The 57,671-nt window shown below is 43.7% G+C and carries 52 protein-coding genes and 1 riboswitch (1 of these 53 cut by a window edge); of the genes, 8 read left to right on the forward strand and 44 right to left on the reverse strand.

From position 1 onward, the window contains the following. Window positions 1-37: the end of an iron-containing alcohol dehydrogenase family protein gene (locus tag ACZ42W_RS20875; protein WP_464167181.1), read on the forward strand. Its footprint begins 1,061 nt before the window's first position; the window shows 37 of its 1,098 coding nt (coding positions 1,062-1,098); the start codon falls outside the window, past its left edge; its stop codon occupies window positions 35-37. An 89-nt stretch (window positions 38-126) separates the two neighbouring features. Here the strand turns inward: ACZ42W_RS20875 and ACZ42W_RS20880 are convergent, their stop codons facing one another. From ACZ42W_RS20880 to argC, 23 genes are all read right to left on the reverse strand, one after another. Further along, entirely contained in the window at window positions 127-1,065 is a 939-nt protein-coding gene (locus tag ACZ42W_RS20880) for an MBL fold metallo-hydrolase (protein WP_464167182.1), read from the reverse strand. 348 nt (window positions 1,066-1,413) lie between these two features. Then, window positions 1,414-3,219 (reverse strand): flavocytochrome c, encoded by a 1,806-nt coding sequence (locus ACZ42W_RS20885; RefSeq protein ID WP_464167183.1) that lies wholly within the window; start codon window positions 3,217-3,219, stop codon window positions 1,414-1,416. 434 nt (window positions 3,220-3,653) lie between these two features. Next, window positions 3,654-4,478: a DUF4405 domain-containing protein gene (locus ACZ42W_RS20890; protein WP_464167184.1), complete on the reverse strand. Its 825-nt coding sequence runs from the start codon at window positions 4,476-4,478 to the stop codon at window positions 3,654-3,656. A 448-nt stretch (window positions 4,479-4,926) separates the two neighbouring features. Continuing rightward, window positions 4,927-6,450: a murein biosynthesis integral membrane protein MurJ gene (murJ, locus tag ACZ42W_RS20895; RefSeq protein WP_464167185.1), complete on the reverse strand. Its 1,524-nt coding sequence runs from the start codon at window positions 6,448-6,450 to the stop codon at window positions 4,927-4,929. A gap of 180 nt (window positions 6,451-6,630) precedes the next feature. After that, the gene (locus ACZ42W_RS20900) at window positions 6,631-7,920 is read right to left on the reverse strand and encodes a hypothetical protein (protein WP_464167186.1); all 1,290 of its coding nucleotides are present in this window, start codon (window positions 7,918-7,920) and stop codon (window positions 6,631-6,633) included. A gap of 31 nt (window positions 7,921-7,951) precedes the next feature. After that, window positions 7,952-8,746 carry a glycosyltransferase gene (locus ACZ42W_RS20905; protein WP_464167187.1) on the reverse strand — a complete coding sequence of 265 codons (795 nt, stop codon included), beginning with the start codon at window positions 8,744-8,746 and terminating at the stop codon, window positions 7,952-7,954. Window positions 8,747-8,759: 13 nt separating this feature from the next. Beyond that, on the reverse strand, window positions 8,760-9,608 hold the full coding sequence (locus tag ACZ42W_RS20910; protein ID WP_464167188.1) for a carbohydrate deacetylase: 849 nt from the start codon (window positions 9,606-9,608) through the stop codon (window positions 8,760-8,762). Then, window positions 9,605-10,471 (reverse strand): LicD family protein, encoded by an 867-nt coding sequence (locus ACZ42W_RS20915; RefSeq protein WP_464167189.1) that lies wholly within the window; start codon window positions 10,469-10,471, stop codon window positions 9,605-9,607. Before ACZ42W_RS20915 ends, ACZ42W_RS20910 begins: the two co-directional genes overlap by 4 nt. 60 nt (window positions 10,472-10,531) lie before the next feature. Beyond that, entirely contained in the window at window positions 10,532-10,951 is a 420-nt protein-coding gene (locus ACZ42W_RS20920) for an FAD synthase family protein (RefSeq protein WP_464167190.1), read from the reverse strand. A 29-nt stretch (window positions 10,952-10,980) separates the two neighbouring features. After that, window positions 10,981-12,192, reverse strand: coding sequence for a glycosyltransferase family 4 protein (locus ACZ42W_RS20925; protein WP_464167191.1), 1,212 nt, complete (start codon window positions 12,190-12,192; stop codon window positions 10,981-10,983). A gap of 144 nt (window positions 12,193-12,336) precedes the next feature. Beyond that, on the reverse strand, window positions 12,337-13,407 hold the full coding sequence (locus tag ACZ42W_RS20930; protein ID WP_464167192.1) for a lipid II:glycine glycyltransferase FemX: 1,071 nt from the start codon (window positions 13,405-13,407) through the stop codon (window positions 12,337-12,339). A 32-nt stretch (window positions 13,408-13,439) separates the two neighbouring features. Next, the gene (locus tag ACZ42W_RS20935) at window positions 13,440-14,069 is read right to left on the reverse strand and encodes a sugar transferase (RefSeq protein ID WP_464167193.1); all 630 of its coding nucleotides are present in this window, start codon (window positions 14,067-14,069) and stop codon (window positions 13,440-13,442) included. Between the two features lie 109 nt (window positions 14,070-14,178). Continuing rightward, a complete protein-coding gene (locus ACZ42W_RS20940) occupies window positions 14,179-15,330 on the reverse strand; it encodes a DegT/DnrJ/EryC1/StrS family aminotransferase (RefSeq protein ID WP_464167194.1) in 1,152 nt (383 codons plus the stop codon). Between the two features lie 238 nt (window positions 15,331-15,568). Further along, window positions 15,569-16,279, reverse strand: coding sequence for a tyrosine-protein phosphatase (locus tag ACZ42W_RS20945; protein ID WP_464167195.1), 711 nt, complete (start codon window positions 16,277-16,279; stop codon window positions 15,569-15,571). Beyond that, window positions 16,276-16,986 (reverse strand): CpsD/CapB family tyrosine-protein kinase, encoded by a 711-nt coding sequence (locus ACZ42W_RS20950; protein ID WP_464167196.1) that lies wholly within the window; start codon window positions 16,984-16,986, stop codon window positions 16,276-16,278. The genes ACZ42W_RS20945 and ACZ42W_RS20950 overlap by 4 nt, the downstream gene beginning before the upstream one ends. Before the next feature lie 15 nt (window positions 16,987-17,001). Further along, window positions 17,002-17,682, reverse strand: a complete 681-nt coding sequence (locus tag ACZ42W_RS20955; protein ID WP_464167197.1) for a YveK family protein — start codon at window positions 17,680-17,682, stop codon at window positions 17,002-17,004. Window positions 17,683-17,805: 123 nt separating this feature from the next. After that, window positions 17,806-18,759 (reverse strand): LCP family protein, encoded by a 954-nt coding sequence (locus ACZ42W_RS20960; RefSeq protein ID WP_464167198.1) that lies wholly within the window; start codon window positions 18,757-18,759, stop codon window positions 17,806-17,808. Window positions 18,760-19,077: 318 nt separating this feature from the next. After that, window positions 19,078-22,275, reverse strand: a complete 3,198-nt coding sequence (carB, locus tag ACZ42W_RS20965; RefSeq protein WP_464167199.1) for a carbamoyl-phosphate synthase large subunit — start codon at window positions 22,273-22,275, stop codon at window positions 19,078-19,080. Next, the gene (gene carA / locus ACZ42W_RS20970; RefSeq protein WP_464167200.1) at window positions 22,265-23,446 is read right to left on the reverse strand and encodes a glutamine-hydrolyzing carbamoyl-phosphate synthase small subunit; all 1,182 of its coding nucleotides are present in this window, start codon (window positions 23,444-23,446) and stop codon (window positions 22,265-22,267) included. The genes carB and carA overlap by 11 nt, the downstream gene beginning before the upstream one ends. Window positions 23,447-23,559: 113 nt before the next feature. Next, window positions 23,560-24,759: an acetylornithine transaminase gene (locus ACZ42W_RS20975; RefSeq protein ID WP_464167201.1), complete on the reverse strand. Its 1,200-nt coding sequence runs from the start codon at window positions 24,757-24,759 to the stop codon at window positions 23,560-23,562. 57 nt (window positions 24,760-24,816) lie between these two features. Continuing rightward, the gene (argB, locus tag ACZ42W_RS20980; RefSeq protein ID WP_464167202.1) at window positions 24,817-25,716 is read right to left on the reverse strand and encodes an acetylglutamate kinase; all 900 of its coding nucleotides are present in this window, start codon (window positions 25,714-25,716) and stop codon (window positions 24,817-24,819) included. Window positions 25,717-25,765: 49 nt separating this feature from the next. After that, window positions 25,766-27,025, reverse strand: coding sequence for a bifunctional glutamate N-acetyltransferase/amino-acid acetyltransferase ArgJ (gene argJ / locus ACZ42W_RS20985; RefSeq protein WP_464167203.1), 1,260 nt, complete (start codon window positions 27,023-27,025; stop codon window positions 25,766-25,768). Window positions 27,026-27,489: 464 nt separating this feature from the next. Next, window positions 27,490-28,515, reverse strand: coding sequence for an N-acetyl-gamma-glutamyl-phosphate reductase (gene argC / locus ACZ42W_RS20990; protein ID WP_464167204.1), 1,026 nt, complete (start codon window positions 28,513-28,515; stop codon window positions 27,490-27,492). Window positions 28,516-28,770: 255 nt separating this feature from the next. Here argC and ACZ42W_RS20995 point away from each other — a divergent pair, with 255 nt between their 5' ends. Together ACZ42W_RS20995 and ACZ42W_RS21000 are read left to right on the forward strand one after the other, a co-directional pair. Then, window positions 28,771-29,532, forward strand: a complete 762-nt coding sequence (locus tag ACZ42W_RS20995; RefSeq protein WP_464167205.1) for a threonine/serine exporter family protein — start codon at window positions 28,771-28,773, stop codon at window positions 29,530-29,532. A gap of 93 nt (window positions 29,533-29,625) precedes the next feature. Then, complete coding sequence (locus ACZ42W_RS21000) at window positions 29,626-30,069, forward strand: threonine/serine exporter family protein (RefSeq protein WP_464167206.1); 444 nt, start codon at window positions 29,626-29,628, stop codon at window positions 30,067-30,069. 218 nt (window positions 30,070-30,287) lie between these two features. Here ACZ42W_RS21000 and ACZ42W_RS21005 read toward each other — a convergent pair whose 3' ends face one another. From ACZ42W_RS21005 to ACZ42W_RS21040, 8 genes are all read right to left on the reverse strand, one after another. Further along, window positions 30,288-31,454 carry a M20 family metallopeptidase gene (locus tag ACZ42W_RS21005; RefSeq protein ID WP_464171123.1) on the reverse strand — a complete coding sequence of 389 codons (1,167 nt, stop codon included), beginning with the start codon at window positions 31,452-31,454 and terminating at the stop codon, window positions 30,288-30,290. A gap of 111 nt (window positions 31,455-31,565) precedes the next feature. Then, window positions 31,566-32,030, reverse strand: a complete 465-nt coding sequence (locus ACZ42W_RS21010; RefSeq protein ID WP_464167207.1) for a hypothetical protein — start codon at window positions 32,028-32,030, stop codon at window positions 31,566-31,568. After that, window positions 31,987-32,562 (reverse strand): RNA polymerase sigma factor, encoded by a 576-nt coding sequence (locus ACZ42W_RS21015; RefSeq protein WP_464167208.1) that lies wholly within the window; start codon window positions 32,560-32,562, stop codon window positions 31,987-31,989. The genes ACZ42W_RS21010 and ACZ42W_RS21015 overlap by 44 nt, the downstream gene beginning before the upstream one ends. A 170-nt stretch (window positions 32,563-32,732) precedes the next feature. Beyond that, window positions 32,733-33,635: an arginase gene (gene rocF, locus ACZ42W_RS21020; protein WP_464167209.1), complete on the reverse strand. Its 903-nt coding sequence runs from the start codon at window positions 33,633-33,635 to the stop codon at window positions 32,733-32,735. Window positions 33,636-33,714: 79 nt separating this feature from the next. After that, window positions 33,715-34,581: a glutamate mutase L gene (locus ACZ42W_RS21025; protein WP_464167210.1), complete on the reverse strand. Its 867-nt coding sequence runs from the start codon at window positions 34,579-34,581 to the stop codon at window positions 33,715-33,717. Window positions 34,582-34,781: 200 nt separating this feature from the next. Beyond that, window positions 34,782-35,276 carry an ABC transporter substrate-binding protein gene (locus tag ACZ42W_RS21030; protein ID WP_464167211.1) on the reverse strand — a complete coding sequence of 165 codons (495 nt, stop codon included), beginning with the start codon at window positions 35,274-35,276 and terminating at the stop codon, window positions 34,782-34,784. Then, complete coding sequence (locus tag ACZ42W_RS21035) at window positions 35,273-35,821, reverse strand: sigma-70 family RNA polymerase sigma factor (protein WP_464167212.1); 549 nt, start codon at window positions 35,819-35,821, stop codon at window positions 35,273-35,275. The genes ACZ42W_RS21030 and ACZ42W_RS21035 overlap by 4 nt, the downstream gene beginning before the upstream one ends. 143 nt (window positions 35,822-35,964) lie before the next feature. Next, a complete protein-coding gene (locus ACZ42W_RS21040) occupies window positions 35,965-36,699 on the reverse strand; it encodes an N-acetylmuramoyl-L-alanine amidase (RefSeq protein WP_464167213.1) in 735 nt (244 codons plus the stop codon). A 149-nt stretch (window positions 36,700-36,848) separates the two neighbouring features. On the opposite strand from ACZ42W_RS21040, the gene ACZ42W_RS21045 reads away from it, so the two are divergent. After that, window positions 36,849-36,977, forward strand: coding sequence for a hypothetical protein (locus ACZ42W_RS21045; protein ID WP_464167214.1), 129 nt, complete (start codon window positions 36,849-36,851; stop codon window positions 36,975-36,977). A 485-nt stretch (window positions 36,978-37,462) separates the two neighbouring features. Continuing rightward, window positions 37,463-37,597: a hypothetical protein gene (locus ACZ42W_RS21050; RefSeq protein WP_464167215.1), complete on the forward strand. Its 135-nt coding sequence runs from the start codon at window positions 37,463-37,465 to the stop codon at window positions 37,595-37,597. Window positions 37,598-37,774: 177 nt separating this feature from the next. Here ACZ42W_RS21050 and rpsI read toward each other — a convergent pair whose 3' ends face one another. From rpsI to truA, 10 genes are all read right to left on the reverse strand, one after another. Beyond that, complete coding sequence (gene rpsI / locus ACZ42W_RS21055; protein ID WP_464167216.1) at window positions 37,775-38,170, reverse strand: 30S ribosomal protein S9; 396 nt, start codon at window positions 38,168-38,170, stop codon at window positions 37,775-37,777. Between the two features lie 23 nt (window positions 38,171-38,193). Then, the gene (gene rplM, locus ACZ42W_RS21060; RefSeq protein ID WP_464167217.1) at window positions 38,194-38,625 is read right to left on the reverse strand and encodes a 50S ribosomal protein L13; all 432 of its coding nucleotides are present in this window, start codon (window positions 38,623-38,625) and stop codon (window positions 38,194-38,196) included. Window positions 38,626-39,036: 411 nt separating this feature from the next. Further along, window positions 39,037-39,588, reverse strand: coding sequence for a 4Fe-4S dicluster domain-containing protein (locus ACZ42W_RS21065; protein ID WP_464167218.1), 552 nt, complete (start codon window positions 39,586-39,588; stop codon window positions 39,037-39,039). A 21-nt stretch (window positions 39,589-39,609) separates the two neighbouring features. Next, window positions 39,610-41,640: a molybdopterin-dependent oxidoreductase gene (locus tag ACZ42W_RS21070; protein WP_464167219.1), complete on the reverse strand. Its 2,031-nt coding sequence runs from the start codon at window positions 41,638-41,640 to the stop codon at window positions 39,610-39,612. 407 nt (window positions 41,641-42,047) lie between these two features. Further along, complete coding sequence (locus tag ACZ42W_RS21075; RefSeq protein ID WP_464167220.1) at window positions 42,048-42,902, reverse strand: dimethyl sulfoxide reductase anchor subunit family protein; 855 nt, start codon at window positions 42,900-42,902, stop codon at window positions 42,048-42,050. Beyond that, a complete protein-coding gene (locus ACZ42W_RS21080; RefSeq protein WP_464167221.1) occupies window positions 42,902-43,471 on the reverse strand; it encodes a 4Fe-4S dicluster domain-containing protein in 570 nt (189 codons plus the stop codon). The genes ACZ42W_RS21075 and ACZ42W_RS21080 overlap by 1 nt, the downstream gene beginning before the upstream one ends. Before the next feature lie 13 nt (window positions 43,472-43,484). Continuing rightward, window positions 43,485-45,686, reverse strand: a complete 2,202-nt coding sequence (locus tag ACZ42W_RS21085; RefSeq protein ID WP_464167222.1) for a molybdopterin-dependent oxidoreductase — start codon at window positions 45,684-45,686, stop codon at window positions 43,485-43,487. Then, window positions 45,683-46,342: a TorD/DmsD family molecular chaperone gene (locus ACZ42W_RS21090; RefSeq protein WP_464167223.1), complete on the reverse strand. Its 660-nt coding sequence runs from the start codon at window positions 46,340-46,342 to the stop codon at window positions 45,683-45,685. The genes ACZ42W_RS21085 and ACZ42W_RS21090 overlap by 4 nt, the downstream gene beginning before the upstream one ends. Before the next feature lie 242 nt (window positions 46,343-46,584). Next, on the reverse strand, window positions 46,585-48,159 hold the full coding sequence (locus ACZ42W_RS21095; RefSeq protein WP_464167224.1) for a PucR family transcriptional regulator: 1,575 nt from the start codon (window positions 48,157-48,159) through the stop codon (window positions 46,585-46,587). A 40-nt stretch (window positions 48,160-48,199) separates the two neighbouring features. Beyond that, window positions 48,200-49,003: a tRNA pseudouridine(38-40) synthase TruA gene (gene truA, locus ACZ42W_RS21100; RefSeq protein ID WP_464171125.1), complete on the reverse strand. Its 804-nt coding sequence runs from the start codon at window positions 49,001-49,003 to the stop codon at window positions 48,200-48,202. Window positions 49,004-49,602: 599 nt separating this feature from the next. Between truA and ACZ42W_RS21105 the strand changes: the two genes are divergently transcribed. After that, entirely contained in the window at window positions 49,603-51,399 is a 1,797-nt protein-coding gene (locus ACZ42W_RS21105; RefSeq protein WP_464167225.1) for a multicopper oxidase family protein, read from the forward strand. Window positions 51,400-51,563: 164 nt separating this feature from the next. Here ACZ42W_RS21105 and ACZ42W_RS21110 read toward each other — a convergent pair whose 3' ends face one another. Further along, window positions 51,564-52,325, reverse strand: a complete 762-nt coding sequence (locus ACZ42W_RS21110) for a DUF2927 domain-containing protein (RefSeq protein ID WP_464167226.1) — start codon at window positions 52,323-52,325, stop codon at window positions 51,564-51,566. A 317-nt stretch (window positions 52,326-52,642) separates the two neighbouring features. Here ACZ42W_RS21110 and acs point away from each other — a divergent pair, with 317 nt between their 5' ends. Next, complete coding sequence (acs, locus tag ACZ42W_RS21115) at window positions 52,643-54,577, forward strand: acetate--CoA ligase (RefSeq protein WP_464167227.1); 1,935 nt, start codon at window positions 52,643-52,645, stop codon at window positions 54,575-54,577. Window positions 54,578-54,778: 201 nt separating this feature from the next. Continuing rightward, window positions 54,779-56,110 (forward strand): OFA family MFS transporter, encoded by a 1,332-nt coding sequence (locus ACZ42W_RS21120; RefSeq protein ID WP_464167228.1) that lies wholly within the window; start codon window positions 54,779-54,781, stop codon window positions 56,108-56,110. 98 nt (window positions 56,111-56,208) lie between these two features. Here the strand turns inward: ACZ42W_RS21120 and ACZ42W_RS21125 are convergent, their stop codons facing one another. Together ACZ42W_RS21125 and ACZ42W_RS21130 are read right to left on the reverse strand one after the other, a co-directional pair. Then, window positions 56,209-56,607, reverse strand: coding sequence for a hypothetical protein (locus tag ACZ42W_RS21125; protein ID WP_464167229.1), 399 nt, complete (start codon window positions 56,605-56,607; stop codon window positions 56,209-56,211). A gap of 303 nt (window positions 56,608-56,910) precedes the next feature. Beyond that, entirely contained in the window at window positions 56,911-57,069 is a 159-nt protein-coding gene (locus tag ACZ42W_RS21130) for a YvrJ family protein (RefSeq protein WP_464167230.1), read from the reverse strand. A 225-nt stretch (window positions 57,070-57,294) separates the two neighbouring features. After that, window positions 57,295-57,385: riboswitch (cyclic di-GMP riboswitch) on the reverse strand. Window positions 57,386-57,671: the final 286 nt, after the last annotated feature.

Consider the following 57,671-nt stretch of genomic DNA (forward strand, 5'->3'; position numbering starts at 1 on the left):
TAACCTTGAACAAGAAGTTCTGAATAGTGTTAGCTAATAAATAGTATCATGAAGAAAATCAAGCCGTTCAGAACCAAGGGGACGTTTCGTTTAACACAAAACGTCCCCTTGTATTCATTAATTCAACTATGCCTTGATCCATGTTGCTCCAATATCTTGGATTGCAATTTTATCTAACTGACCGGCTAATGCCTGATTGAATCGCTTAATCGGTTCATCCATGGGTTCCTGTGATAATTTGAAAGTTCCCCAATGCATTGGCAAAACCTTCTTGGCCCCCATTTCCTCAGCCATCTGAATCGCTTGTTCAGGCGTGGCATGACGTGGCTCGAAGGACTTTGGAGAATAAGCTCCAATCCCCATAATTGCTAATTCAATGTCTACTTCACGAAGTTGTTGCTGAATTGACTCAGTGTACCCCGTATCCGCTCCAAAAAAGATATTAACCCCATTTTTGGAGAGCAAAATACTATTTGCTTTCATCTCTTGGTTCCATGGAAGCCTTGCTCCCCAATGCTTGCCCTCAATAGCTTTTACCGATAATTCCCCATATTGCTTTTCATCTCCCCAATGGATTTCATCAACAGAGTTATAATTCAGGCCATTCCAAAGGGATTTCGTATTTTTTGCGGTTAAGATGGACGTTTTTGTGGATTGTAAATCACGAAGCGTCGGGAAATCAAAATGATCGGTATGCGCATGAGAACAAATGATTAGATCGACTTTACCGATTTGAGCTGCCGTTAAAGGACTGCAAACATATCGTTTAACTCCAATTGTATAATTACTGACGGGGGTAATTCCGATTCTTTCATAGAAAACAGGATCTATCAATATTTTAGTCCCATAGAAATTAATTAAAAACCCTGCATGACCAAGCCAGGCCAATGATAAGTCTTGATCCCTCCACTTTTCGGGGGTTGGGTAAAACTTTGGTTGAGTCATCATATTATTCTTGTTATCCTCTATGCCTTTTATTTGCGAAGCTAATGCTAGGCCTCCTATAGCTACTGCTCCAAAGGCGATAAATTTTCTTCGCGTTATACCTTTATCCTGCGTTTGCATCCAATCTTTACCTCGAGAGTCTAGAATTATTCGAAGCCCATTCTAAAGCTAAGTTCGAATTCCATTTGAATACTCGATATTATACAATATCATCCACTCACGGACAAATCAAACGAGGGTTCACAGGGAATAAACGTCCTCTCGACTTCGAAGGGAGTAATGATTTTTAAGCTAACTTTCAGCTTTTGCTCAGCTTATCTTAAGTTCCATTATGTATTATATTTATATGAAAACCAATGATATTTAGTTCGGAGGTACAAGCTTTCCTGTACGATACATCGAAGGAAACCTTGCTTAAAATAAAACTGACACCGTATTAAAACGATGTCAGTTTAGATAAATCAAGTTTTATTTTGCGTTTTTAAGTGCATTGGCAACAGCTTCTTTTATACCGCCACTTGTCTTGCTGGCACCTGAAACTACATCGACTTCAGTCGTTTGTTTTTTAATGATTTCTGCGACAACTCCCTTTTCAGCGGCTTCGAAAATGCCAGGAGTTTCGGAATGTTGTTTAAGGGTGATCTTGGTGATATTGCCACCTTGGACAATAACTTCAACAGTGAGTTCGCCACCCTTACCGTTTCCTGTGCCAGTGTAGGTGCCATCCTTATAGTTGCCTTTTACCTCAGGCTTTACTTCAGCGACAGCAGCCTGGACTTTGATGGTAGGTTCGGTATGGCCGCCGTTAGCAACGACATACTTAACAGCAGAGGAACCTGAAATGCGACCAAAGATTACGATATCAGCAACCGCATTACCACCTAGACGGTTTCCACCATGCACACCGCCGGTAATCTCTCCGCCAGCAAACAAGCCAGGAATAGCCTTCCCTTCCCTACTGATAACCTCTGCACTGGTATTGATTTTCACCCCGCCCATAGTATGATGGACGGCTGGAGCACATATTGCTGCATAGAATTTAGGAGATGTGAGTGGTACTTCCATACTCTTTCGACCAAATTCGGTGTCGTTACCCGATTTTTGGTAGCCTGCATAGTTGTTCATGGTCGTTTTCAAGGTAGAGGCGTCCACGCCAATCTTCTGGGCAAGCCCCTCGATAGTGTCTGATTCTGTCACAATGCCTTGACTAAAGTATTCTTCGACGGCTTTCAAGCTATCACGTACTTTTTGATCAAATACCAAGTAGGCCTGACCGTCTTTTTGCTTAAGAATGGCATCAGAGACGACGTCGCGGGTTTGCAACTCATCAATAAAACGTTTACCCTGTTTGTTTACCAGGATAGCGCCATTACCGCGTACACCTTCAGTATACAGGGTCTGGTTATCAGGGTTCACGGTGGGGTGGGTCTGGATCTGATCCATGTCTACAAAAGCAGCGCCTATAGCTTCCGCCATGATGATACCGTCTCCAGTGGCACCGGCGTGATTCGTGGTGCTAAAACCCTTCAGCTCGGGTTTGTATTTTACAACCATATCGCTATTTGCTGAGAAACCACCGGTGGCCAGTACGATAGCCTTAGTTTTGATAGTGTAGCTACCTTCCTTGCCGGTTACCTTTACACCGGAGACAGCACCCTTTGCGTCGAGTACAATTTCATCAGCCTTGGTGTTAAGCAGAACTGGAATCTTCAGCTCTGCAACTTTTTTGTTCAGAGTTTTTACCAACATCGGACCTACTGCGCTGGTGTCGGAAGGACGGTGAATGCGCTTTACGCTTGCGCCTCCAAACATACCAACTACGCTCAAGTCGCCACCGATCTCATTGACCCAGTCTACGGCAGCAGGAGAGTTCTTAGCTAAAGTGGTAACAAGTTCTCTATCATTAAGGTTTTTGCCACCCTTCATGGTATCTTCCACGAAAAGTTCTACAGAGTCCTTAATGCCTTGAGCCTCCTGATATTTGGTAGGAGCGGCATTCAATCCTCCAGTGGAACGGACACTGTTTCCGCCCGTGAGGGGCATCTTCTCAACGATAACTACATTCTTAGCTCCATCTTGCACAGCCTGGATGGCTGCAGTCATGCCGGCTCCTCCGGCACCAATGACCACGATATCTGCACTTTGATCTTGAGCAGTGCTCTTACCTTCTGCATTGGAACTGGTTGCGGGAGCACTTGGCGTTGTAGTGTTACAACCCGCCAAGGGTGTGATTGCAATCATAAGTGCAAGAGCCCATACAAATACTTTTTTCATTCTTCCTTCTCCTTCCTTTGTAACAAAAAAAATAGATCAATAACTTAACCTTCTCGAGTCTTTGTTACTGATTCTACCGTACCATACGAATAGCACCTCCTAAAGTTCTATTAGTGCTGCCTCGTACAAGTTCATACTAAATTTTTTACAAAGCTTTGCCTAGATTATTTAAATTACTAATTAATTTTGTAATTTAATAAAGTGAAACACTTCACTTTTAGACCTAGGTTTCAGATAAGACTCTTCAGAATCTCGAAAAGTCACTTACCGAAGGCCATAATCAGGTAGTGTCCCTTTGGTTTGCCTAGCTGGTTTGTCTTTAGTAGTGAGCTAGACTTAACCTTCTGATTTAATGCCACAAAGAGGTGCGTATCGAAACTACATTTTCGATACGCACCTCTTGCTTATATGCTCAATTTTAGGAGATTTTTCTTCTATTTAACAAGCTTTCTTCGGGAAACTAGTCTTTCTAAGTAATATGTTATGACCGAAAACACTCCTATTATCCCAGTGAAAATGGCGATAGTGCCTAAAGGATTGGAGTTTCGAGACTCACCTTTCCCTTTGTCCCCTGAGAAGCCGTCGGGACGAATGGGTCTCTCCCCAAGGTCACCTTCGCTGGGTCCCTCGTTCCGGCCTCTACCTTCCAGTCCGCCTTTAAATTCCTCTTGAGGCATTTGCTGCGAAGTTATATTGAAGACCGACCCTAAGTCTGCTAGTTTCGAAGTAAATTGAGTTGTAACGATTTGATAGCCTCCAAACACAAGGAGAAGGACAATTACGACCTTGGCGAGGACACTCGCAAGTTTAGAAGGTTTGACTTTAAATATTTTTTTAATAAGATTAACAATCCATTGCCAATGAAGTCCGATGTGTATACCCATTAAAATGAGGGATAGATACGAAACAAGAATATGTGTCATTTGAAACCATCGGTGATTCCCAATGCTTATATTCGGAAATAATAGCTTTGATATGAAGATGCCACTCACAATAATAAAGACCATTGAAATCAAGAGTAAACCATTGATTAAATACCCTAACCGCGTTTTACCCGGTAATGTTCGATCAAAGAGTCTCAAGGTTACTTTTTTTACCCATTGGAGATTTAACAGAATATGCACTAAGAAAACAAATCCAATCCCTAATCCCGCGATTTCGTGAAAGGCCAATCCTCCAAAGCCTATTTTCATGAGTAAGACGAAGATAATGTACATAAAAATGTCGATGACCAGTTTAATCTGATTTTTGTTTTTCAAGATTTTGCGTCCTCCAAACTAAGTTTTGTTAGCTCTCATGACGCTATTATGCAATATGAATCTTAAGTCAGGCTGAGCAATAACTGAAATTGAGCTTAAAGTTTTGAAGCACGCTAGGCTGAAATCTGAAGAAATAAGAAGTTAATTCAAACAATCCCAGCCGGTAATGGCATTTTAATTGAACAGTCCCTCGCTCCATTATCCTGTGATCCAGTTTCTGGTTTTTGCAACATTTAAAAGCTGAAACTAAATGTCGAGTAGGGGGGGACAGTATATAAATCACCCTCCTCCCTCACTCGCCCAAAAACTGGGTTATTTCCACTTAGCAGGTAAATATTGATTTAGCTCGCATTTTCCCTTCACGATAACGCTCCTGAAGGATAGCCTCCTCGGATTAACGAATTAAGCGAGCAATCGCCGGGTCAGAAAAGCCTTTTTAATAATTTGCTTATACTTCCCTTCTCATAAACTTATCCTTCACTAACTTCATTATCTCCTCAACCTCCGGGACCTTCAACAATAAAATCAGAAGACTATAGACGATTACGCCGACAAAGATAGCGAAAAGCAGGGATACGTTAATATTCATGAAATTATTAAACCAACCAAAGGCTAAACATGCGGCAACCCCCATTATCCCTGACGCTAATAAAATCTTCATAGTAGATATTACCATGACCCTCAGCCCTAGCGAACCAATCTTATTACGAAGGCTCCAGAACAGCAGCCCTGAGCAAAATATTGCTGAAATACTGGTCGCAAGCGCCAGCCCGGAAATTCCCATGAATCGCGAAAGCACGATAATCAGCACAATGTTTAACACCACTGACAGCGCCGCATTGTACATCGGCGTCTTTGTATCTTGCAGAGAGTAGAAAGCCTTTGATAGAACCTCCCTAACGCCAAATGCCGCCATACCAATCGCGTAAAAAAAGAGCGCGCCCGATGTCATCACCAGCGCCCGTTCGTCAAACGCTCCATTGCCGAATAGCAACTTGACGATGGGACGTGCAAAAGCCATAGCCCCTATTGATGCGGGCAAAATCAACAGAAGTATCATATTGATTGACTTACCAACCAATGATTTAAATGCATCTAGTCGCCCCTCGGATGCCATCCTCGAGATTGATGGATAGATTACCACCGCAATTGATGAGACGAACAGCCCCTGTAAAAAATCATTTAATCTATCGGCATAGGTTAGCGCCGTTATCCCCCCAACCGCAATCGATGAAGCGAGTGTCCTGCCAACCAGTGTGTTAATCTGGTTGACCGACGTTCCCAACAGCACGGGCAGCGCCAGGATCAGCATAGCCTTGATGTGCTCGTCCCTAACAGAGAAGACCATCCTATGCTTATATCCAGATTTATAAACTGAGGGTAGAATAAATAGCAGTTGCAAAAACGACGCTCCGAGCGTCCCCAAAACCATCACAATTAATACAGTTCTGTAGCTGATTATAATGGCTATTATTATAGCCGAGTTAAGCGGAAGTCCTATTAGCGCCGGTATAACGAACTCGTTATTTATCTGCAAATACCCCGTAAGGATTGCTATTGCACATGAAGCGAACACCCCAAAGACGCTTACACGAGTATACAACACTGCGAGTCTTAAAGTATCACCCTCAAAACCTATAGCAAATAGCTTGACAATCTGCGGCGTAAAGGCGAACACTAGGATTACTAGCAATACAGCTATCCCCATTACGATATGTAGAAGGTTGCTTGTAAACCGATTGGCTGGACCACTCCCCTCCGTACTCGATATCCTGCTATACAAGGGTATGTAGCTAGTTGTAATGGCCGTTGAAAAAAAGGCAAACAATGTACCCGGGATTATGAGTGCAATCAAATAGATATCGGTCAACTCTGACGCCCCATAATAATAGGACAACGCGATTTCACGCCCGAATCCGAATAATCGAGATATTATGGTGATCGCCATAATAACAAGCGCTGTCTTTTTCATTCGCAGCCTCCAGTTGAAAACTATTATTAAAGCTTCGGTTGCCAAAGATTTTCTCTTAACATCAATCTTTTCATTATTTCTTACGCTGGGGAAATCCGGTTATCGGAATTTCTGATTACTCTGAGAGTACAACCCTAGCTTGCTACTATTTACATTAATAATTTGATTTCAAATCGCTTTTCAACTCTTAAAACTAAGGTGTATTTTTTCATTTACTTCTTGGCTATAATATATAATTGTCAGATAGACGATGGAGGTAGTTGAATAAACCATCGATTCTGTAAAACACAATATGACATATGTCATTGTGAGAAATAATGTAATTGCATTTTTCCTACCTATTTTTATTAGATTCATTGCAAAAATAATAAAAGCAAACAGCCCCAGATATCCCGTTGATAGTAACAACATTGTTACACTATTCAGAAAATCTGTATCCAAATTGAGATAGATATCTTCATTTCCAAAACCGACGCCAAAGATCCTTTGAACCCCCTCAAGTTGATTAAAGATACTATAACTACCTCCTAATCGAATACCAGACGAAAAGCTATTGAATGGCTTATTAAGAACGCTCTCAATAATCGATGCATTTAATAGAGCTAAATTATCAGAAACTACTAACTTGATTATTAATAAAATACTCGCAAATATAATTAACAGTATCATAAAATTAATAGCCTTAGATACTCTACTAGTATTTCCATGGAATCCTTTAATAAAGAATAGGTATATCATCCACACTACAACCGCTATATAGATTCCTCCTGTAGATGTAGATAGTAAAATACCGATTGTAAAGAATACCGGAAGAATATATAACTTTCTATCCACTTTAGACACCAACATCTTATCTTTCTTTTCAGGATTAAGCGTCAAAATTAAGCCCAAGATAACATAATATGAAAAGTATGCTGGTTCTGAGAAGAAAGAGGATGGGCGAAAATAAAAATCTAAGTAAAATGATAAATTGGATGCGTTATCGTAATTCAAAGTTAAAAATGGAATATCTATCAATGAAGGAAAAAAGCTCCCCATAAAATACCACATAACTGACTGAATAATTAGATATATTACAGCTGCAATTGATATTCGGATAATCCATTTCTTTGTATATTTAAAACTAAAAAAAGCACTGCCCACAATCGTTATAGACATCGCCCACAATGCTAACCTTAAGAATCTGTAATTGATATCAGTTATTGAATATTCAGTAGTACTCAAAAATATCAAGGAAATTAACGTAATTATTAAAATCGCACAAAAAAATAGAATGGGCTGAACACATATCTTGTTCTTCTTGCCATTAGACCTCATCTTGTTTTTATTCTTCACCATCACTAAAGTAACTAGCGCTATAGGAACAGCAATTATCAACAATATTTCAGCTACATTAATCTTTTTGATACCCAAACTATAACTATTTAACACCGGTAACAATGCAAATATAAATGAATATATTTTGCTCATTTTGTTTTTCGTCCTTATACCCTCATTTCATCTAGAATAATGCCCTATCAGTTTGATTGAATTCATTTATTCCCTTAAACACATACTTAATTGCTGTCAAATATGAGTAATTGCTTCTCTTCTTGAATTGAATCGCCATTTTCAAGCCGACAATATACTTCATCCGAGGAAATAAATTTGCAAGAAGAACTCCTTTATCAATAAAGAACTTTTCATTATACCCGTTAAACCATGTAGATGCCTCTTGAAGTGCGTCTGCAATCTTCCATGGGTATGTATATATTTTCAAACCTTTTCTATATGCTTCACCAAGGAAAAGGGTATCCTCACCTGATGAGTACTTAGCTCCTCCACCATATAGCAGCGAAAACCAAATGTTTGCCTTAAGGATACTCTCGCGTTTAAATGCTACACGACATGCGCCATATCGTGCAAAATTGAAGTATTTAACTCGCTTAACCCTTGTTATTATTCTCTTGCTCGGATATTTCAGGTTTACGACGTGAAAAACTATAATGTCAGCATCCGGAAGTTCATCAAATGCCTTATTTACCATCTGGGGGTAATCATCCGCGTACAGCAGATCATCATCGCCTAAAATACATATCTCGGCAGAAGCATTCAGCAACGCTATATTTCGGTTCTTTCCTACACCTCGGTCGGCTGTAGAAATGATTTTTATCTTATTTCCATCTTTAACATATTCTTTATACCAATAACTGTCTGTTTGATTTGCTATGACAGCGTCTGATTGCAACCTCAATTTATCAAATAAACTATCATCGATTTGATTCATCGCAGCAATTAAGACTTCAATTGTTCTCATCTTCTCATTCCAATCATTCCTTAGTTGCTATGCCAGCAAAATTGGTTAGGATAAGTCCGTTCTCTTCAAATACTTTACATAGTTCATTGTTTGAGAAGAAAGCGTACTCATTCAACCTGTCTTTCGAAAGATTTCCGAAGAATTTGTGGTCTGTTGTTATGGCGGGATGAACGATTATCTCAATTGATTTGCATCTGCTTGATTTCAAAGCACTAATCAGCTTATTCGTTTCGTGTTTACTAGCTATCTTGAATGGAAATAGTCTTCCATCAGGCATAACGTACTTTTTCTTTACAAGCATTCCAAACCAAATGTCTACAGCCATTCTATGAAGAAATTCTTTCATTCTTCTCTTTGGTGGAACCGACTTAATGTCAATGTAAACTCGTTGGAAGTTCCTTGTAGCAGGGATTCCGTATTCCTTTGCCAACCCGTTAAATACATCAAAAGCTTTTGGACATAGTGCCAAATTCTCGTGTGTATTCCAGTAGTCAGGTTTACCACACAAATCATAAAACGCTTTGTATTGAGCTCGTAGCTCTGCTATTAAATGAGTCCTATTAATTTTTCCATTTTTGATTCGCCTTTTAAACTCTCTTGCAGGAAAGAAGTTTCCATTTTGGTCAATAAGTGATGGGATTTCGCATGCTCCCAACAACGGTTTTCCAGTAGTTAGATTCCAATGGATACCTATGGAAATATGAGAGAACCTAGCTCTCAGCGACTTCGCATTATTCATGGTTTCCATATTAACCAAAACATTTGTGGTGGTGACGAGGTTAGCCACTATGCATTCGTCTATCGCTGTGTCCACAGCTTGACACATTCCATAATCATCTGCAGTGATTATTATCTTCTTCATACCGTCGTCTGGCCGCCTTTCACATACTCCTGGAAGTCTCTATTGACGTCCCAAACTTCCGCATGTTGTTCCCACTTAATGCGTTCTGGTGAGGGCACTTTAATATAATCCCCGAAGCGTTGTTTTAAAAACTCGTGTAAGTGCTCTGGTGCCATAAGTTTTACTGTCTCGAAATCGACATAAGTAGGGGTCCCGAAAATTTCTCTTTTGTATTTACCCGATTTGAAACGTGCTTTTCCGAAGAAATTACAATAGTAACCAGTCTGTTTATCATCATATTTGTACACCATGTGCATTGCAGATTTTCTCAAAAAATTATCCGGTAGTATTTTGAAAAACTTAATTAATAGCCCTGCCACTCCCTTACGCCGCGAATATCCTCTGTGCGCCAAACTTAACACATCAATGTATTTAGACCAAAAATACTGCGCGTACTGTTGCAGGATGTTATTTGGGCAATTATGCAGCATGAAAATATCAATAAAAATACCATGATGCATTACTTTGTTACGATATAGTGGTTCGATATAAGTTGTACCGCCCATTCTTACTTTGGAAATTTGTACCATATAATCAACTTTACCATGTTCCTGTATTACATATTTATCCTCTTCTAGTTGCCCGAAACACATTAAGAACCGCTTGTAATTGTGCGGTGTCATATAAATATCTAAATCGTCATCCCATGGAATAAAACCCCCATGACGTTTAGCTCCGAGAGCAGTTCCCCCCATAATAAAGTAAGCAATGTCATTTTTTCTGCACAGTTCATCGACGTCGACCATTATTTCCAGTATTTTATTTTGTAGCGGCATCAAGCCGTATTCGTTTGGCAAGCCAGAACGCATCAATTGTTTTGACATAACCTACCCTCCAACCGATACTTTGCAAGATCAATAAATTGAACGGGTCAATCATTTATTTTACTCCGCTAACTTCTTCACCACCTCAGTAGATGACGTTCCTTTGGTGTAAGGAAGAAATACTATGGGGACTCCTACTTCAGCAAACTCTTTTTCATAGTTTAGGTAAAGCGATGAGCCCTTCCAATCATCTCCGTGGAAGATGGCGTCAAACTTCAGCTGTTTCCATGCATCCATTTTGTTCATAGTGACCTGCGGAACCACTTTATCTACATATCTAATTTCTTCTACTATTGCTATGCGCTCTTCAAACGGTATGACTGGCGTTTTATGTTTGAATTCTTTCACACAATCATCTGTGCTGACACCGACGATTAGATACTCACAACACTCCTTTGCTTGCCTTAAAATATTGAGATGTCCAACGTGAAACAAATCAAATACTCCTGTCGTATAACCGACTTTGTACTTTTTGTCCATGATTACATCATCCTTTCACTAAAATAATATTAATTAAACAACAGAGAATTATTTATTATACTAGCTATCTTCTGATACGTTTGCTTCCTATCGAACATATCCTCCGCCAATCTTCGACTGTTTTGACCCATGGTTTTTCTTAATAATTCATCTCTACATAACACCAATAACTTCTCAGCCAGGTCTGTAGGATTGTTGTTTTCGCAATTCAAGCCAGCGTTATAATCTGAAATCAGCTCCCTATACTCCGGGCATTCTTGAGTATTTATTATAGAGAGACCAGCTGCGACATAATCGGCATGCTTATTGATAATGCTCTGTGCTGCTCCCTTGGTGATGGGATTTACAGCTATATCGCATGCTGTCAGTATTCCTACCATCTTTTCATAATCCAACCTTCCCATGAACTCTGCATAAATTCCTTGCTTTATTGCATGTTCTTCAAACTTTGATTTTAATGGCCCATCACCCATCACAACAAACTTAATGTTTTTAATCCCTTTATCCTGAAGTATTTTCAAAGCATCAATCACGCATGTCAAATCATAGCTGTGACCCAAAGTACCTATATATGCAAGCCATATTTCATACTTGGGCTTATCAATCTCTTTGTTCTCCTCTGCCGATTTATCAAAAGAGGCTAACTCCGTGCCCAAGAAAATGCTGTGAGCCTTTTTACATTTCTTGTTGACCTTTAAAGCTCTATCTGCATATGATTTGGAAACTGCGATGATTTCATCAGCTGCGGCATAAATGAAGTCTGCTTGCCTTCGCATCGGATAGAACAAGAAATCACTAATAACAGGCATATGGAGCACCAACTTAAAGGCTTCAGGCCATAAGTCTTGAATATCTATAATGAACCGAATATTATTTTTTTGGGCATATCTAGAAGCTATACCTGCTACATCGAGTGATGGCACTGCGCAATAAATAACATCTGGTATCTTCCTACCTTTAAGATATTTGTTTAAGTTTCTCCCCATTATGTAATGGCTGAATATACGATTGATTGAGATATTTTTCTGATAGACTGGTTCTGAAATGAGAGTAACTTTATATTTTAATTGCTCTCCTATCTTACTTCTTTTCATCTTTTTGTTATGGGAAAAATCTGACGTTACCAATTCTACATCAAATTGATTTTCAGAAAGCAGGCCCGCAAGGTAATTAAAGCGATTATTCCCATTACCATCAAAATCACTACAAAAGTGAGCAATTATAAGCACGTTTCTTCCCATTTGACTCTCCTATGTTCAATTATTTCTTTCTCACCGGTACCCCAACGAAATTCCCAGCCCCACCTATTTCCCACACTCCTAGGGCTTTGGCTACTGCAGTGATTTTTCAATTCACCTACACCGATAGTTACATATCCATATGCTCTATTCAGCAAATATGGCTCTATATTTCGGAAAGAATTCACTTGATAAATCAGTCCCGCTATCAACTTTCCTCATTTTAACTAGCTCTTCATACTTCTCTTCATCAAAAATCTTTCTACCTATCGCGAAAGTGTAATCCGAATTCCTATTAAAAGTACTTTTGAATTTGTATAGACTATCCTTGCTGCTTCCTACTCCTCCACCTAGATGAAAGGTCTTATACCCATTTTCACTACCCCAACATGAAGCCTCAAATAAAAGCAGATTAGTAGGTGCTAAGTTCAGATATTCTCTATCAGAGGCCGATAAATGGTAATGCATCTGCTTATTGGCAAACAGTATGATGGACATTGCAATTTTTTTGCCTTGGCACACTGCGTAAACTATAATTGCGTTATATTTAAGATCATCTAGGATACTGTTATAAAAGTCTTCTCCGAAATAGTAGTAGTCTTTCGCATAATCCTTATCCATTGTAGCGTTATACATTTCGATGAACTCCTTATATAGCTCTGTGTTGCGACCCCAGTAGATCTTTACTCCATTCTTCTGAGCTTTCCTTACTCTATTTCGATTAAAACTAGTTAATCCACTCCATATTTGTTCTCTTGAATCTAAATTTATTGAGATGGTTTTGTTCAGGTCAGAAATATCGTAAATACTTCCCAATACTTCACTATTTCGTAACACTGGATGAAACCTGACAAACTCACTTATGATACCAATCTTCTTACAGAATGTGCTGTACTGATTATCTAATTTTCTCAAGTTCTCTTCTGCGATTTCACCTGCCAGTAGAAACCCGCCGTAACCATACGGTGTTGATATGTCAAAATATGACTGTTTCTGCAGTTTGCCTCTAAATCTATCATCCTGTCCTACGTCCCTTTTCATTACGACATTCATAGCTCTAAGCTGGCCATCATCGTAGTAGAACAAGTACGGTTCACCATCCCCATGCAGTTGGAACGCTTTCGAATAACCGCAAAGATAATAAGCATCGTAGTCTTTAAAGCTATGTACTATAGCATCCCATTTTTCTACTTCATCAGTTGAAATTATTGACAACATTAAATTCCTTCCCCATCTCCTTTTAAGTCTTTTCATTGCAAGTTTCGGATTTTTGCACTTCTAATTTCTCCTAAATTCCCCTCAACGTCATCAGTATTAGCGGAAATATCCAGTCTTTTTACTACCTTTAATACAGTCTCCAGCATGATATGTATATCATTTAAGCAAGTGATGTTATTTACATACTCAACATCCATAGCTAACCTAGCGTCCCACTTTAAAAAATTCCTACCACTGACCTGCGCTAATCCAGTAAGTCCCGGTCGTACATCATGTCTGTGCCTTTCTTCTTCTGTATAGTAAAGCAGGTACTCCACTAATAATGGTCTGGGACCTACGATACTCATGTCACCTTTGAGGATATTAAAAAGTTCCGGTAATTCATCTAAGCTAGTAGATCTTAGCATGCGACCAAACTTAGTAAGTCTCACTTCGTCAGGAAGCAGCTCCCCATTCTCGCCCCTAGATTCGGTCATTGTCCTAAACTTGCAAAGGGTAAATAGTTTCTCATTCTTACCGGGACGTTTCTGCGTAAATATTATGGGGCTACCAAGTTTCACTTTGACGAGTATTGCTGTGATGAGAAACACTGGGCTGAGAACTATTAATGCAAAAAGTGACAAGATAAAATCCAATGGTCTCTTAAAAAATCTTCCATACATTTATTTTTTCACCATCTATCTGACACACTAAACTCTCTTCATCTTAAGGTAAGGTATTATGTGACGCTACCCCTTTTACTTAATGCAAGCCTAGAGAATCTCCCTTAATTCATATCTTTCCACAATATTTTAAGCCGTTTTCAGGATTAGCTATTGTAGCATACCGAACTGCCCATTTAACCTCATCCACGACAGTCTCAATTTGTTCTTCCGTAATCTTATTGAAGAAGGGAATAGCTAAAGTGCCGCTTGCAACTCGTTCAGTCACCGGGAAATCTCCTTCCTTATATCCGAACATCTCCTTATAAAAGGGCTGCATATGGATAGCAGTGAAATAAGGTCGACAAGCAACTCCCCGTTCCATTAGAATTTCCAAAACCATATCTCTGCTAATCCATGGTTCGAATCGTATAACGAACACAAACCAGCTCATTTTTACTCTTTCATCAATGGTCGGAAGAATTATTCCTTCTACATCTTTTAACCTATCCAAGTACATGTCCGCTACTTCCTGCCGTCGTGCAATAATTTCTTCAATGCGTTCAAGCTGAGTTATTCCCAGTGCAGCACTGATATCACTCATCCGATAGTTGTAGCCCAAACGAACGTGATTAAGCCATTGACTCTCTATGCCGCGTCCTTGGTTTCGAATGCTATAACATAATTTTGAAATCATTTCATTGTTCGTAACGACAATTCCGCCTTCACCGGTTGTCATTTGCTTATTAGGATAAAATGCAAAAACCCCAGCATCAGACATATGTCCGGCCTTATTACCTTTCCATTCTGATCCAATTGCTTCACAAGAATCTTCAATAATCGCTAAATTATGTTTAAGGGCTATTTGCTTTATCTCATCCATATTCGCTGGTTGACCGAAAACATGAACAGGTAAGATTGCTTTCGTCCGATTTGTAATTTTCGCCTCAATTTGTGAAGTGTCCATGTTATAGGTGTGTTCATCAATATCTACAAACACGGGCCTAGCGCGTTCATAGAGCATACAATTACTTGAAGAAATAAAACTAAAGGGGGTCGTAATAACTTCATCACCCTCTTTGATTCCTAGCGCCTTAACAAGCATATGTAGGGCACTAGTCCCGCTATTACAGGCCACAGCGAATTTTGTTCCAGCATAAGCCGCAATTTTTTCTTCGAACTCTTTTAATTTCGGCCCTAGTGCCAAAAAATCCGAATCGAGAACCTCTAAAACAGCTTGTTTCTCTTTTTGGGTTATATCCGGCCTTGATAAAGGAATCATCCAAAAACCCTCTTCCCTCTCGATATCAGTTAGAAATATTAGTATCAGGTTTGAAGTATGTAAGTCCTTCTTGATTTCCATAAATAGATATTAAATTTTGATGCGTAGGCTAAGCTCCTCGGACATCCTCTTATATATATGATTCAAGACAAAGCCGAATTATTACTATTTCTCTTTTCACTAGTTATACTTTTTCTCAATTATCGTAATAAAAAAGTGTATTAACCCGACCCTGAGGTTAATACACTTTTATCCTTTGAGGATTTATCACCATGACTTCACGAAACATCTTTTCCCCGACGATTTCCTTAACACTATGGAGCGCATCCGTATACGTCGATACGCTTCGAGGTAAATGGTGAGCATCTGATCCAATAAAGTGAATCAAATTATCGCGAAGTAAAAGCTTAGCCAACCGCAAGGGCTGCGGACCATATCTCTCACTCAGACTTTTTAAATCCAGTTGAAAGAGGATCCCCTTCTTTGCCCAATCGAGTAGACGCTCCGGTTGATTTCCAAAAACTCTATAACGTTCTGGGTGGGCAAGTACTGGGGTTATTCCCTTCACTTGAAGCTCAAAAAAAACTTGGTCTGTATAGAGTGGTATTTCTAGCTGCGGAAGCTCAACGAGTAAATACTTCCTCGTGTTTCCCAAGGTTAGAAGCTTACCCTCATATGCCCACTTAGCCATATCCGGGAATATATAGTTTTCTGCGCCGGGTAGAATCTCGACAGGAATTCCAGCCTCATAAATGCGCTCTCCTACCTGTTTTGTCGCAGCTATGATTTCTTCGGGGCTCATATAAGCGTTTCCTTCCATAACGTGCGGGGTCGCGATGATGGTCTTGAATCCGGCTTCCTGCAACTGACGCACTATCATTAAGGTTTCTTCCATGCTGTTTGCACCATCATCTATTCCCGGAAGAATGTGGCTATGAATATCCATCATGGGTGAGGGTGTCTCTTCCTCGATTTGTCCGAGCCTTCATAATAGTTGTAATAATATTCCTTAGCACTTATCTCCACTTTATTAAGAACTGCTCCGAGAATCTTAGCGCCTACTCGATCAAGTAATTCCTTCGCTCGTTTTGCATAATCTTTATTCACTTTGCCCGACGCAAGAACCAAGATGACCCCATCAACTTCTTGGGCAAGAATCGCAGCATCTGTAACTGATAGAATCGGAGGGGTATCAAAGATTAGCACATCTACTTGTTCACTAAGTACCTCAATTATATGCTTCATCAATTTGGAGCCGAGGAGTTCCGCAGGATTAGGGGGGATGGGACCTGCCGTAATAACCCTAACATCTGGAACATCCGTTTCTCTAATATAGCTTTTGTAATCTTGATTTTGGACTTGTACCTCAGTTAAAGCCACCGATAGCCCTTCTCCATTCTCTACTCCAAAGAATTTATGCTGAGTAGGCTTGCGCAAATCAGCATCCACCACAAGGACTGACTTCCCTGACTGGGCCATGCAAACTGCTAGATTGGCAACTGTGAAAGACTTTCCTTCCTCAGGACATGAGCTTGTTATCATAATTTTTTTGATTCCTGAATCCACACTCACAAACTGTATATTAGTTCTGAGCGTTCGATAAGCCTCATAAATAGGGGATTTTGTAGGTTCTAAGGTCATTAATATATTTGACATAGCAATCCTCCCCTCTTAACCTTGTGGAATACTCCCCAGTACCGAGATTCCCAATAACTTCTCTACATCCTCAGAACTTTTTACAGTGTTATCCATAGATTCGAGCAAGAGAACGAGTCCAATCGAGGCCATTAAACCTATAATAAAAGCAATTAACACATTAATTACCTTACGAGGTGAAACAGGCTTTTCTGGGATTACCGCTTTATCCACGATACTGACACTGTCCACTTTTTTTATTTCGATAACCGCTTTAGAAAACTCTTGAACCATCGTATTAGTAATTGATGTAGCCAGCTCAGGGTTTGTATTAATAACTTGGATTTCCAATATTTCAGTATTTGGTACGGGCTTAACAGAAATCATTTTATCGAGCTCTTCAACCTTCAAGGACAAATTTAAGTTTGAAAGTGTATTTTGCTCCACAGTACGACTTTGAGCGATCATTCCATAAGTTTTTGCAAGTTGCTGATTTGCCAAAAGCACGTTATAATCAAGCATTTGCCCTGCTGTTTGGGATAAATCCGGAGCTTTTTTCCCGACAATCAGCGTAGAAGAAGCTTGGTAAACTGGTTTTAAGATAAAAAAGCTAATTAGTCCACTAATAAAAGCGGCGATGAGTGGCAATGCCACAACAATCCTCCAGCGTTTTCTCAGTATCTCCCAATACTCTCGTATGTCTATTCCCTCTTCCATGTCAGCCTCCCCTAGCCCTAATACTAGCTAACCCTATCTTTAAACTAGACAGTTGAAACAGGTTCCTCTAAACAATATTTTTATCTGGGACAAATATTCCTTATCCCAGATAAAAATAAAAAATCATCTAGTCAAGGCTTCTTCTACAACCTTCTTAATGCCTTCCTTATTTGGTTCATAGTAGTATACATTGGCTCCCACTAAAGGATCATGCGCTGAGATCCCTTCTCCTGGTAACTGAAAATATTTGATTTCTTCTTCATCTATCCCTTTGAATTCAAGCCCAATGATAACCATTTCGGAAATCGCTATATTGGTATCAAGTAAGTCCCGGCGAATAACCTTCAATATCTTAGGTAATTCAGAGATATTTGAAGGATTAAGTAATTGATTAGCTAAACCCTGAAGGATGTAAAACTGATTCTGCTGACGGTCAAAATCTCCATTCGGTAAATCATAGCGTGCTTGTGCTAACTTAAGGGCCTCCTCCCCAGAAAGATGATGCTCCCCAGCTGATAAATGAAGGTTCGATAAATTGTCGTTCACAACATTTGGAAGGCTAACATCAACTCCCCCTAAAGCATCGACCACTTTCTGAAAACCCCTAAAATTGACTTTTACATAATAATTAATGCTTACCCCTAACAAATCACTAACCGCTTTCACGCTTTCCAGCGAACCTTCATAAACACTACCTTTTATCTCACCAACGGCATTGGCATGTGTAATTTTGGTTAATCCCACTCCTGTAAGGCTAACACGAGTATCCCGAGGGATAGAAATCATTGAAACCTGATGGGTGTCCATATTGGCTGAAACTAAGATTAAAGTATCCGATCTACCTGGTTCATCTCCTTCGTTGTCAATACCTAGAACAAGGATATTCAACCTCCCCTTTTTCTCTGGGATAGGCAATTCCTCTTCTTCTTTTTCTTCATTCTCTGAAGACAAGACTGCCGGTTGGTATATAATCCTTGCTTGATGAAGGGCTTGCCATTTCCAATAATATCCAACAACTATTACCCCAATTATTAACAAACCTGAAATAACTCCCACCCAACGTTTCTTTAACTTCAATAATATTTCACTCCACTTCAATATAAATAGCCCGGAGTATTGATTCATGCTGTAATCTATGTGATTTTTTTCCAAATCATAACTCATAGTCATCTAATTTATCCCGATTTTCAAACGCAAAAAGAGTCCTCCTTAATCAAGAAAGACTCTTTGTCTTTAATTACCTCGCTTTTTCATTATGGAAATATGAATCAGATATTTAATCCTGAGAAAACGGAATAATAAATTAAGGATAACTTCGCAAAGGGGGCTATCGTAATTTTGGTTTCGATATGCCCCCTCGTTTTTGTACTTGAAGTCCTATCCTATTTGTCCGCTCTACATCGCCAAATACTCCTGTAAAGAAAGCACCTGAGGACTTGTATTTCCTCTAATCTCCTTAAGTGCCCGAACAACGGCTTTCGCTGTATCCATAGAGGTCAGACAAGGGACTCGATGCTCCACAGCTAAGCGACGGAGAAAATATCCCGTCCTTTCCTCTACCCCACCTTTGATTGGAGTGCTTAAAATGAAGGAAAATTCTTGCTGACGAATGGCTTCTTTGAGCTTATCGCTTCCTTCCCCGATTTCTTCGACTTCCACGCCGCAAAGCGCTAAGGCCTTCGCAGAATTTCCCGTGGCCTTCACCCCAAAGCCTAAGCGAGAAAGTTCACGGGTCATAGCAATCGCTTCGGGACGATCCTTCTCAGCGACTGAGACTAAGATATCTCCGGACTCCGGAAGGGGTACCTGAGAGGCGGCAAACGCCTTCGCCAAAGCATGCCCAAAGCTTACATCCATTCCTAGAACTTCTCCCGTCGACTTCATTTCTGGTCCTAGGGACGTTTCGACTTGAGTCAGTTTTTCGAAAGAGAAGACCGGAGCTTTGACGACGACGAATGGGACTTCAGGAGCAAGACCATTTGCATATCCTAAGTCTGTAAGCTTCTTTCCAAGGGATACTTGTACAGCAAGGCTTACCATCGGAATCCCTGTCACTTTAGAGATGATCGGAATGGTTCGACTTGCCCGAGGGTTCACCTCAATCACATAAACCTTACCACTCACCACGACAAACTGGATATTGAGTAGTCCACGAACTCCCATCCCCTGTGCAATCCGGCAAGTATAGTCTTGAATCTGCTGGATTTCAGAAGGGGTGAGACTCTGGGGAGGATAAACGGCTAGGCTATCCCCTGAATGGACCCCCGCTCGCTCGATATGCTCCATGATGCCAGGAATTACTGTGATTTCCCCATCAGCTATCGCGTCAACCTCGACTTCTTTTCCTTCGAGATATTTATCGACAAGAATTGGATGCTCTGGCGATAAAGAAATCGCCCGTGTCAAATACTCCTCAAGGTCTTTGAGATTCTCAACCACTTGCATCGCCCGTCCGCCAATGACATAGGAGGGACGAACAAGCACTGGGAAACCGAGGTCCTCTGCGATTTTTTTGGCTTGACTCACTGTGGTTGCTGCGCGCCCCTCAGACTGAGGAATTCCGAGTTGAAGTAAGAGCTGAGCAAAACGTTCTCGGTCTTCAGCCATGTCGATCGAGTCAACTGGACTTCCAAAAATCTGTACTCCAGCCTTATTTAGTGGACCAGCCAAGTTAATCGCCGTCTGTCCCCCGAATTGGACAAGGACGCCATCCGCTTTTTCCTTTTCTACGACATGAAGCACATCTTCTAAGGTTAAGGGTTCAAAGTAGAGCTTATCCCCTGTATCGAAGTCTGTGGATACAGTTTCCGGGTTGTTGTTTATCATGATCGACTCTACGCCCGCCTCTTGTAGTGCCCACAGGGCATGAACGGAACAATAGTCAAACTCAATCCCTTGACCAATCCGAATCGGGCCAGATCCTAAGACAACCACTTTCGGTCCAGAATTTACTGCAACTTCGTCCTCTTCTTCATACGTTGAATAGTAATATGGGGTGGAAGAAGAAAATTCGGCAGCGCAGGTATCTACGGTTTTATATACTGGAATGATCCCTTCACGATAACGCTCCTGACGGATAGCCTCCTCGGATCGACGTGTTAAACGAGCAATCGCCGGGTCAGAAAAGCCTTGGATCTTCGCTAAACGCAAAAGTTCTGGGGTGAGAGGCTCACTCCCTAAACGTCGTTCTAAGGCAACAAGATCCTTTATCTTATGAAGATAAAAGGGATCGATTTTCGTCAGCATCTGAACCTCTAGAATCGTCCAATCTCGCCGGAAGGCTTCGGCAATCGCAAAGAAACGTTCGTGATCTGCTTGTGCTAACTTGTCTTCGATCTCAATCTCCGTCCAGCGACCCGCCTCCGAGATACGCAATCCAATCGCTCCGATTTCTAAGGAACGAATCGCTTTAAGCAAAGCCCCTTCCAGGGTTCTCTCTAAGGCCATGACTTCTCCAGTCGCCTTCATCTGGGTTCCGAGCCGATTATCGGCTGCTGGAAACTTATCAAAGGGCCAACGCGGAAATTTGACGACGACATAATCAAGGGCGGGTTCGAAGCAGGCGCTCGTGTGTCCAGTGACTGGATTTCTTAGCTCAGGTAGAGTAAATCCGACGGCCAACAAAGCAGCCATTTTAGCAATCGGGTAACCTGTTGCTTTGGAGGCTAAGGCACTCGATCGACTCACCCGAGGATTCACCTCGATTACGACATATTCTCGACTCGTGGGGTTTAAGGCATACTGAACATTACAGCCACCATTGACTCCAAGGGCTCGAATAATCTTAAGAGAGGAAGCCCTGAGCATCTGATACTCAACATCGGTTAGTGTCTGGGAAGGAGCTACGACGATGCTATCTCCGGTATGCACCCCTACTGGGTCGATATTCTCCATATTACAAACTGTGATACAGTTATCCGCGGAATCCCGCATCACTTCATATTCGATTTCCTTCCAACCTGCCACACTTTGCTCTAGTAAGCACTGATGAATAGGGCTCGCTTGCAATCCCCGATGGAGGACTTCCTGAAGCTGCTTCTCGTTTTTCGCAAACCCTCCACCCGTTCCTCCCAAAGTGTAGGCCGGACGGATAATTACTGGGTATCCACAACTGGTGGCGAATTCCACCCCTTCTTCCAACGTGGTGACAATCGCACTTTCTGCCACCGGCTCCCCGATCTCTAGCATGGTATCCTTGAAGGCTTCGCGATCCTCTGCCTTATAAATGGTCTCAGCATTACACCCAATGAGTGCCACGCCATAACGTTCGAGAATCCCTTGCTTTTGAAGCTCCATCGCCAGATTAAGCCCGGTCTGCCCGCCCAAAGTCGGTAGCAAGGCATCTGGCATTTCCTTAGCAAGGATTCCTTCCACATTTTTGGGAAGAAGGGGTTCGAGATAAATACGATCAGCCATCTGCACATCCGTCATGATCGTTGCCGGATTACTATTGACGAGCACGACTTCTATGCCGACTTCCCTTAGGGCTTTACATGCCTGTGTCCCGGCATAATCAAATTCTGCCGCTTGACCTATAACGATTGGTCCTGATCCAATGACTAATACCTTTTTCCAAGCCGGATTAAGTGGCATGCTTCGCCCTCCTTTCTGCCATCAACGATGTAAATTCTTTAAAGAGGTAGAGAGAGTCATTTGGTCCCGGCCCAGCTTCTGGGTGATACTGAACGGAGAAAACAGGGAGTTCAGTGTGTCTTACCCCTTCGATAGTACGGTCATTGAGGTTCAGGTGTGTGACCTGAAGGAGGGTATTTTCTAAGCTCGTTTCGGCTACAGCATAGCCATGATTTTGCGAGGTAATTGTGACTTTTTCGGTTTGCAGATCCTGAACGGGCTGGTTTCCTCCCCGATGCCCATATTTGAGCTTGTAGGTATCTCCTCCGAGAGCCAAGGTCAGAAGCTGATGCCCTAAGCAAATCCCAAAGACGGGGAGATGATTTACCAATTCGCGGATAGCTTCAATCCCTGAAGTCACCACCTTGGGGTCTCCAGGACCATTCGACAGGAATACTCCATCGGGATCTAAGGCTAATACTTCCTTTGCAGGTGTAGAGTATGGGACTACCGTAAGAGAATACCCTTCCTCTCGCATCGCCTGAAGAATATTTCCCTTAATTCCAAAATCCATAACAACGACGTGATACGAGCGCCTCGCAGCATGGTTCTTTTTCTTCACTTCCTCGATCGTTTCTTTTGGATCCGAAGAGGCCTCCGGCCCAGCGCCCAGCGCATTCCCTTTCAGGATAGGCGCTAAGGTATACCGTTTTTTTGTGCTGACTTGGGCCACGACATCCTGTGGAACCTTCCAAGTCTTAAGTTTTTTTAAAAGCGTCTGCAGACTCTCGAGATTTGTTGTTATTACGCCGCGCAACACTCCATGTTCACGAATGAGCCGGGTTAAGGCTCGAGTATCAATCCCTTTTATCCCAACGACTCCCGCTTGTGCCAAGGTACGGGAGAGATTCTTTTCCAACTGCCAATGGCTCGGATTCCGTGCCGTTTCCTTCACGATAAAACCCTGAACATGTATTTTCTCTGATTGATGATCGCAGGCATTAATTCCATAATTTCCGATGAGTGGATAAGTCATGCAAACCATTTGACCTGCATAAGAGGGATCTGTTAGTACCTCCTGATACCCCGTCATCCCAGTATTGAATACAACCTCTCCCCAGGCTTCTCCGCTCGCTCCGAAAGATTCCCCTATGAATATTCGACCTGTCTCTAACACTAACGCTGCCTGCATGTTCATCTCCTCCTCGGGAACCTTCTTCTATCTTCTATTATCTACTCGCTGTACTTCTCAAGCTTATCCGATGCTAATACTCCCACTTCTTCAAAGAGAAGAGCTCCACTTTTCTACCAAACTTCTTGGAATACTTGGTCTAGAAGGCGAATCGCTTCCTTGATTTCATCCACGGTCACATTAAGAGGAGGTAAAAATCTCAAGGCCTTTCCCCCAACGAAGTTAATCAGTAATCCCCTTTCCCTGCAGGCCGTGACAAGTTCCGGACCGGATTTCTCAATAGGCCAACCTAAGATAAACCCTAGTCCTCGAACGGGTTCTCCTGTCTGGTATTTGTCGGCTAACTTCTGGAGCTCATCTCTAAAATACGCTGCACGTTCTTGTGCATCCTGTAGAAAACCCTCATCTAAGATGACATCGAGGGCCGCACAGCCTGCTGCTGTAGCTAAAGGATTTCCCCCGAAGGTTGAAGCATGATCACCAGGCTTGAAGGTGGAGGCTACTGCATCTTTGGCAAGCATTGCTCCAATCGGAACACCACCTCCTAAGGCTTTTGCTAGGGTCATAATATCTGGAGTAACCCCACTCCATTCATAAGCAAAGAGTTTCCCCGTTCTCCCGACTCCACATTGTACTTCATCGAAGATGAGGAGGGCGCCATATTGATCACACAATTCTCTAGCGGTCTGCAAAAACTCGCGTTCTGCAGGGAATACTCCTCCCTCACCTTGTATCGGCTCGATAAGGACAGCAGCTGTCTTGTTACTGAACTTTTCCTTCAGTTGCTCCGAATCATTTAAAGGAACATAGGAAAATCCTTCAGGCAAAGGAGCATACCCAGCTTGGTATTTGGTCTGCCCAGTCGCTGTTAAAGTCGCTAAGGTCCGTCCATGGAAGGAATTCGTAAGGGAGATAATTTCATGTTTATGCTCCCCATAATGTGCTTTCGCATATTTCCTGGCAAGCTTTATTGCGGATTCATTGGCCTCGGCGCCACTATTACAGAAAAAAACCTTATCGGCAAAGGAATGCTTTACCAATCTCTCAGCTAAAGCAATCTGATTCGAAATCCAATACAAATTTGAGGTATGGATGATCTGTTCTGCTTGTTTCTGAATGGCCTCGACTACTGCCGGATGACCGTGTCCTAAAGAGTTAACCGCTAAACCCGTGACAAAATCTAAATACTTATTACCTTCAGCATCCCAAACCCAGGAGCCATTTCCTTTGACTATCGCCATCGGCAAGCGCCCGTAGGTATTCATGACAACCTCTTGACCACGCTTGATCAGTTCACTCGTTATTTCGCTCATTTGAATTCTCCTCCTTGACCAGTATTATCCTTGTTAATTATTGCTCTGCATTCATTTTTATTCAGGTACGAACATCGTTCCGATTCCACCATCTGTAAATAATTCGAGAAGAATCGCATGCGGGATTCGCCCATCAAGAATGTGTACACTTCCTACCCCACCTTGTAGAGCTTCCTGTGCACATTCCACTTTGGGAATCATGCCCCCGCTTATCACTCCACTTTCTGTTAGCTCTGCTATCTCCTCTTGCTTAATCACAGAAATTAGAGAATCGGGATCATGAACATCCTTCAATACCCCTGGTACATCCGTCAATAGAAGAAACTTATCGGCCTTTAGAGCCTTCGCGACTTCTCCAGCTGCTGTATCAGCATTCACATTATAGGTTTCTCCATCCTCCCCACCTGCTACGGGAGAGATCACTGGGATATATCCCTGCTCGAGTAAAGTTCTTACGATACCTGGATTAACTTGGTCGATTTCCCCGACGAAGCCCAAATCGACTTCCTCGAGTACTCCTTGCGGATTCTGAACCTGCATAGGCTTCTTTACCGCCTGAAGGAGCTGAGCATCCTTCCCCGTGAGCCCCACTGCCTTCCCACCAAAGCGGTTTAGCGAAGAGACAATTTCAGTATTTAACTTCCCGACTAAAACCATCGCGGCAATCTCCATCGTTTCCGCATCTGTGACTCTTAAACCCCGAATGAATTGGCTTTCTTTTCCCACTTTCTTAAGCATGGCATTGATCTCGGGTCCTCCGCCATGAATCACCACAGGGCGGATTCCCACGGAATGAAGTAGTAGAACATCCAACATAACATCTTCTTTAAGTTCCTGCTCCAACATGGCATGCCCACCATACTTGATCACCACAGTTTTCCCGGCAAATTTCTGTATATAGGGTAAAGCCTCAATGAGGACTCTTGCTTTGTCCAGACCTTGATCTAACGGAGTCATCTCCACTACCTCCATTTGCGAAGCTTATTTTTAATGCTTCGTGAATCGATTACGTTCTATAGCTTCCGTTAATTGTGACATATTCGTGAGTAAGGTCACAGCCCCATGCTGTAGCTTCTGCGTCCCCTTCGTGGAAGATGAGCTGAATCGTTACATCCTTCTGGGAAAGGACTTGCTTGGCTTCATCCTCAGAGAAGTTGACTCCTTGCCCATGTTGCGCCACAAGGACACTTCCCAAGTAGATATCCACCTGATCAGGGTTAAAGTCTGCTCCGGAATACCCGGCTGCGGCGAGGATTCTTCCCCAGTTGGCATCCTCTCCGAAGACTGCCGTCTTCACAAGACTCGAGCCGCAGATGCTCTTGGCAATCTTACGGGCATCGTCTACAGACTGTACTCCTTGAACCTTGACTTCCAGGAATTTGCTTGCCCCTTCTCCATCTCGGGCTATAGCTTGAGCTAGTTTTTTACAGAGGGAGAACACCATTTCTCGAAAGTTAGCCCACTCGCCTGGACTTAACGTGACTCCGGATTCCCCATTGGCGAGGAATAAGACCATATCATTGGTACTCGTATCTCCATCGACTGTAACCATATTAAAGCTATCCTCTACTGCTTCTATAAGCAGGGGTTGGAGGTCAGAAGCTGGAATGCTTGCATCCGTAGTAATAAACCCGAGCATGGTCCCCATATTCGGATGAATCATGCCCGAACCCTTGGCCATAGCCCCAAGTCGAATAACACCACTCTCCGTGTGAAACTCGCAAGCAAACTCCTTCTCGCTTGTGTCCGTCGTCATGATTGCTAAGGCCGCTTGATGAGAATTCTGGTCTGCCTGAACCAGGTTTTGTGCTGATAAAATCTCTTGGGCTGCCATCTCTATCCCCTGAACAACCCGCTCAACTGGCATCTCCACTCCGATGACTCCGGTCGAAGCGACCAGAACATTCTCAGCCTTTATTCCTAAGACATGGGCCGTCGTCTCGGCCATTGCCCACGCCGCCTCATCCCCAGTCTTTCCCACACAGGCATTAGCATTACCACTGTTAGCAACCATCGCCTGAGCCATCCCATTCCCCAGATGCTTCTGGGTAAGTAAAAGCGGATGGGCTTTAACCTTATTGCGAGTAAATACTCCAGCAGCTTGTGCCGGCACCTCGGAATAAACAAGCGCTACATCATATTTATCCTGATATTTGATCCCGGCCATAACTCCAGCAGCCCGAAATCCTTTAGGAGCGGCAATTCCACCCTCGATCCAAGACCAAGATTTATTATCTGTTTGTTTTTCTTCTGTAAAATTGTCCATATGTTAATTCACTTCCCTTTATAGCTATATAATGCTTCATTGCATTATCCTTATTTTTACCCTAAAGAATGACTTTTGGCGACCCGTTAACGTAGCTTTTCGTGCAGAACGAAATCCGTCGTAGGATTTCGGCCTTAGCTGAACGACTTCTAGCGGAGGGGCGTAAAAGCGGACGAGGCTTTCGATGGTTCGAAGCCCGTGGTAGGGTTTCGGCCTTAGCGCGGCGCCACTGGTTCACATGCAGTAATCAGAAGGGTTTGGCAACGAAAGTGTCCAGTGGACATTTTTGCCCGAGGCGGCATTTCGCAAATGATACCCATCCGCCGAAGGTGCTCCATCGGAAGCAAGTGAGCAAGCCCTGGAGCTATTGAGTACGTGAGTCTCCGGTGGAGATTCACGCCCGAAGGTCCGCTGCGCGAAAAGCTACTTACCCCACAGTCCCTTCCACAATCTAATGGTGCAATTTATGGCCATAACCCTCTCCCACGAAGTCCCATATTCTCCGGCAATCCAAAGATGAGATTCATATTTTGCACGGCCTGACCTGAAGCCCCTTTAACGAGATTATCCAGAGCGGATACAAGGATAACCCTCCCCGTCCGTGGATCAACTTTTATCTGAAGGAATACCTGATTACTTCCCAACGCAAACTTTGTCTGTGGCCAGCTTCCCTCCGGTAGGATATGCACAAACTCTTCGTCTTCATAATTTCCGATCCAGCAGGCTCGCAGATCCTCTTCATTGACTCCAGGCATTACCTCAGCATAGATCGTAACGAGTATTCCCCGAATCATAGGTACGAGATGGGGAGTAAAATTCACCAAGATCGGAGCCCCCACAGCCTCAGATAGCTGCTGTTCGATTTCTGGTGTATGCCGATGTGTTGCCACCCCATAGGCTTTAAAATTCTCATTGACTTCACTATAGTGATTTCCTAAGGTGGCACTTCGCCCTGCACCGGAAACCCCAGACTTTGCGTCGATAATTATGCTATCCTTCTTTAACAGACCCTTCCGTAAAAGGGGAACGAGTGCTAAAAGCGTCGCCGTTGGATAGCACCCCGGGTTAGCGACTAAGGATTTACCCACAATCTGATCTCGATAAAGCTCCGATATTCCATATACTGCTTCAGGAAGTAGTTCGGGTGCTGCGTGTTCGAGTTTATACCACTCCTGATATAGCTTAGAGTCTTTTAAACGAAAATCCGCTCCTAAGTCAATCACTTTTATCTCGCGCTTCATCCACTCTGCTGTTCTTACAGCTGTAAGACCATGGGGTAATGCGCAAAACAGTATATCTAAATCGGGAACCAGTTCATCCTGTAGCTTCCCAATTCCTAATCCTGAAAACTGAGGAAACATCTCCTCATACATTGCTCCGGCATTGCTCGATGACCCTAAATAGGTCAACTCAACTTCCGGGTGCTGATGGAGTAACCGTACAAGTTCCTGACCGGTATACCCAGTCGCTCCGATAATTCCAGCTCTCACACCCAATCCCCCTCAAATTTTTCTTTTAATAATTATACGTTCATATGCATAAACATTCAATAACTTTTGCATAATTCTTTTATGCTTTTTTAGAATCCTAAGAATGTGCGCGACTTAGAAGACATAATGAATATATCTAGTTTGATTCCAGTGATATTATCGTAGTATCATAAAGGAAAGTTACTTATGAGTTGATCTTGTCCTCGGACAAAATTATGCGGCTTAACATCTTGCTTCAATACAGGAGGAGATACTGTGAACACATCCATTGGAGATATTATGGAAGTCTCTCTTCTTGCTGGAAAGATCATGTTACAAAGCGGTGGAGAGACCTATCGTGTCGAGGACACGATGAACCGGATTGCACGCTCCTGTGCCCTTTCCGAAGCTCACAGTTATGTAACTCCAACGGGGATTTTCCTCTCCATTCAAGGAGAAGAGCGCGACAAGGAGCAAACTAAGTTTTTACGGATTCATCAACGTCAAATTGACTTAAACAAAATCGTTCAGGTAAACGACATTTCTCGAAAAATAAGTTCCGGCCAACTTACTATCGAAAAGGCCTACCCTCTGCTCTTAGAGGTCGATAGGTCGAGGTCACTATACCCAGCTTGGCTACAGATCGTCTCTGCCGCCTTAGCAAGTGGCTTTTTTAGCCTAATGTTCGATGGTACCTGGAACGACTTTCTTCCCGCCTTGCTCACAGGGGGGCTCGGATTCTTCCTTTATCTCAGAGCGAATCGCTGGATTCAAGTCAAATTCTTTTCCGAAATCCTTGCTGCCTTCACAATCGGCTCAATGGCCTACCTCTTCTTTTATCTCGGGATGAAGATTCACATCGACAAAGTCATCATCGGCTCAGTTATGCCGCTCGTCCCAGGAGTTCTGATTACAAATGCCGTCCGTGATCTCATGGCAGGTGATTTAGTCTCCGGACTGGCCCGAGGGGCGGAGGCCTTTTTTACTGCCTTTGCTATCGGTGCAGGGGTAGCGGTTACCTTAGCACTACTCATGTGAAATTAACATGTAGCAATTCAATACAGTAAGCTAATTACTGCGGTGTAATGTATTAAAAGAACTTAAATAATGAATATATAGAAGGAGTACCTTATGAGTTGGACCGCGCTTTATTCAAGCTTTCTTTCCACCGTGGCTTTCGGAGTCCTCTTTAATGTTCCGCGCCGATCCTTGATAAGTGGTGGGCTAGTAGGCATGCTCGGTTGGATGATCTATGTCGCACTTACTGCAGAAATACAGATGAATTTAGTCACCGCAACTCTCATTTCCTCCTTTAGTGTAGCCACAATCAGTCAGTTCCTTGCCCGTCTACATAAGATGCCTGTCACTTTGTTTAGTATTTCTGGCATTATCCCTCTCGTACCTGGCGGACTAGCCTATGATACAATCCGTCATTTTATCGAGAATAATAATTCAGAAGGCTTCCGATTGGGCTCTATAACCTTACTTAGTGCCGGAGCCATCGCCTTTGGGCTGATTTTCGCTGGAGTAATCACCGAGACATTTAAGACGAAATCCTATAAGCGTGAATCTTGAAGTGAGAACTTGAACCCTATTTAGGACTTGATCTTTAGTAAGGACTTGAATCTATACTAAAAGATACAAAGGCCAAGCTTTCTCCAGCAGAGGAGGGTATGGCCCTTGTGCACCTAAATAAAGAATAAATACAGAGTAATAAAAATAAGGGTATGAATTCTATTACTAGGAATTCATACCCTTATTCATCTTTATTGACTTCTTTAGAAAAACAACCCTTACACTCTCGATCGAAATTCTCGCTTCGTCCGATTAAGAAGCTTTGCATCCGTCAAAATATCCCATCCCGTAAAAGCCAATACACGAAGAGCCAACAATAGTAGCCGCTCCCCCGCCTGAGAAAGGCAAGCATCTGCAAAATCACGTGTATGTGGAATATCTGTACCATGCCCCAGGGCTAAATACGGATGAATAGCCGGTATAACTCGACTCACATTTCCCATATCCACAGATCCCATGGCGTTTTGAGGAGGGGAAATGTGACGAACTCCTAACTCTTTCAAATTCTCAGCAAAGGCATCAGCTAACGCACGATTTGTCCACATCTCATCATAAGAATACTCAAACTTCCGCCAGGTCACTTGTGCGGAAACCATCGTGGCTGCCCCTTGAGCGCAGCGGATGACTTGCTCTCTCAGTTCATCGAGAACCTTACGTGTTCGTGCTCTCAAGTAGAAACGTGCGACCGCCCGTTCAGGAACGATATTGGGTGCCGTCCCACCCTCCGTGATAATTCCATTGATTCGAGCCTCCTGTGGAATTTGCTTTTTTAAGGCATTAATGCCATTGAAGAAATTAATCACTGCATCAAGTGCGTTGACTCCGTACTGAGCCGCTGCCACTGCATGAGCGGTTTTCCCTAAAAAAACAAATTCCAAGGCATCCAATGCCAACGTTGAAATTTCCGGGACATTCTGACTCCCTGGGTGAAACATCAAGGCGGCATCTACATCATCAAAAACCCCCTGCTCAACGAGTGCAACTTTAGCACCGCTTGTTTCCTCTGCAGGGCTTCCAATGACTAATATTTCTCCGGGTAACTCTAAACTTCTACTTAAGGTTATCGCCGCTCCTGCACTGGCTGCTCCAATGAGATTATGTCCACAGCCATGTCCTACTCCAGGCAAGGCATCATACTCTGCTAGAAAGGCAACCCGGGGGCCCGGTTTGTTCCCTTTAAACCGTGCGACAAAGGCCGTTTCTAATCCTGCAACTGAACGTTCAACCTCGAATCCATGACGACTTAAGAGCTGGGTCAAGACCTCGACCGCATAAAACTCTTGGTAGCCTAACTCTGGATGTTCTCCAATTTCACGAGCTGCATTCCAAGCTTCTTTCCATATTATGTGGGCTTGATCTTTAAAGAACATCTTACTAGCGTCCATCGAGCATCCCCATCTCTTTTTCTGCATTCTCTTCGACGACCTCTTGTGCATCTTTTCTTCAAGTACCCTAAATCCATTCTATCTCATCGAGGCAACACGAAAAAGCAGAAGCTACTTCTGCTCTCTCAAAATCAGCTTATCGCGCATACCTTCAAACAAAACCCAAACAAGCAGGATTCCCATAATGGAAAAGGCATACTGATGCCAGAGTAATTCAAGTCCGATTTTCAGATGGGTTAAAAGAACCCATTTCTCGACTAACCATTCCCATCCATTGGCGAAAACACCTAGAGCAGGCACGTTTATCATAAGCCATGAGGATGCTAGATTCAGGCCTTTCTGTAGCCATGGACCGGCAAACCACGTTAACAGGAAAAAACCCAAGCTGAACGCGGATAAGATGCCGAGAAAGACATAGCCCCATTTACGGCGCTGTGCAATTAAGATTTTTTCCTGGAAGTCGATTGGAGCGGATAAAATCTGATCCATGATTCCCTTGCGCATGGTCCCCAAGGATTCCTGAGCAATCGGCTTATCTTGGAATAATTGGGTCAGCATATCGTCCATTTCGTTCATGAATCTCCCTCCTTTCGATGATTTGGCGTAATTTTTCCTTCCCACGATGAAGGTGCGTTTTTACGGAGCTTACTGGAATATTTAATACCATGCTGATCTCTTCATAGTTTAAATCTTGCTGATAGCGAAGATAAAGAGCCTGCCGATAATGTTCTGGCAACTCTTCTAAAATCTCTTGAACGTTGATCGCCTGTTCTTTGGCTAGCCAAGTTTCTTCAGGCCCTGGCTTCAGATCCACAATCCCCTCATCAATCGTTAAGGGAACCTCTTTTCTTCTTTTTCGGATCAGATCAATCGCTTTATTTCGGGCAATCGCGTAAATCCAAGCACGGAAAGTATGTGCTGGAGAATAGCGCCAAAGATTGCGGTAGGCCGCCAAAAATGCTTCTTGGGCACAGTCAAACACTTCGTCTTCTGCGCCAAGAATCCCGCGCAGATAGTGAATTAAGGGTTCCTGATATCGTTGAACAAGCAAATCATACTGTTCATGCTTTCCCGAAAGAACCTGCTGAACAATTTCAGCATCTTCCATAATTTCGAGCCGCTCCTATCTACTCTCTTTTCTTCTCTCATCTTCTTTACGTTTCATATCTTAGAAAAGTTTCAGAAATACCTCTTAAAAAGGATAACTCTTGAGTAGATATAAAAAATTCACACTTAGCTCTATATCCATTTTAAGGGTTATGCAGGGATTTGGCAATTTTAAAAAATCCGCTGCCCAAAGGCTGAACCAATCAGCCCCACTGCCAACTCGGCTGTTTTATTATGCATATCCAAAATAGGGTTCACCTCAACCACATCCATACTTAAAAGACAGGTGCATTCTGCGACCATCTCCATCGCAAGATGGGCTTCACGATAGGTCATCCCTCCCTGTACCGGAGTTCCTACCCCTGGTGCTTCTGTCGGGTCGATCACATCAAGGTCAAAACTAATATGTACTCCATCCGTCCCCTGATTCGCGATTTCAATCCCACGCCGAACCACTTCTTCCATCCCGAGACGGTCGATATCGCTCATGGTAAACACCGTGATTTTAGATTTATGGATCATTTCTCGTTCTTCATCATCAAAATCCCTTGCCCCAATGATGACCGTATTCTCTTCTTTTATCTTTCGCTGCGTTCCACCAACTCCGGTTAATTCCTCAGCTCCAATCCCGTTCGCTACCGCCAAAGGCATCCCATGAATATTTCCACTTGAAGTTGTATCTAGGGAGTTATAGTCTCCATGGGTATCAAACCAGATGACCCCGAACTGCTTTCCACTCGCTGCGCAGCCTGCTAAGGAACCGATTCCTAAGCTGTGATCTCCACCAATAACTAAAGGAATTACCCCCTCGTTAATCGCTTGTGCCACAGCCTGATATAATTTTTTGTTCACTTCCACGATCTCTGGCAGATATTTCAACCGTTTGTCCTGAATTTCCCGTGTCTCTGCGATAGGGACATCGATATTGCCAGTATCCTCGACGTTCCAGCCTAATTTCTTCAAGCGTTCATGAAGTCCTGCATAACGAATTGCACTGGGTCCCATATCCACTCCTCTGCGATCTGCTCCCAAGTCAATCGGTACCCCAATGATTCGCACAGTTCGTTTACGCATTAGATAAACCCCTTTCGTTCGATTAATTTTACATGCTATTAGACACATTCTCTTGCCTATTACCCCCTCGGAACTCTACTTAACCTTCAATCCCCAAGGACTCAAGCAACAACTGCCAAGCTCCTTGACGATAGATATCACTTAAGGCTCCTAAGGAAGTAAGAATATTATCTCGGTCGATAAGTATTGGAAAACCCGTTTCTGGAAAAGACATCTGACTACAGTGCATTAGAGACTCTCTGATGACTTCCAGCCCACCTGGTAGAGTCGTTATAGCGCTTCCTGTACCAATCACCCAGCGAAGCTGGGTTAAATCCCGTGTAGTATGGGGAGCTATTGAATCGGGTGAACCCTGAGCGAAAAAGTGAAGGATTGCCTTTTGGAGGGCCTGAGTGGTATCCTCCATTTCAAAAGCAAGTTCTTCTGCTGTTTTCAAAGTAGGATTCCCTTGAGCTCTCTCTTCCTGACTCGCCTCAGAACTTCCTTCCACGAGTAGGGGGTTGTTCTTCTGAATTAGATACAGTTCTATAGAACCGTTATCACCATCCAAAATCAATACCTCTCCTACTTCCTCGAGAAATAGGGAGGAAAGATTTTTCACAGCCTCATTGGTTCTTACTATTTTGGCCTCGGACCACCGCTCGATTATACCCTCTTGGTGGGAAGACTTGCCGGTGAAGGGCATCCCCGGATTGGCTTTTCCCGCGTGATCCAAAGCCTTGATCACTCGTTGTAGTTCCTCTTGCTTTAGCGAACTCACAATATAGCACTCCAGGAATTCAGTGTCAGACTCTCCGATATCTTTTTCAAGAAGGGATAATCCTTCCTCTAAGCCTAGATTTGTTACCTCTTGCCCTAATAATAAAGGGCTTTCTGTATCTAAATCCCTAAAAGCAGTTAAGCTAAGCGCGGATTGTCCAATTTCAGCGACAAGGACTTTCTTCACTAACTTCCCCTCCTCTTCTCCATTTTTTCTTAGAAAGGGAATTTCTATACGGATTATGGATTCGCATCATAAAAAAGCAGCAAAGGGAACGAAAGTGTTCACTCTTACTGCTTCTTATTTATATTAATATATTTCTTCCTATTATTGCTTCTGTTATGGGTCTACTGCTTTTCACTTCTACTATTAGTGTCTGTTATCGCTTACTTGATCAGTTGATTGGAGATCTCCTCGATACCCATTCCTCGAGTGAGTTCAAAACTCCCCGCTCTAAACTTACTGGCCAGATTCCTTTGTTTGACGAGGGTTAGGAATTCTTCCTTCGAGGTAATCCAACTTTCCTTCAACAACAAATCAGCAATTTTCTCTGCACTCGCCCCAGCAGGAATAATGAAAGTATCCTTATCCCCTAAATCTGCTGATTTTTGATTGGTACTCGCTGGAGCTGAACTAGCAATCGTTGGTTTTCCTTCGGTGGATTTATCAGCAGCAGATTTTCCAGCCATAGGCTGCTCTTCCGCTGGAGTCACAGAATTCATGCTGTTTTTAGCGCTCCCTGACTGAGCCGCAACTTGGTTGTTGATCAGCCCTGAGGTTTCACCGAAATGAATGTTTCCAGGAGGAAGAAGCATGGCAATGAGTGCGCTGAGAATTAACCCTGACCCTAAACCCAATACGTAGGACCGAGATAATTTCATGCGCACCCCCCTTTCTGGGAGGTTCTCAACACCATATTAACTGCATCTCGACTAATTGCCAAATGTCCAGCAATTTCAGCGACAGACCATCCCTGATCATTAAGTTCTAGAACCCACCTGTATTTTTCAGGAAGGACTTGCGTCTTGTGAAAATTTCCTTGGGTCGTAGTTGATGTCAAAGTCGATTGAGATGTTGGTTGAGAAATTGGTTGCAACTGTGGCCTATGAGAAGTTTGGGAATAGTAAATACTCGAGTTACTAGAGTTGTTAGAGTTGTCCGAGTAACTCTGAGCCTGAGTCTGTAACGCCGAACGGATCTCAGCCTGGACGTTCTCATTTCTTAAAAGCCTTAATTCATGATCTCCCATCTCTGCTTCTGCTTCTCGGAGTCCCTTCTGAACTTGGCTTAACTCCCGTTTGACACCTGCAAGTCCCTTAAGAGCTGCGATAATTTCAGGGCTAGTCGTATTCGAATTTCCCATTCGCAATGCCCAGATGAGGAAAACCACCCCTAGGGCAAATAAGACAATTGGCAAAAGACTCATTGGCTTTTTCCCTCCTAAGCACTTTGCACTTTCTAGGCACAAAGAGAATTATTCGGGATTATGCCCACCATTTCCTTCTTTTTCGTCAAATCATGACTTCTTAATTTTATTCTGACACTCCTGCCCCGCACACCGAGGATCTCCTATTTCGTCCCAGGACTCTGCATCTTACTAAAATATTCTGAAAGCCCTTGATAAATTGCCACGGTCAGCTGTTGTTGGTAGTCAGACTCATTCAGATTTTGCTCCTCTGCTGGATTCGATAGGAATCCCACCTCAACCGTAACCGCTGCCTGATCTGCCTTTTTTAAGATAAAGAGCTCTTGATTCCCTTTGGCTACCCGTTTGAAGCCGGTAAGCTTATTCAGCTCAGCCTGGATGGTCTCAGCAAGGAGCTTTCCTTCCGGGGAATCCGCATGGTAAAAGACCTGTGGGCCAGTCAACTTATTATTAGGAGAACTATTGACGTGGATACTTAAGTAGACATTTGCCTGAAAATCCTTAGCCAGTTGAATTCTCTGCGCGAGATCCTCCCTTTTTCTCTTGGCCAGTCCCTGTGAAGATCCTAGATCTACATCCTCTTCACGCACCATAACGGGGTTTCCTCCAGCTTGTTGAATGAGTAGCTTCAGTCGCTTGGAGATATTCAACGTAATATCCTTTTCTAAGCTGGTCTTACCCACAGCACCGGGGTCCACTCCACCATGGCCAGCGTCAATCAGAACAACCTGATTTCCAATGCTCCAACTCCAGATCTTTTCGTCTTGTTTATGTAACCGCCAGGCTACTCCACTTACTAAGAGTGCCAAAACAATGGCCCCAACCCCTATCCGGGTCCATCTTCTTCTCTTCCGAAGCCAATCCCTTTTACGTCTCATGAATATCCTCCCTTCCCATTGCCCTGTAAAAACCATATGGGAAGAAAGCTTGGAATTATTCCATCTAAAACAAAAAAGAAAGCGATTGAAATAAAGCAGATGTTATTTGCACAAAATAGATACAAATATAGTAGAAAGCGGGTGTACTTATGGCTGAAGATATTCGAGAGCGTATGGTTTTAGGAACCTGGGGAACTTTTAGGGCTGGATGGTGGGTACTTCACGCTATTGGCATTCTTGTGGTAGGTTATATTGGGTATTGGATGGGAACTCGATAAAAGAAGTTAGAAGGCCGCCTACTGGCGGCCTCTTTTTTTACATTACGAGGTTTGACCTCATGACACACTTCATGGCACCCTGAGGTGACCGTGGAAACGAATCAAGGCTCTTTGAAGAATTTCTTAGACTCTGAAATAAAATTGCTTACCACCAAAAACGACGTCGAAATGGAAAGAATCCAAAAAACGGGAATCCGAAAAAAGGAAAACCGAAGAAGGGGAACCCATAACGTCGATCAAACAAAACACAGCCATCTACAGGAAAAAGTGACCATTAGTGTGACAATCTCAGCAGACAAGGCATATCATGTACTATCTTCAAGTAAAGGAGGAAATGCAAATGGCATTTGGTGGTGTTGACGGAGCTTGTGTCCCTCGTTTTCTACCAGGTATTGCGATCGTAGTGGTTATCATTCTCCTACTAATCGCTTTGGGTATCGTGTTCTAAATCTTGGCTAAAAAGTAATTCAGAAGGAGGTAATGTTATGTTCGGAATGTCTTATGGCATGGGCTATGGTGGCGCATGTTGTCCAACTGTTGCTCCTGTTGGCAGTACCGCCGGTGCAGCTATCATTGCAATTGCGATTTTAATACTAATCGCCTTAGCGGTTATTTTCTAAACGCCGGAAATTCTCACAGGTTACGACAGACTACTCCATCCTCTTTCAAAGCCGTATATGTTCCCTTTGAATAACGAAGGCGTCCCGATTGGGACGCTTTTTTTCTGCTTACGCACTTTAAAAACAAATAAATCCCCCAACCATGTACAGTTGAGGGATTCCTTGTTTCTTGATAAATTAACGTTTGCTGAATTGTGGAGCTTTACGAGCTTTCTTCAAGCCGTATTTACGACGCTCTTTCATACGTGGGTCACGGGTGAGGAACCCTGCACGCTTAAGAGCTGGGCGTAAGCTGATATCTGCTTTCAGAAGTGCGCGAGCAATCCCGAGGCGCAGAGCACCTGCTTGACCTGTTGTACCGCCACCATGAGCAAGTGCAATCACGTCATATTTACCGAGGGTATCTGTTACCCCAAACGGTTGTTGAACGATCATCTCAAGAGTTTTCTTGCCGAAGTACTCAGCAAGTCCTCTTTTATTAACGGTAACTTTTCCTTCTCCAGGAATTAAACGAACACGAGCTACCGCATTTTTACGGCGTCCTGTTCCTTGATATTGTAATTGTGCAGCCATGATTAATCTTCCTCCTTCCCGTCTTATTGAATGGTCCAAACTTCGGGTTGTTGAGCTTGATGCGGATGATTCTCGTTACGATACACTTTAAGTTTCGTATACATCTGCGCACCCAACTTGTTGTGAGGAAGCATTCCTTTAACGGCATGCTCAACAGCTCTTTCAGGCATGTTTTGCATAAGTCTTCTATAAGGAACTTCTTTCAAACCACCCGGATATCCGGAATGCCGGCGATACATTTTTTGATCCAATTTTTTACCAGTTAAAATAACTTTATCCGCGTTGATGACGATCACATGATCTCCAGCATCAACATTAGGTGTAAATGTAGGTTTATGTTTACCTCTAAGGATGCGAGCAGCTTCAGTAGCTAAACGACCCAGAGGGAGGCCTGCAGCGTCAATGACATACCATTTACGCTCCACCTCGTTCGCTTTCGCAAAGAACGTGGACATGATATTCCCTCCATATTTTACCGTATTCTTAGTCTACTCCGCTTCTGGGGGGCTCAATCACCTCGGCGGTTACACTGTATTATGGGGCTCAGGCATAAATAACAGCATAAAGACTCATATTGGTATTTTATTAAATGTGTCAGTAAATGTCAAGTCTTCTTTCTGCAAAGTGTTGTTGCTCTGCATAGAATAAAATTCTATCTTAATAAAAATCTGTTGACATCAACTTGTTCCATTGAGTACAATGTATATAAGTACTTGTCTCTACTCATTAGTACATGTATTTAAAACACAAGGTTATTTATTTTATAAGAAGATCTGATACCAACAGAACAGTTGTAACTTTTTACAAAAATGGGCCTGGTTCTTTGTAATTTTCTACAAAAGAACCAGGTCTTTTCGACTTCCTCACTAATATAGCTTCGTAGCTCTTGGTGGGTAATAAAACGTGGAAGGTCTTGTTAACCGTAAAGTGGGTAAAGGAGCAGTTAAGCGCAAAAGTTTATCCGTTGGGGAAGCATGGATTTCCCTCAGTTGCAAGGCTCCTGTAAGACATGCCTGAACACAATGGGGTGAACTCCCACTGTCAATCCGCTCATAACAAAGTTGGCATTTACCTGCTTTCAAAGTCTGCGGATTAATTTGGGGAGCATTAAAAGGACACGAAGATACACAGGATTTACAGGAGGTACATTTTTCAGGAGAATGAAGAACGATTCCATCCCGTCGTTTGGCATAGGCTCCAGAGGGACAGACTCGGAGGCACTCCGGGTTAGCGCAATGGTTACAAGCGGTGGATAGGAAGAATTGACTAACCTGCCCCGTAGAGTTTTCTTCCACTTGCCGTAGTTTACGCCAGGTTAGCGGGCGAGGTAAGTGATTATTGATGGCACAGGCTTTAATACAAGCACCACAACCGAGACACCGATTCACATCAAGGAAAAAACCTAGCTGTTTTTGCAAGAGTTCTCTCTCCCTCCCACCTTAAGTTACCACCTTTTTCAAGCTAACAAACGTTTCATTCAGTGCCATTCCGCGTGCCCCTGTCGCGTAGGATCCCATATCGGTCAGTGTCCCTGGATTCAAAAAATTCGGGTGCGGTGATTTCAGAGTACTATTATTCTCCTGATAGATGATAATAACTCCAGAAGGAATTCCGCTATCTACAGCAAGTATTACCGGAAGACTTCCGTTGCGATTCCAAAGTATTGCACTGTCCCCCTGCTTTAAAGAATAGGCCGAAGCCGTTTGTGCGGAGAGGTGAGCTTTGATAACGTCACTCCGTTCTGGTGAGTACGCTTGAGAGTTGATCCCCGATGCATGATGTGGCGTTAATAGGCGGAGCGGAGTTTCTAGGGGGGGAGCACAAGAAGCCTGGTACTCTGGGAGTGCAGGAAGGCCTTGCTTTCTCGCTGCCTCAGAGAGAAATTCATATTTCCCTGAAGGGGTTTTAAACTTACGCTCTCTCCAGGCAGTCGTTGGGAAATTAACCCTAAGTGGTCCTTTGAGAATTTCCTCGGGTGCATCTACTCCCAAGAGTTGTAGCATCTCGGGTCCAATCTCCTTAAGAACGCTCTCCTTCTCTGAGCCATCGATAGGGAAGGAGCAACACCCTGGTGAAAGCTGGTTAAGACGTTTTGAGAGATCCCAGGCTATTTGTAAATCTGAACGCGCTTCTCCCACGGGTGCTATCGCTGGTTCATTCACCCCGACATAATAATGCCAGTAGCTTGCATTAAGATCCCAATGTTCATAATGCGAAGTCACCGGAAGGAAAATATCTGCAGCTGTAGAAGAACGGGTGTGGAATAGATCACTGACGACAATAAAATCCAGTAAGTCGATTAATTTCATCCATTCCTTCAAATCGCCATCTTGCTGGAGTGGATTGCGCCCAGCCATCCACAACATTTTCACCGGAGGACGAGCAGCTAAAGCCTCTTTAGGAAATTGATTAATATTTATATTACGGTCCTGCTCATGACAGTGATCTGATAAGGGACCCGAAAAGCGCCAGGTCTCAAAATGCCCATACTGGACACCTCCACCGGGTTGCCCGATTTGGCCTGCTAATGCTGCCAAGGCATCGATCGCTCTGAGAGTTTGCCCCCCATTCGCATAACGCTGGAGCCCAAACCCAGCCCAGATACAGGTCGGTTGGGTTTGTCCATACTCCAAAGCGAGTTCAATCATTGTATTTATAGGCACTCCTGTTAATTCCGAACAATGCTCGAGGTATATTTCCCGCTTAAGATAGTCGATAAATTCTTCGTGTCCCAAAGTGTACTGACCTAATTCTGGATCAATTAGGTTGTGCTCCAAGAGAATTTTAGTTAGACCCAAGGCCAGCAAACCGTCCGTTCCAGGATTCACCTGAATGTATTGGTGACAACGAGCTGCTGTAGCAGAAAAATACGTGTCAAAGCAGACCACCTTAGCCCCTCTCTCCATCGCTTGAAAAAGTATCGGCATTTGATGAACTGCAGTCCACGCTGGATTAGCACCCCACACCCAAATCATTTTTGACTTTTCCATATCGAGAGGATCAGAGCAAAAGAAGGCACCAAAATCAAACGTTTGCGCATCAACTCCTGCTGACCAGCACGGAGATCCGACTGCTCTCGTCGTCGGTCCGAGGGCTGCCATAAAAGCCTCCAGCGCATTGTGTAGGATACCAAAATTACCAGAATACTTATTATGGGCTATCGGAAGAGTCGTCCCGTATTTCTGCTTGATCGATAGAATCTGTTCGCTGATGACCTGAAGGGCTTCGTCCCAAGAAATCCGTTCCCATTGACCCGAAAACCGTTTTCGTTGGCGCATGGGATACTTGATGCGTTGAGAGCTATATACTTTATTGATATCTTCCATAGCCTTAGGGCATAGCTTCCCACGGGTATATCCATGAGTAGGGTTACCCTCTATGGATACGAGATTTCCATTTCGTGTCGTGCTGATGATACTACAGGTGTCATAGCAATTACGGGGGCAAATATGGTGATGCAAGGCTTCCATGCTGATCCCCCCATCATAAAAGTTTTCTTCTTTAATATCTATTATATATCTTTTGTATTTCTATTATCTAAATCTCTGTTTTATCTAATTCTCATTCTATCTAAATTTCTGTCACAATCTAGTGATTCTTTTCGCTAACCTAATTAGATTTCCTCTTTTTCATCGCTCTTCCCTTCATTCTAAGGTCTGGGCAAGGGAGTCCTCCTATAATGCCCATTCTCATTTATTCCTAATGGACTGAGACAGAAGCGCCATCCCTCTCTCTAGCCGTGTCTATCTCCTTCTAGCCTCATTAAATAAGAAGAGCCCTGGAATTGCTTTTCGAAAACAATTCCAGGGCATAAATTAAGGAGGGACATGTTTAAAGAAAATCTTGGAACTATGAAGCTATCCTGCGGAAGGCTAGCTTACATACGTGCAGTGATTTGAATCCCAACAGCGCTAACATAGAAGAGCGCTCTTCCCAAAAGTTCACCGATCAGGCCACATGAGAATACTAGAAGGATGATATTGGGTTGGAGTTTGTCTTTCTTCAACACCATAGTGAATAAGAGAACCAAGGGGAGAATCCAACCGGCGAAAGCTCTCAACCAGAAAAGTGGGCTACTCATGAGGTACTGTGCTGTAGCTGCACCTTCTACACTCATGCCCAAGAGAGACATATACAAGATAAAGAGGAGGAAACTTACAAGCACACTTCCCAGTGCGAGGAATAGGAGTTGACGCATTTCACCTTCAGTAAGAACCTTTCTCCCTAACATAGCGATGGTCAACGCTCCGAGGATAACACTTGTAAAGAGGAAGAAGATGATAGGACCCATATTGTTCCAAGCAGGGACACGTGGCAAGGTGTAAATGAGCGCACTACTTATTATCCCTAGAAACCCAAGACCAGTAGTAAGTCCCAAAATACCCTTAAGTTTGCTCCCTGGCTTTGAAGATTGCAAGAAAAGATAAGCCCAAGCCATAAAGGTCAATACGAAGAGTAAAATCTCTCTACTTAACCATGACGTGCTTAAGTGAGTTAAAGCCCGGTAAGCTACAAAAGGATGTCCGAGATGGAAGACTGAGCTCAACATTGCTACAGCAAGTAGGATTCCCGCTGTAAGCACTGAGGTTTTTACCAGACTCTGATACGCAGCTGATGCTTGCGTATTCGTTTTCTCCCGCTTATGCTCTAGCCACCATAAACAGAAGATGATTCCTATAGCGGTTTGCCCTAAAACCGTAAAGAGTATCAAAGGCCATTCCCACTGTCCCATTATTGATCCCTCCTTATTTGTTTCCCTTGTTTCGGGCCAATAAAACGTATCGATGGGTGGGTTACCTCTGGACTTGGTAATCCAGGTAAGGTTTTAAGAATACCAGTCTTCAGATCGAGTTCAGCATTAATCTCCACGAGTTCCAACGCCCCAGGTATACAGGCTGCTACACACGCTGGTTTTTCCCCTCGATCGAGACGTTCATGACACAAACTGCATTTCTCTGCTTTCTTCTTGACCGTATTGAATTGAGGGCGGTTATAAGGACATGCCATCGTACAGAGTTTACAGCCGATACAGCGATTCTGATCATGAACTACAATTCCGTCTTCACGCTTCGTATACGCTTCCACAGGACACACCCTTAAGCACTCCGGTTTTTCACAATGATTACAGGCCATTGAGATAAACATCCGGGTTGGTAAGGAAAAATCCTTTTCGTTGAGCTGATAGACCTGACGCCAACGTGTCGATGCATCCGTTTGATACTCATTCTTACAGGCCATCTCACAACCCCTACAGCCAATACACTTTTCCGAGTTGTGCAAAAAACCTAATTGTTTACTCATCAGTTATTCCTCCTTAGGCCTTTTGAATCATGACGAAATTATCATGAAAGGCAATGCCAGCATTTCCGGTCGCTTGCTTACCCATGTCAGCGGGGATTGGCTTAACGGTATAGTTGAGATTAAATTTCGAGTCCTTATACCATGCTTCATAACTGACGATTACATCGGGAGAGGTTGTTTTCGTCAAATGAGCTTTAATCGTGACTTCTCCCAAGTCATTAGAGATCTTTACCTGATCCCCTTCTGAGATTCCGTATTTTGCAGCTAAGACGGGGTGAATCTCAACGATAGGCTCTGGGTTAGCAGCCATCATCCAGTCTAAGTTTTGGAATTGAGAATGTAGGCCATGCTGAGGATGAGGTGTCAAGAAACGAATCGGATACTTTTCAGGAGCTTTCATCTCTTCGACCCAGATAGGAATTGCGGGCAGACCATTCTTCGCGGCAAGCTCGCTATGAACCTCATATTTCTTTGAGGGAGTTCGGAATTTCCCATCTGCCCATGCAGCAGGTGACATTTTAGCTTTGCGTGGTCCCTGTAGTAGGTCTTTGTAACTAGAAATACCCAGAAATTCATTCAGAGCAGGGTTAAATTCCTTAGCGACCCATTCTTCGGGAGTTCCTGTCGTGGGATAAGTGCAGGAGCCTGCTTCAAGAGCATTCATTTTTTTAGAGAGCAGCATGGCGATTTCGACATCGCTTTTCGATTCGTACATCGGCTCGATGGCCCGCTCATTGATGCCAACCCATTGATGCCAGTAACTTGCCATGACATCCCAGTCCTCAAAATGTGTGGTCGCCGGCAATACGATATCCGACATCTGCACGGTCTTGGTAAAAAACGAATCGACAGTCACTACGTATTCCATCGTGGCAAACATTTTCTCTATCGCATTGGTATCGGGATCCTGGGAGCCTGGATTCCGGCAGGCTATCCAGAGCATTTTTATCGGGGGATCAGCCATCTTCATGACATCGTCGGCGAAGTTATTCATATTAACCGTTCGGTCGCCTTCTTTGCCATTTGCTCCGACAAAGCCTTTGGAGCCCTTAGGTGCAGGCATGACCATAGCATTGTAGTTAAAGCCCCATGTTTCTAGATGAGCATAGTTGACTCCTCCGCCAGACTTACCTACATTACCTGTCATTAGACCTAAAGCATCGATGATCCGCACATTTTGTCCACCATTGGTATGACGTTGCATTCCATAACCGACCCACATACTCGCAGGCTTTGCTGTGGCGTATTCATGAGCAAGCTCGATAATGATATCCTTGGGTACCCCTGTCTTTTCGGCAGCCCAATCGAGGGTGATATGGTTCTTTACATAGTCCGCCCATTCATCAAAACCGATACTGTTCGCTTTGACATACTCCCAATCCACCAAATTGTTATCGAGGATATAGCGGGCCATTCCAAGAGCAAGAGCTCCATCTGTACTGGTCTTAATCTGAATGTAAAGATCAGCTTTCGACGCCGTCGAAGTCAGTATGGGATCGATAACAACAAGTTTAGCTCCTCTTTCCCGCGCCTTATTAATGAAGGGAAGAGTATGCAGGCCAGTCCAAGCTGCATTTTGACCCCAGAGGATAATATACTTCGCATTTACCATATCCTCAGGGTCATTGTTGACAATCGTTCCAAAATCGTAGGTCTGTGAATCAATTCCTGCCGGCCAACAGGGAGTACCTAAGGCTCTCGTAGTATAGCCAATACTGGACATCGTTCCTTCGACTCCATAGTGGGTAATTCCGAAGTTTCCGGAATACTTATCTAAGCAAATAGGGAGAGTGGAGCCATAACGCTTTTTAATGTCGAGAATTTGCTTGGCAATCGTATCCATAGCTTCATCCCAACTGATTCTCGTCCAATTTCCTGAGCCACGGGGAGTTTGCTTCATAGGGTACTTAATGCGATCCGGGCTATACACTCTTCTCGTGTAGGTATAACCCTTGAGACAGAGCTTCCCTTGAGTAAAGGTACTCTTGGGATCTCCCTCTACCTTTTTAAGCACACCGTCTTGAACATAAGAGATCTGGGCACAGGTATCATAGCAGTTCCGAGGACAAACGTTACGAAACGTCTTGACTCCTCCTGCTTCTGAGCTAGCTGCGATGACGGAATCGGATTTAGCAAGCATATTGAAGCCGAATAAACCGGCCCCTGCGGTGGCTGCAGCCGTGCCACCGATGAATTGACGACGGGTAATTTTCATGATAGCCCTCCTTCTCCTTGTCGAATTGGGGTAACCGTTTGGATTAAAATTTCTCCAAAGACTCTAAAGACTTGTGATCTCGCGAAAAAGGATAATTTCTGAACAAACGCTGGCAACCATAGCCCAAGATGCTCATCCCAAAAGGTATTGTATTTCTGGAGATACTCCAAGGCTTCTGCGGCATTATCTTTTTGATAAAGCTCATGAGCACAGGCTAGTAGATACGCGGCGAATTCCAGCTCCGTAGCAATAAAGTCATCAGGTTCATTGCTAGGGCTCGATAGGCTTAGCTTTTCTTCTCTATACCACTTACGAACATCCAGAGTCGAGTCTTGCATAACCAAGCGATCTTCTGAACGATAAACGGATTCATAAGGAGGTACCTGTGGAGATGCGGGGCCTACAAACAATCGATTGAACTCGTAGGTTAACTCGTCTTTCATCTCTGAAGCAATACTCTCGGATAACTGATTGAGGAGCAAATCACTGCCTGGTTCCCTCACTTTACCCACCCAAAGCGAATAAGCTTGAGCTAACGAAGTCAACGTCTGTTTGAGATTCTCCCCACCTGTTGCAAACATCCGACTGAGTGCAAGCTGTGTTGCGATGCGGGCTTCCAGTTCGCCTGTATCGGGTGTATACATAAGCTCCTTCACTTGAATTCTCCTTTCTACTTGATTCGTGAAACATTTCTTATTTCTGATTACACTCTACTTGTTTTCTTTTATAATTCTTCATGAAAAATCGTTCTTTCCTTTGTAGAAAAACACAAAACCCTTGCAACGCTTACGGTGCAAGGGTTTTAAACTATTTAAATTCTCTAATTTTTTTAAAACATACGTTTATTCAGCTCGTTCATCCTCAGATGGCTAGGTGCCGCAGCATGAGGATGAAAGGACTAATCGTGCCACAAAGCCTTGAGCCGGCCGATTTTGAGGGCAATATACAGGTTCATTCTATTTTCTAAACTCGCTAGGTCGCGGTCTAACACTTCCGCTACTTTTTTCAAACGGTAACGCAAGGTATTTGGATGAAGAAAGAGTCTATCACCTGCTAGATTTAAGTCTCCATCAGCGGAAAGATAGGCGAGCAAGGTCTCCTCTAAATGCAGGCTATTTTCTTGATCATATTTGAGCAAAGGCCCTAGGACCTCCGTGCGAAAATCCTCGAGTTCCTGTTGTTCTAACTTGAGCAAAAGCCTCATCACCCCCAGGTCCTGGAACGATACCACCCTTTCTTTGAGATGGAATAGTTGCCCCAGTTCTAAAGCAGATTTAGCTTCTTGAAAACTTCGATGGATATAGCGTGTCGAGGCATAGAGATTACCCACTCCGAAAATGATTTGCCGATCCTCAGGTAAGTTCGTCGGAAGATTAAGAAGAGGATGAAGAACTTGCTTTGCAGTGGAGTACCATTGACTGAGTGGAAGCATCGCTTCTAAAGGGAAAAGCAAAACAATTTGGTAGTTGCGTTCTAAGAAGATCATGCGAGGTTGATTGCGTAATACCAACGACACATTGTCTATTAGCTCCTGAAAAAGCACTTGGTCTGAAGAGTCCGGGTCAAAACCTGAGATTTCACCCACGATGACAAGATGTGGTTTTGTCAGATCAATGCCCCAAAGCTTCCCACGGGATTGAACGACTTCGAGAGAGTCGAAATTGTTATACAAGAGGTCAAAGAGAAAATCACGATAATGTTGGCGTTCAGTGTCCTCTATGGATTGAGCTTTGGCGAGCTCAAGATAAAGCAAGATAGCCGTCTTATGGAGAAATAACCGTCCAACCTGATTAAGACCTTCTGGTTTCACTGCCAAACCGATATATCCTAGCACACCTTGTTGTCCAGCAAGGGGATACCAACTGAGGGGAAGGTCCTTATAGTCCGAATCATTCCAATTCCCTGAGCTCAAAGGGGTTTGTGGTGATAACTCTAAAGACTTAAAATTTGACAGTTTCGGAGTGACAAAAGAAACAGGGTTAAAAGGGAGTATGTCACCCCCTTCCCAGGTAACTACCTTGAGCTGTTTGTTCAAAAGGAAAATATCCACTTCCAGAAAGTTCTTCAGCTCACGCAGGATAGAAAACCCATAGCCCTGGATGAGAAGTTCTGTCAGACGTTGCTGGAAGCGTTCTGTCGTCCCTAGGATGCGTCCTTGCTCCCGCTCAATCCAGCCCAGCACTTGCTCACAGAAAATGGGCCACGAGGTCGGGAGGGATAAGAGAAAGCTAAGTTCTTCTCGATTCTTTCCAGTAATACTGAAGCGTAGAAGGTTGCCCTGAGGCTCGAAGCTTAAGTGCTCACCTATAAAAGGCAATGAAACCAGATCTCCTTGAAGGTTAATCGACTGAATTGGCAAGGAGAGTATCTCTTCTTCAAAGAGCTGATGAACACTTATCCTATCGATCTTTAAGACTTCGAATAACCGCCGAATAGTGACAGGTTGGGGTAGAGTAAAATCCAAGGTGCTCACCTCCCTGTTATGGATACTTGAACTCAAAGGTTTTAAAGGATTAAAGGAAATTCGGGAAAATATCCGTAGGCATTTCGTCACCATAGTGGACATAACTGAGCGTAAGCCCAAGCGCTAGTGCAGTAGGTCCCCCTAATCTTCGGTTCTGGCTCAACAGAATATCCGGAATCTCCTCCGGCTTAATCCTACCTTTTCCCACAAAAACAAGAGTGCCGACAAGAATTCGCACCATATTGTAAAGAAAACCATCTCCGATGCAGGTGACTCGAAGAAGTCCATCTTCCTGCTCCAAGCGGCAGATGTAAAGCGTCCGCTCAAAGGTCTTACTTGTTCCTCCTGCTGATGAAAAGGCCTTAAAGTTATGCCGCCCTTCAAGATAGGTTGCAGCTTCCTGCATCCGCTGAAGATTAAGAGGAACCGGTTCATGCAGAGCATAGAGTCGGGAAAAAACATCCGGAATGGAGCGATTATCAATCCAATAATCATAACGCTTCCAGCGTGCGGAGAAACGGGCATGAAAATCCTCTGGAGCGGTTTGTGCCTCTAAGATTCGAATATCGCGCGGAAGCAAACTATTAAAGGCTTTCGGAATTTTATGATCCGGAATACGTACCGATGTCGAATAATTGACCACTTGCCCAGCAGCATGGACCCCTGTATCTGTCCGCCCTGCAGTATTGAGTGTTACCTCTTCCTCGACAAGCTTTTTCCACACCGTTTCAAGTGTCCCCTGGATCGTGGGCCCATGGAACTCCGGTTGACGCTGAAACCCATGGTAGTGCGTCCCATCGTAAGCGAGTTTTAAGCGTATGTTTCTTATCGGTCTATCGATTGGCTTATCCATCGGCTTATCATTAGGCTCATTAAGCTCATTTAAGTTTTCATTTTGAATAATTAAATTTTCTTTTAAGCTCTCTTTTAAGCTCTTATCTATGTTCTCATCTATCTCATGTATGCTCTCATTCATTTGTTCGTCCATCTTATCCCTCATTTACTACCTACTTGTTTATTCTCTATGACCAGGTTCTGAGCTCCCAACTACTTGTAAGAGGAAGTTCAACTTCTCTGCTTCTTTAACGTACTTTTCTTATGCTGTGACTTTCTATTGTGTACACTTTCGATTTACATCCCTAGGATAGCTTGACCATCTCTTCCTCATCTTAGAACGACTGTGCACAAGCGTCAACCCAATGCTTACCCATTAGTTAGCGATTACTTACCCAATACTTGAGCCGATACTTACCATCACTTACATCACTTACACTCTGACTTTTATCCAATAGTTCTTGCTTAATAGATTTTATTTTCTTTAACCCAATATCGCCAAATTAGCACATCTTGCACGTCAAGATACCACAAATAATATCATAATATTCTACATCTATCACAACAATCGCTAAGCTTTTCATAATATATATAAACAGTATTAAAGGGGGGACTTCATTGGTTACTCCATTAGACCCTATGTCGATACCCAAGTATGTAAACACCTTAGTAAAACCACCCGTCTATGAACCGACCGTTGTAAAAAAACACGGATTAGTCAAAAGCCATGATTACACGGTTACAGTCAGTCAATTCACTCAGCAACTTCTCCCCCCTGGGTTCCCTGAGACGACCGTCTACGGATATGGTGGTAAAGTTAGGGATCCCGAGACAGGGGAAATCATCCCGGACTTTCGAAATTATCCGGGGGCAACTTTCGAAGCCAAAAGAAAAATCCCCATTAACGTACAGTGGCGCAACACGATTACAGAACCTTATTCCCTTCCCGTGGATCCGACCCTTCATTGGGCTGATCCCCATCATCATCATATGCCTATGCCACCCTTTCCACCTTTCCCTCCGGGCTTCCCCTTTGCTCAGCATCATGTTCCTATTGTCCCCCATCTCCACGGGGGTGAAACAGAGTCTGCCTCAGATGGACATCCTGAAGCATGGTTTACTGCCGGGGAAGCAATGGTAGGCCCAACCTTTGAAAAATCGCTTTATCACTATACCAATAACCAAGAACCCACAACTCTATGGTATCATGACCATGCCCTCGGTCTGACTCGCCTGAATGTCCTCATGGGGCTTGCAGGTTTCTATCTATTAAGAGACCCTCGTAACGCTCTCGATAGGCCAAATTCCGTTCTTCCCCAAGGCAAATTCGAAATACCCCTCGCCATTCAGGATCGATCCTTTAACACAGACGGCTCCTTCGCCTACCCAAGTGATGGTGTAAATCCTGAGGTGCATCCTTATTGGGTGCCTGAATTCTTTGGCGATACGATCCTCGTAAACGGCAAGGTCTGGCCAAATCTGGATGTCGAACCTAGACAGTATCGCTTCAGAGTGCTCAATGGTTCCAATGCCAGATTTTATAACCTAATGTTCTCAAATCAAATGCCATTTACGCAAATCGGTAGTGACGGTGGCTATCTTCCAAAACCAGTCACGCTCACGTCCTTGCTCTTAGCTCCAGGTGAAAGAGCAGATATCCTTGTCGACTTCTCGACACTATTACCTGGCACACAGCTCATACTGGAAAACTCGGCCAATGCCCCATTTCCTGATGGGGATCCAGTAGATCCTCTTACGACAGGCCAGATTATGCAATTCACGGTTCTAGATAAACCTGCGGTTACTCCTAAAAAACTACCACCCGTTCTCAATTTTATCACTCCATTGATTAGAACTTCCAGAAAAAGAACCCTGGTCTTATTTGAAGTCCAGGGACCTAATGGTCCCTTAGAAGTGTTACTAGATGGGCAAAAGTGGAGCAGCCCCATCTCTGAACTCCCCTTAGTTAGCGCGATAGAGGATTGGGAACTCGTCAATCTGACGATGGATGCTCACCCTATTCATTTGCATCTGGTTCAGTTTAGGCCAGTAAGCCGCCAAGCCTTCTCGGCGAATGAATATATGCAGGATTGGGTCGCTCTAAACGGTATGCCCCCCCTAGACCACCCAACCAAGGTTTTGCGAGTTAAACCCTATCTACTCGGTGGACCCGTTTTACCTCCTCCTAACGAAGCGGGTTGGAAGGATACCATCATAGCTAATCCAGGTGAAGTAACAACGATTAGAGCTCGTTTCGCTCCACAGAATGCTCCTATATTTACCTTCCCGGGTCTTAACCTTTATCCGTTTAACCCAGCAGAAGGGCCAGGCTACGTGTGGCACTGCCATATTCTCGAACATGAAGATAACGAGATGATGCGGCCGTATAAAGTCAGAAATCCCTTGGGTAGATGATTGTCTTCCCACCATGCATTTCACAACTAGGCCCAGATAGCTTCCCCAAATAGACTGGAGGAACCTCTTTCTACCTTATAGACTAGAGGTTCCCTTTTTATATACCAGATTAGTTCCTCTTATAGCTAAGAGGCAAACTAGAAAAAATAAAGCAGTCCCCACCCTTAGAATAAGGACCACATCTGAATTTGATGATTGAACCACTGAGCCAGTGAAAATGGCGCTTTCGTCATTAAGGCTCTATCTACATCAAGCTCTGCCATATTGGGTTTAATTCTTGGGTCATATAATAGCTGAACCACTTTTTCATCCCGTACGGTGTAGTTTTGAGTCCCCCATCCTTGGTAAAACAGGCTCTCCGAGTCCTCCCAGGAATCATTCAATAACCCTAAGGATTGGGTCACTTCTTCCCGGATCAGATGGGCCCGTTCTCTCGAATTCGTTCGATCTGTTGCAATTAAGATGATCGCTCGATTAATCTCTCCGAAACTATTCCACCAAATAACTCCTAACCCCCAATTATTCTTCAGAACGCTTTCTTCCACGTAGCCTTTTGTCAGAAATTCAGAGTGTGGAATAAAGTATATCTCCATGTTAGCAGCTTCATCTTTTTTAGCATGTCTCAAATGTAGATTCTCGCTCAATGCATTTAAGTTATCCATCGTGCTCTCTAAAGCTTCTAAGTCCTCCGTCGTAGGTGTACCAATCACCTTAATTTTCAGTTCTTCTACCCATTTATGTATCTGATGCATTCCTGAACCATATTCCACTTGAAGCGCAATCTCTTTGAAGTAGGCAACTTCTTCTTTGGTGTATTCTATCCGCTCTTTACTAACTTCTAGATATACTCCTCCGACTGCAAACAAGAAGGTAAAAGCTAAAGTAAGGATTGATATTCTGCGCCATTTCTTAGATAGAATAGTCATCCTACCCCGCCTCCTCCGCTTGTTACAGCATATTCACCCTTTCTTCTGATGTCACAATCCTCCAAGATTCTGCCTAGCCCTGATCCCAATTTACATTTACTTTGATCTCCATTGCCCACGCAAAATCGACCGTTCACACCAAGCTAGCCAAGGGACAAGTTAATTCGTGAATCAGATAACTTGGCATATCACACCGCTTAACCTGCTTCCCTGCTCTTTCATCTTCAGAAAGTTCACTTCTTTTAGACCATTTGATAGAATACAGTAAACTATTTCTATACTTGTTCTGTAACAGATGGAGATGAGGAGGAGTATGCATGCAGGAGAAAAACCTGGAGGCCTTGCTACAAGAGAATAGATTATTTAAACCAAGCCACGATTTCCAAGGAGAAGCGTTAATCCAAAGCACGAAAATTTATGAAATGGGAAAAGACCGTCTCACCTTCTGGGAAACTCAGGCGAAACAGTTAACCTGGTTTGAGCCCTGGAAAAAAACACTCGAGTGGAATCCTCCCTTTGCCAAATGGTTCCTCGAAGGAAAATTAAATGCCTCAACCAACTGTCTGGACCGTCATCTCACAGACTGGCACCGGAATAAAGCAGCAATTATCTTCGAAGGGGAAAATGGGGATAGTCAAGTCCTGACCTATCAAGACCTGCACCGTGAGGTATGCAAATTAGCGAATGTGCTGAAGGACCAAGGAGTACAAAAGGGAGACCGAGTTACCATTTATCTTCCCATGATTCCAGAAGCCGTTATCTCCATGTTAGCCTGTGCACGCATCGGTGCCCCGCACAGTGTCGTCTTCGGAGGCTTCAGTTCGGAAGCCCTTCGGGACCGGGTCATTGATGCCCAATCCAAAATCGTTATTACTGCAGATGGCGGGTTCAGGCGTGGAGGTATCGTCCCTTTAAAAGAAAATACCGACCTCGCCTTAGACGAAGTCGATTGTGTCGAACATGTCATCGTCGTTGAACGGACGAAACAAGACATAACTATGAAGGAAGGCCGAGATCTCTGGTACCATGAGGAAATGAAAAAGGCATCCCTAGACTGCCCCGCGGAGCCCATGGATGCTGAAGATATGCTTTTCGTCCTCTATACAAGTGGTACGACCGGAAAACCCAAAGGGGTAGTTCATACAACAGGTGGATACATGGTAGGCGTCTCCACCACTCATCGGTGGATTTTTGACCTTAAGGAAGAGGATGTCTATTGGTGCACTGCGGATGTCGGCTGGATTACTGGACATTCTTACATTGTCTATGGCCCTCTCGCCAATGGTGCGACCGTCCTGCTCTATGAAGGAAGCCCTGATTATCCGACTCGAGATCGTTACTGGGAGATCGTTGAAAAATACCGCGTGAGTATTCTCTACACCGCTCCTACCGCGATTCGGACCTTTATGAAGTGGGGACCACAGTATCCTCTAAGTCGTAATCTCTCTAGCCTCCGTCTTCTGGGTACTGTAGGTGAGCCCATTAATCCAGAAGCTTGGATGTGGTACCACAAATATATCGGGGGGGAACGATGTCCGATCGTCGATACCTGGTGGCAGACTGAAACGGGAATGATTATGATATCTCCTCTCCCAGGACTCACTGCGACGAAACCAGGCTCTTGTACAATTCCTTTCCCTGGTGTCAAGATTGAAGTCGTGGATGGCAATGGGAATTCTGTCCCTAAAGGAAGTGGCGGCTACCTCGCAATTACTGAACCCTGGCCCGCCATGCTTCGGAATATTTATGGAGACCCCAAACGCTTCGAGAATACCTACTTTGGAAACTGGCCAGGGATTTATTTTGCAGGAGACGGTGCCAAGTGGGATAAAGACGGATACTTCTGGATTCTCGGTCGAGTCGATGATGTTATTAACGTCTCTGGGCATCGGATCGGTACGATGGAAGTTGAGAGTGCCCTAGTGGACCACCCCTTCGTCGCAGAAGCAGCCTGTATCGGCAAGCATCACGAAGTCAAAGGGCAAGCCCTCGCCGCTTTTGTCACGCTAAAAGAAGGTAGGGAGACCTACCCCGAACTCATTGATGAACTCAAAAGACATGTGGCTAAGAAGATTGGGGCTTTAGCCCGCCCAGATGACATCTTCTTCACCGCAGAGCTTCCTAAGACCCGAAGCGGAAAAATCATCCGCCGTCTGTTAAGGGATATCGCCGAAGGGCGTGCTATAGGGGATACCACGACGTTAGCAGATGCTTCGGTCGTCAATATGCTTAAAGCGAACTACCAGGATTAGCATTGAGTCAGCGAGCTAGTTAGAGATGTGTTCCTATAATTAACTGAGGCCAGGATTCCCTGGCCTCATAATTCACTATTCCCTTTTTAGCCTCGTTAACATCAGTGCGATTGTCCCATCAGATAGTAAGAGAGTGTAAAAATTAGAGCGGATTGATTGTGAAGGATAACCTAATCTGTAAGGATGAAAGGAGAGCTTTACATGAATAGAACGTTGCGAGGGTGGACTGTTACCCTAGCAGGTACTGGAATCAATCTTGCACTAGGAGTTCTCTATACTTGGAGTGTATTTGCTGCTGCGTTGACCGAGCAGCTTCACTGGTCCAAAACGGCTGCTTCTTTGCCCTATACAGTTGCTTGTGCTGTATTTGCCCTAATGATGGTCCCTGGTGGTCGCCTTCAAGACCGCTATGGACCACGCTGGGTTGCAACAGTGGGTGGCCTGTTCGCTGGAGGGGGGCTCATCCTAAGTAGCTTTACCCACTCCCTCTTATTACTGACCCTAACCTTTGGCCTAGTCGCAGGCATTGGTATTGGCCTTGGATATTCGGCTGCCACCCCAGCAGCCATAAAGTGGTTCCCACCTCAAAAGAAGGGACTCATCTCCGGCATGGTCGTGGCTGGATTTGGGCTCGCCTCTCTTTACATTGCTCCCACCACAAATCAGTTAATCAAAAATTTTAGCATAGAGGGTGCCTTCCGTATCGAGGGCCTATTTTTCCTCCTTGTCATCGTTGGACTCTCCCAAGTTCTCACTGTTCCTACTACGCCTTCATCTTCTTCAGTACCTTCTGCACCTTCAAGCCTTCGTGAAGGTGCCCACCCTCAAAGTGAACGTCGCCCTATATCTACCTCTTCTCCTATCGCATCCTCTTCGATATCCTCTACCTCCCTACCCCTTCACGAAGTTAAGATTGAGTTTACTTGGCAAGAGATGCTCAAAGATTCTCGCTTCTACCTGCTTTGGATTATGTTTGGTTCCGGGGCAACAGCCGGTCTTATGATTATTGGGCAACTATCCACAATCACCAAGGTGCAGACTGGGGTTTCTTGGGGATATGCCATGGTAGCCTTACTCGCAATTTTTAATGCAGGTGGCAGAATCTTAGCGGGTTGGCTTTCAGATCGAATCGGAAGAAGCTGGACGATGCGAATTTTCTTCACCTTACAAGCTCTGAATATGATTGCCTTTAACTTCTATGACACCCCGGCCCTCATTGCCTGCGGTGCCTCACTCGCTGGACTCAGCTATGGTTCACTCCTTTCCCTTTTCCCCTCAGCGACCTATGACTTCTTTGGCACAAAAAACGGTGGAGTTAATTACGGTCTCGTCTTCACGGCTTGGGGAGTAGGAGGAGTACTCGGACCACTGATGGCAGGTGCGGTCGTGGACCTCACCAAAAACTACTTCATCGCCTACCTCATTGCTGCTTCACTTTGCCTAGTTGCTACTCTCCTCACCTTCCTCTTGAAAGCGAAACCCATTGAAACAGCATCTGGTGAGCGAATACTCGTCCAAGAAGCATGTGAATAATTTTTGGTAGTCTAAGGAGTCACTCCACTATATTTTGGGTGACTCCTTTTTCAATAACTTTCAGACGAAGAATTGACTTATTGTCATTCGCAGAAACCCTAGGATAAGCTCACTCCAAATCTAAAGGGCAGGTAGATAACATTGCCTCGTTTCTCATACATAAAATGTGTTGAATTCTTTGATAAAATTGAATCTATGGCTCCTGTAGGTTCTTTAGTTACTGTGGTTGAAAGAGGTGATATGTGTGCTGTTGTTTCTGGAAATTCCTTCAGAAGCATTGCAACTTTCGTAAGCTCTACCGTTATATCCACCCGTAATTGGTGCCCGATAAAATAACGTTCTAAGCTAGCCCGACTCATGTGCGCTAACCTTTGTGAAACGTTTTTTTCTGTCAACTCTAGCAATTCCCCACTGAATTCCTGATAGGCTGGATATAATCGCAAAAATTCAGAGAGAACTTCCTTTGTTTTCTGCCTTAAGCTTGTATAGGGCATCATCGATTTTCACCTCTCTTTTATAGAGTCATAACTCCAAGTGTATACCTCTAGTTCTATTATCAAATTTTCCCAGTTTCTTTTCGTCAATCCAAAGGATACCTTTTAGGTTACCCATTGGGTGCATATCGTAATATCTCTATGGATAACTATGTCCCTCTTTAGAAGTATATGAATAATACTTTTGTCTACTTGAAGTTTATAAATTAAAAAACGCCCATAGTGGAGCGAACAAAAAAGAAGAGCATCTAATGCCCAGAATGAACGCGCATTTAATGCTCTTTTACTCATAATCTTAGGAGTTAGTTATTCATCATGTTCCATAGCTGCTTTAAGCTCTTGTACTACTGTAGTCAAATGATCCAGTTTTTTCTCGAATTTAACCAAGAGATAAGTCGAGACGGCTATTGGGAAGCCAAAGTTACCCAGCAATGTAAACCAAAGACCGTTTTCATCACCTGGCATAGAAACTCCCTCCCATCTATTTATAAAAAGACGGACTCCATTACTCTTATCACCTCCCCACCCATCATTTTTCCGTTGAGTAACCGCCCCTAGATAAGATCAACTAGACTTCAGACAAGAATTAAAAGCTCCACTAGAAGTTAGTTTTCTTTACCTTGGAAGAAGCCGCTGCCCTTATGGAGACAAAAAAACTGCCTTATAAGGGCAGAAAGGGAATTTTTACGTAACTGTAGCCAGGCTATCATAGTGCATCTACGCACCTTAGACCCTAACGGCTTTGCGTCCCCAACTTTCGGTGAGTTTGCCCTTTTTACACCATATACAATTAAAATCTCTAGTAGGTTTAAAAAACTAAGGTTTGAATTTAGGCGTATACAATAATGTCCATGAGAGGCTGGAACTCGAAACCCACTGCAGCTAAAGTGAACGCGATAACTAGTCCCACGATGATAAACTTCTTCATTGATATCCCCCCTTTGATACCATAATAAACCAAATCCAGAACACCTTTGTGATGAGAATCCTGTCGCAATTGGCGGTCGTTTCCTCCATCTGCTTTTTTCTCCCCTATTCAGCAGAAATCTTGAGAAAAACTTCTTTCT

It is taken from the genome of Desulfitobacterium elongatum (genome assembly GCF_055378975.1).

Coding starts and splice junctions, on each gene's coding strand:
- ACZ42W_RS20945 (WP_464167195.1), bottom strand. CDS start 16,279: ATGATGGATATTCATAGCCACATTCTTCCGGGAATAGATGATGGTGCA.
- ACZ42W_RS20940 (WP_464167194.1), bottom strand. CDS start 15,330: ATGATTCCTTTATCAAGGCCGGATATAACCCAAAAAGAGAAACAAGCT.
- ACZ42W_RS21000 (WP_464167206.1), top strand. CDS start 29,626: ATGAGTTGGACCGCGCTTTATTCAAGCTTTCTTTCCACCGTGGCTTTC.
- ACZ42W_RS21005 (WP_464171123.1), bottom strand. CDS start 31,454: ATGGACGCTAGTAAGATGTTCTTTAAAGATCAAGCCCACATAATATGG.
- ACZ42W_RS20910 (WP_464167188.1), bottom strand. CDS start 9,608: ATGAAGAAGATAATAATCACTGCAGATGATTATGGAATGTGTCAAGCT.
- rpsI (WP_464167216.1), bottom strand. CDS start 38,170: ATGGCTGCACAATTACAATATCAAGGAACAGGACGCCGTAAAAATGCG.
- carA (WP_464167200.1), bottom strand. CDS start 23,446: ATGCAGGCAGCGTTAGTGTTAGAGACAGGTCGAATATTCATAGGGGAA.
- ACZ42W_RS21045 (WP_464167214.1), top strand. CDS start 36,849: ATGGCTGAAGATATTCGAGAGCGTATGGTTTTAGGAACCTGGGGAACT.
- ACZ42W_RS20955 (WP_464167197.1), bottom strand. CDS start 17,682: ATGGAAGAGGGAATAGACATACGAGAGTATTGGGAGATACTGAGAAAA.
- ACZ42W_RS20900 (WP_464167186.1), bottom strand. CDS start 7,920: ATGAGCAAAATATATTCATTTATATTTGCATTGTTACCGGTGTTAAAT.
- ACZ42W_RS21130 (WP_464167230.1), bottom strand. CDS start 57,069: ATGCCAGGTGATGAAAACGGTCTTTGGTTTACATTGCTGGGTAACTTT.
- ACZ42W_RS20885 (WP_464167183.1), bottom strand. CDS start 3,219: ATGAAAAAAGTATTTGTATGGGCTCTTGCACTTATGATTGCAATCACA.
- ACZ42W_RS20880 (WP_464167182.1), bottom strand. CDS start 1,065: ATGCAAACGCAGGATAAAGGTATAACGCGAAGAAAATTTATCGCCTTT.
- ACZ42W_RS21010 (WP_464167207.1), bottom strand. CDS start 32,030: ATGAACGAAATGGACGATATGCTGACCCAATTATTCCAAGATAAGCCG.
- rplM (WP_464167217.1), bottom strand. CDS start 38,625: ATGTCCACGTTCTTTGCGAAAGCGAACGAGGTGGAGCGTAAATGGTAT.
- ACZ42W_RS20975 (WP_464167201.1), bottom strand. CDS start 24,759: ATGAGCGAAATAACGAGTGAACTGATCAAGCGTGGTCAAGAGGTTGTC.
- ACZ42W_RS20920 (WP_464167190.1), bottom strand. CDS start 10,951: ATGGACAAAAAGTACAAAGTCGGTTATACGACAGGAGTATTTGATTTG.
- murJ (WP_464167185.1), bottom strand. CDS start 6,450: ATGAAAAAGACAGCGCTTGTTATTATGGCGATCACCATAATATCTCGA.
- ACZ42W_RS21085 (WP_464167222.1), bottom strand. CDS start 45,686: ATGAAAATTACCCGTCGTCAATTCATCGGTGGCACGGCTGCAGCCACC.
- ACZ42W_RS20915 (WP_464167189.1), bottom strand. CDS start 10,471: ATGTCAAAACAATTGATGCGTTCTGGCTTGCCAAACGAATACGGCTTG.
- ACZ42W_RS20930 (WP_464167192.1), bottom strand. CDS start 13,407: ATGTTGTCAATAATTTCAACTGATGAAGTAGAAAAATGGGATGCTATA.
- carB (WP_464167199.1), bottom strand. CDS start 22,275: ATGCCACTTAATCCGGCTTGGAAAAAGGTATTAGTCATTGGATCAGGA.
- truA (WP_464171125.1), bottom strand. CDS start 49,003: ATGGATAAGCCAATCGATAGACCGATAAGAAACATACGCTTAAAACTC.
- ACZ42W_RS20925 (WP_464167191.1), bottom strand. CDS start 12,192: ATGGGAAGAAACGTGCTTATAATTGCTCACTTTTGTAGTGATTTTGAT.
- ACZ42W_RS21035 (WP_464167212.1), bottom strand. CDS start 35,821: ATGAGTCTTTTGCCAATTGTCTTATTTGCCCTAGGGGTGGTTTTCCTC.
- ACZ42W_RS21125 (WP_464167229.1), bottom strand. CDS start 56,607: ATGATGCCCTATACAAGCTTAAGGCAGAAAACAAAGGAAGTTCTCTCT.
- ACZ42W_RS21030 (WP_464167211.1), bottom strand. CDS start 35,276: ATGAAATTATCTCGGTCCTACGTATTGGGTTTAGGGTCAGGGTTAATT.
- ACZ42W_RS21015 (WP_464167208.1), bottom strand. CDS start 32,562: ATGGAAGATGCTGAAATTGTTCAGCAGGTTCTTTCGGGAAAGCATGAA.
- ACZ42W_RS21080 (WP_464167221.1), bottom strand. CDS start 43,471: ATGAGTAAACAATTAGGTTTTTTGCACAACTCGGAAAAGTGTATTGGC.
- ACZ42W_RS21110 (WP_464167226.1), bottom strand. CDS start 52,325: ATGACTATTCTATCTAAGAAATGGCGCAGAATATCAATCCTTACTTTA.
- ACZ42W_RS21070 (WP_464167219.1), bottom strand. CDS start 41,640: ATGGAAGCCTTGCATCACCATATTTGCCCCCGTAATTGCTATGACACC.
- ACZ42W_RS20950 (WP_464167196.1), bottom strand. CDS start 16,986: ATGTCAAATATATTAATGACCTTAGAACCTACAAAATCCCCTATTTAT.
- ACZ42W_RS21075 (WP_464167220.1), bottom strand. CDS start 42,902: ATGGGACAGTGGGAATGGCCTTTGATACTCTTTACGGTTTTAGGGCAA.
- acs (WP_464167227.1), top strand. CDS start 52,643: ATGCAGGAGAAAAACCTGGAGGCCTTGCTACAAGAGAATAGATTATTT.
- rocF (WP_464167209.1), bottom strand. CDS start 33,635: ATGCGTAAACGAACTGTGCGAATCATTGGGGTACCGATTGACTTGGGA.
- ACZ42W_RS21050 (WP_464167215.1), top strand. CDS start 37,463: ATGTTCGGAATGTCTTATGGCATGGGCTATGGTGGCGCATGTTGTCCA.
- ACZ42W_RS21120 (WP_464167228.1), top strand. CDS start 54,779: ATGAATAGAACGTTGCGAGGGTGGACTGTTACCCTAGCAGGTACTGGA.
- ACZ42W_RS20905 (WP_464167187.1), bottom strand. CDS start 8,746: ATGAGAACAATTGAAGTCTTAATTGCTGCGATGAATCAAATCGATGAT.
- ACZ42W_RS20935 (WP_464167193.1), bottom strand. CDS start 14,069: ATGTATGGAAGATTTTTTAAGAGACCATTGGATTTTATCTTGTCACTT.
- argB (WP_464167202.1), bottom strand. CDS start 25,716: ATGACTCCGTTAGATCAAGGTCTGGACAAAGCAAGAGTCCTCATTGAG.
- ACZ42W_RS21040 (WP_464167213.1), bottom strand. CDS start 36,699: ATGAGACGTAAAAGGGATTGGCTTCGGAAGAGAAGAAGATGGACCCGG.
- argJ (WP_464167203.1), bottom strand. CDS start 27,025: ATGGACAATTTTACAGAAGAAAAACAAACAGATAATAAATCTTGGTCT.